Origin of the sequence: Streptomyces sp. NPDC050703 (assembly GCF_040654435.1) — a bacterium.
In the GTDB taxonomy this organism is placed as follows: Bacteria; Actinomycetota; Actinomycetes; order Streptomycetales; family Streptomycetaceae; genus Streptomyces.
In genome coordinates, this window is sequence record NZ_JBFAHX010000006.1 from 1 (window position 1) to 56,675 (window position 56,675).

At 72.1% G+C, this 56,675-nt stretch carries 52 protein-coding genes (1 of these 52 running past the window's edge); 30 read left to right on the plus strand and 22 right to left on the minus strand.

Features of this window, described 5'->3' with window-relative positions; genetic code table 11:
* Nucleotides 1-136: 136 nt before the first annotated feature.
* The 5 genes from AB0I16_RS07500 to AB0I16_RS07520 all read right to left on the minus strand — a co-directional run bounded on the left by AB0I16_RS07500 (nt 137) and on the right by AB0I16_RS07520 (nt 3,980).
* The gene (locus AB0I16_RS07500; protein ID WP_363248369.1) at nt 137-1,282 is read right to left on the minus strand and encodes a DUF475 domain-containing protein; all 1,146 of its coding nucleotides are present in this window, start codon (nt 1,280-1,282) and stop codon (nt 137-139) included.
* Nucleotides 1,283-1,346: 64 nt separating this feature from the next.
* The gene (locus AB0I16_RS07505) at nt 1,347-1,922 is read right to left on the minus strand and encodes a TerD family protein (protein WP_363248370.1); all 576 of its coding nucleotides are present in this window, start codon (nt 1,920-1,922) and stop codon (nt 1,347-1,349) included.
* A gap of 186 nt (nt 1,923-2,108) precedes the next feature.
* Complete coding sequence (locus tag AB0I16_RS07510) at nt 2,109-2,684, minus strand: TerD family protein (protein ID WP_062781869.1); 576 nt, start codon at nt 2,682-2,684, stop codon at nt 2,109-2,111.
* A 112-nt stretch (nt 2,685-2,796) separates the two neighbouring features.
* A complete protein-coding gene (locus tag AB0I16_RS07515) occupies nt 2,797-3,264 on the minus strand; it encodes a peroxiredoxin (RefSeq protein ID WP_363248371.1) in 468 nt (155 codons plus the stop codon).
* A gap of 284 nt (nt 3,265-3,548) precedes the next feature.
* Nucleotides 3,549-3,980, minus strand: a complete 432-nt coding sequence (locus AB0I16_RS07520) for a DUF3052 domain-containing protein (protein ID WP_062781860.1) — start codon at nt 3,978-3,980, stop codon at nt 3,549-3,551.
* Nucleotides 3,981-4,359: 379 nt separating this feature from the next.
* On the opposite strand from AB0I16_RS07520, the gene aceE reads away from it, so the two are divergent.
* Nucleotides 4,360-7,092: a pyruvate dehydrogenase (acetyl-transferring), homodimeric type gene (aceE, locus tag AB0I16_RS07525; RefSeq protein ID WP_363248372.1), complete on the plus strand. Its 2,733-nt coding sequence runs from the start codon at nt 4,360-4,362 to the stop codon at nt 7,090-7,092.
* Between the two features lie 482 nt (nt 7,093-7,574).
* On the opposite strand, the gene AB0I16_RS07530 is transcribed toward aceE, so the two are convergent.
* Together AB0I16_RS07530 and AB0I16_RS07535 are read right to left on the minus strand one after the other, a co-directional pair.
* Nucleotides 7,575-7,988, minus strand: coding sequence for a peptidase inhibitor family I36 protein (locus tag AB0I16_RS07530; protein ID WP_363248373.1), 414 nt, complete (start codon nt 7,986-7,988; stop codon nt 7,575-7,577).
* A 374-nt stretch (nt 7,989-8,362) separates the two neighbouring features.
* Nucleotides 8,363-9,973 carry a DHA2 family efflux MFS transporter permease subunit gene (locus tag AB0I16_RS07535; RefSeq protein ID WP_363248374.1) on the minus strand — a complete coding sequence of 537 codons (1,611 nt, stop codon included), beginning with the start codon at nt 9,971-9,973 and terminating at the stop codon, nt 8,363-8,365.
* A gap of 115 nt (nt 9,974-10,088) precedes the next feature.
* On the opposite strand from AB0I16_RS07535, the gene AB0I16_RS07540 reads away from it, so the two are divergent.
* The 7 genes from AB0I16_RS07540 to AB0I16_RS07570 all read left to right on the plus strand — a co-directional run bounded on the left by AB0I16_RS07540 (nt 10,089) and on the right by AB0I16_RS07570 (nt 17,879).
* The gene (locus tag AB0I16_RS07540; protein WP_363248375.1) at nt 10,089-10,724 is read left to right on the plus strand and encodes a TetR family transcriptional regulator; all 636 of its coding nucleotides are present in this window, start codon (nt 10,089-10,091) and stop codon (nt 10,722-10,724) included.
* A 235-nt stretch (nt 10,725-10,959) separates the two neighbouring features.
* The gene (locus AB0I16_RS07545; RefSeq protein WP_363248376.1) at nt 10,960-12,171 is read left to right on the plus strand and encodes an alpha/beta hydrolase; all 1,212 of its coding nucleotides are present in this window, start codon (nt 10,960-10,962) and stop codon (nt 12,169-12,171) included.
* Between the two features lie 75 nt (nt 12,172-12,246).
* Nucleotides 12,247-13,119 (plus strand): DUF4429 domain-containing protein, encoded by an 873-nt coding sequence (locus AB0I16_RS07550; protein ID WP_363248377.1) that lies wholly within the window; start codon nt 12,247-12,249, stop codon nt 13,117-13,119.
* Between the two features lie 116 nt (nt 13,120-13,235).
* Nucleotides 13,236-14,603 carry a sensor histidine kinase gene (locus AB0I16_RS07555; protein WP_363248378.1) on the plus strand — a complete coding sequence of 456 codons (1,368 nt, stop codon included), beginning with the start codon at nt 13,236-13,238 and terminating at the stop codon, nt 14,601-14,603.
* Complete coding sequence (locus AB0I16_RS07560) at nt 14,600-15,271, plus strand: response regulator transcription factor (RefSeq protein ID WP_363248379.1); 672 nt, start codon at nt 14,600-14,602, stop codon at nt 15,269-15,271. Before AB0I16_RS07555 ends, AB0I16_RS07560 begins: the two co-directional genes overlap by 4 nt.
* Nucleotides 15,272-15,426: 155 nt before the next feature.
* A complete protein-coding gene (locus AB0I16_RS07565) occupies nt 15,427-16,602 on the plus strand; it encodes an alpha/beta hydrolase (RefSeq protein WP_363248380.1) in 1,176 nt (391 codons plus the stop codon).
* The gene (locus tag AB0I16_RS07570) at nt 16,599-17,879 is read left to right on the plus strand and encodes an acyltransferase (protein ID WP_363248381.1); all 1,281 of its coding nucleotides are present in this window, start codon (nt 16,599-16,601) and stop codon (nt 17,877-17,879) included. Before AB0I16_RS07565 ends, AB0I16_RS07570 begins: the two co-directional genes overlap by 4 nt.
* Nucleotides 17,880-17,952: 73 nt before the next feature.
* Here the strand turns inward: AB0I16_RS07570 and AB0I16_RS07575 are convergent, their stop codons facing one another.
* Complete coding sequence (locus AB0I16_RS07575; protein WP_363248382.1) at nt 17,953-18,966, minus strand: aldo/keto reductase; 1,014 nt, start codon at nt 18,964-18,966, stop codon at nt 17,953-17,955.
* 6 nt (nt 18,967-18,972) lie between these two features.
* Complete coding sequence (locus tag AB0I16_RS07580) at nt 18,973-19,443, minus strand: MerR family transcriptional regulator (protein ID WP_363248383.1); 471 nt, start codon at nt 19,441-19,443, stop codon at nt 18,973-18,975.
* Nucleotides 19,444-19,687: 244 nt separating this feature from the next.
* Between AB0I16_RS07580 and AB0I16_RS07585 the strand changes: the two genes are divergently transcribed.
* Entirely contained in the window at nt 19,688-20,503 is an 816-nt protein-coding gene (locus AB0I16_RS07585) for a serine hydrolase domain-containing protein (protein ID WP_363248384.1), read from the plus strand.
* 458 nt (nt 20,504-20,961) lie between these two features.
* Here AB0I16_RS07585 and AB0I16_RS07590 read toward each other — a convergent pair whose 3' ends face one another.
* Nucleotides 20,962-21,627, minus strand: a complete 666-nt coding sequence (locus AB0I16_RS07590) for a pirin family protein (protein WP_363248385.1) — start codon at nt 21,625-21,627, stop codon at nt 20,962-20,964.
* A gap of 235 nt (nt 21,628-21,862) precedes the next feature.
* Between AB0I16_RS07590 and fasR the strand changes: the two genes are divergently transcribed.
* The 5 genes from fasR to fabF all read left to right on the plus strand — a co-directional run bounded on the left by fasR (nt 21,863) and on the right by fabF (nt 26,714).
* Nucleotides 21,863-23,002 (plus strand): fatty acid biosynthesis transcriptional regulator FasR, encoded by a 1,140-nt coding sequence (gene fasR, locus AB0I16_RS07595; RefSeq protein ID WP_363248591.1) that lies wholly within the window; start codon nt 21,863-21,865, stop codon nt 23,000-23,002.
* 89 nt (nt 23,003-23,091) lie between these two features.
* Nucleotides 23,092-24,003, plus strand: coding sequence for an ACP S-malonyltransferase (locus tag AB0I16_RS07600; protein WP_363248592.1), 912 nt, complete (start codon nt 23,092-23,094; stop codon nt 24,001-24,003).
* Between the two features lie 28 nt (nt 24,004-24,031).
* Entirely contained in the window at nt 24,032-25,033 is a 1,002-nt protein-coding gene (locus tag AB0I16_RS07605) for a ketoacyl-ACP synthase III (protein ID WP_363248386.1), read from the plus strand.
* A 99-nt stretch (nt 25,034-25,132) separates the two neighbouring features.
* Nucleotides 25,133-25,381 carry an acyl carrier protein gene (locus AB0I16_RS07610; RefSeq protein ID WP_363248387.1) on the plus strand — a complete coding sequence of 83 codons (249 nt, stop codon included), beginning with the start codon at nt 25,133-25,135 and terminating at the stop codon, nt 25,379-25,381.
* Nucleotides 25,382-25,451: 70 nt separating this feature from the next.
* Complete coding sequence (gene fabF / locus AB0I16_RS07615; protein WP_363248388.1) at nt 25,452-26,714, plus strand: beta-ketoacyl-ACP synthase II; 1,263 nt, start codon at nt 25,452-25,454, stop codon at nt 26,712-26,714.
* 78 nt (nt 26,715-26,792) lie between these two features.
* On the opposite strand, the gene AB0I16_RS07620 is transcribed toward fabF, so the two are convergent.
* Nucleotides 26,793-27,287 (minus strand): DUF3145 domain-containing protein, encoded by a 495-nt coding sequence (locus AB0I16_RS07620; protein WP_062776911.1) that lies wholly within the window; start codon nt 27,285-27,287, stop codon nt 26,793-26,795.
* Nucleotides 27,288-27,639: 352 nt separating this feature from the next.
* Between AB0I16_RS07620 and AB0I16_RS07625 the strand changes: the two genes are divergently transcribed.
* Together AB0I16_RS07625 and AB0I16_RS07630 are read left to right on the plus strand one after the other, a co-directional pair.
* Nucleotides 27,640-28,551 carry an SGNH/GDSL hydrolase family protein gene (locus AB0I16_RS07625; protein ID WP_363248389.1) on the plus strand — a complete coding sequence of 304 codons (912 nt, stop codon included), beginning with the start codon at nt 27,640-27,642 and terminating at the stop codon, nt 28,549-28,551.
* Nucleotides 28,552-28,577: 26 nt separating this feature from the next.
* Nucleotides 28,578-29,567 carry an aldose epimerase family protein gene (locus tag AB0I16_RS07630; RefSeq protein ID WP_363248390.1) on the plus strand — a complete coding sequence of 330 codons (990 nt, stop codon included), beginning with the start codon at nt 28,578-28,580 and terminating at the stop codon, nt 29,565-29,567.
* Nucleotides 29,568-29,639: 72 nt separating this feature from the next.
* On the opposite strand, the gene AB0I16_RS07635 is transcribed toward AB0I16_RS07630, so the two are convergent.
* Nucleotides 29,640-30,044 (minus strand): RidA family protein, encoded by a 405-nt coding sequence (locus AB0I16_RS07635; RefSeq protein WP_363248593.1) that lies wholly within the window; start codon nt 30,042-30,044, stop codon nt 29,640-29,642.
* A gap of 31 nt (nt 30,045-30,075) precedes the next feature.
* On the opposite strand from AB0I16_RS07635, the gene AB0I16_RS07640 reads away from it, so the two are divergent.
* Complete coding sequence (locus AB0I16_RS07640) at nt 30,076-31,599, plus strand: phosphotransferase (protein ID WP_363248391.1); 1,524 nt, start codon at nt 30,076-30,078, stop codon at nt 31,597-31,599.
* 14 nt (nt 31,600-31,613) lie between these two features.
* Here AB0I16_RS07640 and AB0I16_RS07645 read toward each other — a convergent pair whose 3' ends face one another.
* Entirely contained in the window at nt 31,614-32,270 is a 657-nt protein-coding gene (locus tag AB0I16_RS07645; RefSeq protein ID WP_363248392.1) for a LysE family transporter, read from the minus strand.
* Nucleotides 32,271-32,466: 196 nt separating this feature from the next.
* Nucleotides 32,467-33,069, minus strand: a complete 603-nt coding sequence (locus tag AB0I16_RS07650; protein WP_363248393.1) for a TetR/AcrR family transcriptional regulator — start codon at nt 33,067-33,069, stop codon at nt 32,467-32,469.
* A gap of 188 nt (nt 33,070-33,257) precedes the next feature.
* Here AB0I16_RS07650 and AB0I16_RS07655 point away from each other — a divergent pair, with 188 nt between their 5' ends.
* Both AB0I16_RS07655 and AB0I16_RS07660 read left to right on the plus strand, forming a co-directional pair.
* Nucleotides 33,258-33,494, plus strand: a complete 237-nt coding sequence (locus AB0I16_RS07655; protein WP_363248394.1) for a hypothetical protein — start codon at nt 33,258-33,260, stop codon at nt 33,492-33,494.
* A 131-nt stretch (nt 33,495-33,625) separates the two neighbouring features.
* Nucleotides 33,626-34,900: a pyroglutamyl peptidase gene (locus tag AB0I16_RS07660; protein ID WP_363248395.1), complete on the plus strand. Its 1,275-nt coding sequence runs from the start codon at nt 33,626-33,628 to the stop codon at nt 34,898-34,900.
* Nucleotides 34,901-34,903: 3 nt separating this feature from the next.
* On the opposite strand, the gene AB0I16_RS07665 is transcribed toward AB0I16_RS07660, so the two are convergent.
* Nucleotides 34,904-35,761, minus strand: a complete 858-nt coding sequence (locus tag AB0I16_RS07665; RefSeq protein ID WP_363248396.1) for an EI24 domain-containing protein — start codon at nt 35,759-35,761, stop codon at nt 34,904-34,906.
* Nucleotides 35,762-35,909: 148 nt separating this feature from the next.
* Here AB0I16_RS07665 and AB0I16_RS07670 point away from each other — a divergent pair, with 148 nt between their 5' ends.
* The gene (locus tag AB0I16_RS07670) at nt 35,910-38,483 is read left to right on the plus strand and encodes a M14 family zinc carboxypeptidase (RefSeq protein ID WP_363248397.1); all 2,574 of its coding nucleotides are present in this window, start codon (nt 35,910-35,912) and stop codon (nt 38,481-38,483) included.
* Nucleotides 38,480-39,640 carry a serine hydrolase domain-containing protein gene (locus tag AB0I16_RS07675; RefSeq protein ID WP_363248398.1) on the plus strand — a complete coding sequence of 387 codons (1,161 nt, stop codon included), beginning with the start codon at nt 38,480-38,482 and terminating at the stop codon, nt 39,638-39,640. The genes AB0I16_RS07670 and AB0I16_RS07675 overlap by 4 nt, the downstream gene beginning before the upstream one ends.
* 69 nt (nt 39,641-39,709) lie before the next feature.
* On the opposite strand, the gene AB0I16_RS07680 is transcribed toward AB0I16_RS07675, so the two are convergent.
* Nucleotides 39,710-40,138 (minus strand): organic hydroperoxide resistance protein, encoded by a 429-nt coding sequence (locus AB0I16_RS07680; protein WP_363248399.1) that lies wholly within the window; start codon nt 40,136-40,138, stop codon nt 39,710-39,712.
* 110 nt (nt 40,139-40,248) lie between these two features.
* Nucleotides 40,249-41,283 carry an NADP-dependent oxidoreductase gene (locus tag AB0I16_RS07685; RefSeq protein ID WP_363248400.1) on the minus strand — a complete coding sequence of 345 codons (1,035 nt, stop codon included), beginning with the start codon at nt 41,281-41,283 and terminating at the stop codon, nt 40,249-40,251.
* Between the two features lie 116 nt (nt 41,284-41,399).
* Between AB0I16_RS07685 and AB0I16_RS07690 the strand changes: the two genes are divergently transcribed.
* Complete coding sequence (locus AB0I16_RS07690) at nt 41,400-41,894, plus strand: MarR family transcriptional regulator (RefSeq protein WP_363248401.1); 495 nt, start codon at nt 41,400-41,402, stop codon at nt 41,892-41,894.
* A gap of 96 nt (nt 41,895-41,990) precedes the next feature.
* On the opposite strand, the gene AB0I16_RS07695 is transcribed toward AB0I16_RS07690, so the two are convergent.
* Complete coding sequence (locus tag AB0I16_RS07695; RefSeq protein WP_363248402.1) at nt 41,991-42,200, minus strand: DUF397 domain-containing protein; 210 nt, start codon at nt 42,198-42,200, stop codon at nt 41,991-41,993.
* Between the two features lie 11 nt (nt 42,201-42,211).
* On the minus strand, nt 42,212-43,003 hold the full coding sequence (locus AB0I16_RS07700) for a DUF5753 domain-containing protein (RefSeq protein WP_363248403.1): 792 nt from the start codon (nt 43,001-43,003) through the stop codon (nt 42,212-42,214).
* 343 nt (nt 43,004-43,346) lie between these two features.
* Here AB0I16_RS07700 and AB0I16_RS07705 point away from each other — a divergent pair, with 343 nt between their 5' ends.
* Nucleotides 43,347-43,808 (plus strand): ATP-binding protein, encoded by a 462-nt coding sequence (locus tag AB0I16_RS07705; RefSeq protein ID WP_363248404.1) that lies wholly within the window; start codon nt 43,347-43,349, stop codon nt 43,806-43,808.
* 35 nt (nt 43,809-43,843) lie between these two features.
* On the opposite strand, the gene AB0I16_RS07710 is transcribed toward AB0I16_RS07705, so the two are convergent.
* A complete protein-coding gene (locus tag AB0I16_RS07710; RefSeq protein WP_363248405.1) occupies nt 43,844-44,611 on the minus strand; it encodes a hypothetical protein in 768 nt (255 codons plus the stop codon).
* Between the two features lie 121 nt (nt 44,612-44,732).
* On the opposite strand from AB0I16_RS07710, the gene AB0I16_RS07715 reads away from it, so the two are divergent.
* A complete protein-coding gene (locus AB0I16_RS07715; protein WP_363248406.1) occupies nt 44,733-45,602 on the plus strand; it encodes a YwqG family protein in 870 nt (289 codons plus the stop codon).
* A gap of 58 nt (nt 45,603-45,660) precedes the next feature.
* On the opposite strand, the gene AB0I16_RS07720 is transcribed toward AB0I16_RS07715, so the two are convergent.
* Complete coding sequence (locus AB0I16_RS07720; RefSeq protein WP_363248594.1) at nt 45,661-46,974, minus strand: helix-turn-helix domain-containing protein; 1,314 nt, start codon at nt 46,972-46,974, stop codon at nt 45,661-45,663.
* A gap of 36 nt (nt 46,975-47,010) precedes the next feature.
* Nucleotides 47,011-47,163: a hypothetical protein gene (locus AB0I16_RS07725; protein ID WP_162933590.1), complete on the minus strand. Its 153-nt coding sequence runs from the start codon at nt 47,161-47,163 to the stop codon at nt 47,011-47,013.
* Nucleotides 47,164-47,395: 232 nt separating this feature from the next.
* Here AB0I16_RS07725 and AB0I16_RS07730 point away from each other — a divergent pair, with 232 nt between their 5' ends.
* The 6 genes from AB0I16_RS07730 to AB0I16_RS07755 form a co-directional block, all read left to right on the plus strand.
* Complete coding sequence (locus AB0I16_RS07730) at nt 47,396-48,430, plus strand: DUF3068 domain-containing protein (RefSeq protein ID WP_363248407.1); 1,035 nt, start codon at nt 47,396-47,398, stop codon at nt 48,428-48,430.
* A gap of 349 nt (nt 48,431-48,779) precedes the next feature.
* A complete protein-coding gene (locus tag AB0I16_RS07735) occupies nt 48,780-49,952 on the plus strand; it encodes a glycosyltransferase family 4 protein (protein ID WP_363248408.1) in 1,173 nt (390 codons plus the stop codon).
* Nucleotides 49,953-50,681, plus strand: a complete 729-nt coding sequence (locus AB0I16_RS07740; protein WP_363248409.1) for a class I SAM-dependent methyltransferase — start codon at nt 49,953-49,955, stop codon at nt 50,679-50,681.
* Nucleotides 50,678-55,009: an alpha-(1->3)-arabinofuranosyltransferase gene (locus AB0I16_RS07745; RefSeq protein WP_363248410.1), complete on the plus strand. Its 4,332-nt coding sequence runs from the start codon at nt 50,678-50,680 to the stop codon at nt 55,007-55,009. Before AB0I16_RS07740 ends, AB0I16_RS07745 begins: the two co-directional genes overlap by 4 nt.
* Nucleotides 55,006-56,403 carry a condensation protein gene (locus AB0I16_RS07750; protein WP_363248411.1) on the plus strand — a complete coding sequence of 466 codons (1,398 nt, stop codon included), beginning with the start codon at nt 55,006-55,008 and terminating at the stop codon, nt 56,401-56,403. Before AB0I16_RS07745 ends, AB0I16_RS07750 begins: the two co-directional genes overlap by 4 nt.
* Nucleotides 56,400-56,675, plus strand: the 5' portion of a protein-coding gene (locus AB0I16_RS07755; protein ID WP_363248412.1) for a class I SAM-dependent methyltransferase. Its footprint extends 462 nt past the window's final position; only the first 276 of its 738 coding nucleotides appear in the window; its start codon is at nt 56,400-56,402; its stop codon lies off the right edge, out of view. The genes AB0I16_RS07750 and AB0I16_RS07755 overlap by 4 nt, the downstream gene beginning before the upstream one ends.

A 56,675-nucleotide genomic window follows, 5' to 3' on the forward strand; every position in this document is an offset into this window, starting at 1 on the left:
GTTGCCCCCCCCTCTGCGGGGGGCCCCTCCTCCCTACTCCCCCCCCGGCCCGCCCCGCTCCAAGCGTTCCTCGCCCCGGCCGCCGTCACACTCCCGAACGCGGAATCGGACAGGCCGGCGAGGGTTTCGGTCAGCGTCAGACGCCTGACGAGACCTCGGTCTTCTCTCCGGCCCCGGTTCCCCCTTCGGCCGCCGCCAGCCTGCGGTTGCGGAGCACGGAGGAGATGAAGGACCAGGCGATCAGGATGACGCCGACGGAGCCGGTGATGACCTCGTGGATCTCGTACTGGATGGTGACCAGGAGGATCACGGCGAGGGCGCCGATGGCGTAGTGCGCGCCGTGCTCCAGGTAGACGTAGTCGTCGAGGGTGCCCTGGCGGACCAGGTAGACCGTGAGGGACCGGACGTACATGGCGCCGATGCCCAGGCCGAGCGCCATCAGGACGATGTCGTTGGTGACCGCGAAGGCGCCGATGACGCCGTCGAAGGAGAACGACGCGTCCAGGACCTCCAGGTAGAGGAACATGAAGAACGCGGCCTTGCCCGCCATCAGTACGGCAGGAACCTTCTTGCCGGACTTCGCGGCCTCTTCCTCGGCCTCGTGCTCCCGCTCCTCTTCCTCCTCCAGCTTGTTCTCGAAGTAACTGGAGAGGCCGCCGACGATCAGATACGTGATGAGGCCGGCGATACCGGAGATGAGGACGGTCTGCGCCTTGTCCACGTGGGCGCCGCCGTGCTGGTGCGCGTGGGTGGCGAAGGTCATCGCGGTGACCATGAGCACGACGAGCGCGATGCAGACCGACAGCATGTCGACCTTGCCGAGCTTGGCGAGCGGACGCTCCAGCCAGCCGAGCCACTTGATGTCCCGGTCCTCGAAGATGAAGTCGAGGAAGATCATCAACAGGAACATGCCACCGAAGGCGGCGATCGACGGGTGGGCGTCGGTGACCAGCTGCTTGTAGTGGTCCTTTTCGTTGAGCGCGAGGCGGACCGCCTCGATCGGGCCGATCTTCGCACTGATGGCGACGATCACGACCGGGAAGACCAGGCGCATGCCGAAGACCGCGATGAGCACACCGATGGTGAGGAAGATCTTCTGCCAGAAGGCATTCATCTTCTTCAGGATTCCGGCGTTGACCACCGCGTTGTCGAAGGACAGCGAGATCTCGAGGATGGACAGGATCGCCACGATGCCGAAGCCGGTCCACCCCCCGTAGAACACCGCGGCGACCAGGCCGAGCGCGGTCACCGCGAACGACCAGCCGAAGGTTTTCAGAATCACTGGTTACCCAATCGTGTGTGTACGGGCTCCCGTCTAGCGGTCTCCCCCGCGCCGGTCCCCGGCTTTACGAAACGTTGACCCCGAAGTCTAGAGCGATACCTCGCAGGCCTGACGCATACCCCTGCCCGACCGCACGGAACTTCCACTCGCCTCCATACCTGTACACCTCGCCGAAGATCATCGCGGTCTCCGTCGAAGCGTCCTCACTGAGGTCGTAACGCGCGAGTTCCTGCCCGTCCGCCTGGTTCACCACACGGATGAAGGCGTTGCTGACCTGGCCGAACGTCTGCCCGCGATGGTCCGCCTCATGGATCGAGACGGGAAAGATGATCTTGTCGCAATGGGCGGGCACCTTGGAGAGGTCGATCAGGAGCGACTCGTCGTCGCCGTCACCCTCACCGGTGAGGTTGTCACCGGTGTGCTCGACGGAACCGTCCGGACTCTTCAGGTTGTTGTAGAAGACGAACCATTCGTCACCGAGGACCCGGCCCGCGTCGCACAGCAGCGCGCTGGCGTCGAGGTCGAAGGGAGCGCCGGTGGTGGAGCGCGCGTCCCAGCCGAGCCCGACGAGGACCTGGGTGAGATTCGGTGCGGCCTTGGAGAGGGAGACGTTGCCTCCCTTGGCGAGCGTGACGCCCATGATGCTGGTCCTCCCCGAGGTTGAACAGGAACACGTGTCCTCATCGTGACGACTTCATGGTGACGGGACACGCGGTGGTGAGCACGTCCGGCGCCGCACTCGTGTGGGGTGCGGCGCCGGACGACTGGCGTCTTCCGTCTGGATCGGACCGGATGACGAGAGGCTCTGCGGAAGGGCGGGATCGGCTCAGACGTTGACGCCGAAGTCCTGCGCGATGCCGCGCAGACCCGAGGCGTAGCCCTGGCCGACCGCGCGGAACTTCCACTCCGCGCCGTGGCGGTACAGCTCGCCGAAGACCATGGCGGTCTCCGTCGAGGCGTCCTCGGAGAGGTCGTACCGCGCGATCTCCGCGCCGCCCGCCTGGTTCACCACGCGGATGAACGCGTTGCGGACCTGGCCGAACGACTGCTGGCGGGTCTCGGCGTCGTAGATCGAGACCGGGAAGACGATCTTCTCGACGTCGGCGGGCACCGCCGCGAGGTCGACCTTGATCGCCTCGTCGTCGCCCTCGCCCTCACCGGTGGTGTTGTCACCGGTGTGCTCGACGGAGCCGTCGGGGCTCTTCAGGTTGTTGAAGAACACGAAGTTCTGGTCGCTGCTGACCTTGCCCTCCGCGTTCGTCAGGATGGCGCTGGCGTCCAGGTCGAAGTCCGTACCGGTGGTGGTGCGGACGTCCCAGCCGAGGCCGACCAGAACCGCGGTCAGGCCAGGCGCCTCCTTGCTCAGCGATACGTTGCCGCCCTTGCTGAGGCTGACTCCCACGAGTCCTCCCAATTGGTGTCCAGGGGCGGGGAGCCCCAAGCGTTGCTTGCCATCGGATCAACGTGTGGATACTAGTGACCGGTTCCCGGCCGCGAGCGAAAACCGGGCGTGCTCAGAGCGTTTCGAGCGCCTTGACGTACTCGTTCAGGTCACGGGCGTCGGGCAGCCCGTTGACGACACTCCAGCGCACGACGCCCTCCTTGTCGATGATGAAGGTGCCGCGCACCGCGCAGCCCTTCTCCTCGTCGAAGACGCCATAGGCCCGGCTGACCTCGCCGTGCGGCCAGAAGTCGGAGACCAGGGGGTACTCAAGGCCCTCCTGTTCGGCGAAGACGCGCAGGGTGTGGATGGAGTCGTTGGAGACGGCGATGAGCTGGGTGTCGTCATTGACGAACTTCGGCAGCTCGTCGCGGAGCGCGCAGAGCTCGCCGGTGCAGACGCCGGTGAACGCGAACGGGTAGAAGAGCAGCACCACGTTCTTCTCGCCGCGGAAGTCGGCGAGCCTCACGGTCCGGCCGTGGTTGTCCTTCAGCTCGAATTCCGGGGCCTTGGTGCCGGTCGCGATTCCAGCGAGCGCCATGAGTACGCATCCCTTCGACGGAGCCCCTCGGCCGGGGCTGTTCGGGTGATACCACCCTACGTCCGCCGATCTTCGCCCATGCGGGGCGCCGCCCCCTGTTCTCCGGTGTACGGCTGCTTTTCGCTGTGGCACCGCGCCCGCGTGGTGCTCCCGCGGCCCTGGTGGGGTGCCCATGCGCGTGAGGCCCCCACCGACGGAGTCGTCGGTGGGGGCCTCACGGTGCCATCCGGTGGGACCGCGGCTCGGCGCGGTCCTTGGGCGTGCGCGGCTCGGCGCGAGGGTGGTCAGCGCTTCTTGGCCGCCGCCTTGGGCGTGACCAGGCGGGTACCGCTCCAGTCCTTGCCGGCGTTCGTGCTCTTGGTCTGGGACAGGCCCGCGGTGGTGGCCGCCTCACCGATGTCGCTCGGCTCGACGTAACCGTCGCGGCCGGTCTTCGGAGTCAGCAGCAGGATCTGGCCGCCCTCCTCCATGTACGCGATGGCATCCACCAGCGCATCAGTCAGGTCCCCGTCGTCCTCACGGAACCAGAGCACCACGGCGTCGGCCACGTCGTCGTAGTCCTCGTCGACGAGCTCTGTGCCAGTGGCCTGCTCGATGGCCTCGCGGAGCTCCTGGTCGACGTCGTCGTCGTAGCCGATCTCCTGGACCACCTGGTCGGGCTGGAAACCAAGCCTTACGGCAAGGTTCGTCTCCGCGTGGTCCGCGGTCGCGCTCACGGATTGCCTCCTGATCATGTTTTTCGGGAATGCCTTCAGCCACGCGCGTGCGCGGGGCGTTGGCCGTAGTCCACACGGGCGGGGCGGATCGCGCAAGTACCCGGCCGCCGAGACCGCCGAAACGGTGACGTTCCCCGTCGTGTCGCCGCAACTGCCGCCTCATCCGTACGAGACCGAACGGCTCAGCGAAGCGGCTAGGCAGGATGGGCGTATCGTTGCGATTTGGTCGAGCCTACCGCAGGGTCGCCGGATCGATGTCGCGGTCTCCCTCTCGGTTACCTATCGGTAGAGATGACGTTCGCGTTCCTCGGGTACACGATGGACAGCGGTGCACGGCCAGGCAGTACCCAGGCGAGAGCCCCAACAGCGAAGGAACAGCGTGGCTTCCGGATCCGATCGCAACCCGATCATCATTGGCGGCCTGCCGAGCCAGGTCCCGGACTTCGATCCCGAAGAGACCCAGGAGTGGCTTGACTCCCTCGACGCCGCGGTCGACGAACGCGGACGCGAGCGGGCCCGCTACCTGATGCTCCGGCTTATCGAACGCGCGCGCGAAAAGCGCGTGGCGGTTCCCGAGATGCGCAGCACGGACTACGTCAACACGATCGCCACCAAGGACGAGCCCTTCTTCCCCGGCAACGAGGAGATCGAGCGCAAGGTCCTGAACGCGACCCGCTGGAACGCCGCGGTGATGGTGTCGCGCGCCCAGCGCCCCGGCATCGGCGTCGGCGGCCACATCGCGACGTTCGCCTCCTCCGCCTCCCTCTACGACGTGGGCTTCAACCACTTCTTCCGCGGCAAGGACGAGGGCGACGGCGGCGACCAGATCTTCTTCCAGGGGCACGCGTCCCCCGGCATCTACGCCCGCGCCTACCTCCTGGACCGCCTCTCCGAGCAGCAGCTCGACGCGTTCCGCCAGGAGAAGTCCAAGGCGCCGCACGGCCTGTCGTCGTACCCGCACCCGCGCCTCATGCCGGACTTCTGGGAGTTCCCGACGGTCTCCATGGGCCTCGGCCCGCTCGGCGCGATCTTCCAGGCCCGCATGAACCGCTACATGGAGGCCCGCGGCATCGCCGACACCTCCAAGTCGCACGTCTGGGCCTACCTCGGCGACGGCGAGATGGACGAACCCGAGTCGCTCGGCCAGCTCTCCATCGCCGCCCGTGAGGGCCTGGACAACCTCACCTTCGTCGTCAACTGCAACCTCCAGCGGCTCGACGGCCCGGTGCGCGGCAACGGCAAGATCATCCAGGAGCTGGAGTCGCAGTTCCGCGGCGCCGGCTGGAACGTCATCAAGCTCGTCTGGGACCGCAGCTGGGACCCGCTGCTCGCCCAGGACCGCGACGGCATCCTGGTCAACAAGCTGAACACCACCCCCGACGGCCAGTTCCAGACGTACGCGACCGAGACCGGCGCCTACATCCGCGAGCACTTCTTCGGCGACGACCAGCGCCTGCGCGCCATGGTCGAGAACATGACCGACGAGCAGATCCTGCACCTCGGCCGCGGCGGCCACGACCACAGGAAGGTCTACGCGGCCTACGCGGCGGCCAAGGCCCACAAGGGCCAGCCGACGGTGATCCTCGCCCAGACGGTCAAGGGCTGGACCCTCGGCCCGAACTTCGAGGGCCGCAACGCCACGCACCAGATGAAGAAGCTGACGGTCGACGACCTCAAGGGCTTCCGCGACCGGCTGCACATCCCGATCTCGGACAAGCAACTGGAGGACGGCGCCCCGCCGTACTATCACCCCGGCCGGGACTCCGAAGAGATCCAGTACATGCACGACCGCCGCAAGAGCCTCGGCGGCTACGTCCCGACCCGTGTCGTGCGCGCCCAACCCCTCCCCCTCCCCGCGGACAAGACGTACGCGGTCGCGAAGAAGGGCTCGGGCCAGCAGTCGATCGCCACCACCATGGCGTTCGTCCGCATCCTGAAGGACCTCATGCGGGACAAGGAGATCGGCAAGCGTTTCGTGCTGATCGCCCCCGACGAGTACCGCACCTTCGGCATGGACGCCTTCTTCCCGAGCGCGAAGATCTACAACCCCCTCGGCCAGCAGTACGAAGCCGTGGACCGCGAGCTGCTCCTCGCCTACAAGGAGTCCCCGACGGGCCAGATGCTGCACGACGGCATCTCGGAAGCCGGTTGCACCGCCTCTCTGATCGCCGCGGGTTCGGCCTACGCCACCCACGGCGAACCGCTCATTCCCGTGTACGTCTTCTACTCGATGTTCGGTTTCCAGCGCACCGGCGACCAGTTCTGGCAGATGGCCGACCAGCTCGCCCGCGGCTTCGTCCTCGGCGCGACGGCCGGACGCACCACCCTGACCGGCGAGGGCCTGCAGCACGCGGACGGCCATTCGCAGCTGCTCGCCTCGACCAACCCGGGCTGTGTCGCCTACGACCCGGCGTTCGGCTACGAGGTCGCCCACATCGTCCAGGACGGTCTGCGCCGGATGTACGGCCCCGACAGCGAGGACGTCTTCTACTACCTCACCGTCTACAACGAGCCCATCCAGCACCCGGCCGAGCCGGCGGACGTGGACGTCGACGGCATCCTCAAGGGCATCTACCGCTTCAAGCCCGGCGAGCAGGGCGCCATCCCCGCTCAGATCCTGGCGTCCGGCGTCGCCGTGCCGTGGGCGGTCGAGGCCCAGCAGATCCTCGCCGCGGAGTGGAACGTCAAGGCGGACGTCTGGTCGGCGACCTCCTGGAACGAGCTGCGCCGCGAGGCTGTGGACGTGGAGCGCCACAACCTCCTGCACCCGGAGGAGGAGCAGCGCGTCCCGTACGTGACGCGGAAGCTCTCCGGCGCCGAGGGCCCCTTCGTGGCCGTCTCCGACTGGATGCGGAGCGTCCCCGACCAGATCGCCCGCTGGGTGCCCGGCACGTACCAGTCGCTCGGCGCGGACGGCTTCGGCTTCGCCGACACACGCGGTGCGGCTCGCCGCTTCTTCCACATCGACGCCCAGTCGATCGTGGTCGGCGTGCTGACCGAACTGGCCCGCGACGGCAAGCTCGACCGCTCCGTACTGAAGCAGGCGATCGACCGCTACCAACTCCTTGACGTCACCGCGGCCGATCCGGGGGCGGCGGGAGGCGACGCGTAGCCGGTGCGTGGTCGGCGCGTGGCCGGTGCGTCGATCACGCCGGGGCGGCGCGTGGTCACGGTTGCCTCTCGCGGGCGCCTGGCGCCTGGCGGGTGTTGTCCTGAAAGGGCGCGTTCCTGAGGGGGCGCTCCCTGACGGAGGCGCTTGCCTATGGGGGGCGCTTCTTCAACGGGGGGTCGCTTCCCGAGCGGGAGTCGCTTTCTGTGCCGAGGGCGGCGGGCCTTGGGCCCGTCGCCCTTCGGCGTTCTCAGGACGCGCCGGTCCTGGTGGTCGTGCCGGCTGCGTCGGCCGTACTGGTCGTACTGGCCTCGCCGGTCACCTCGACCGCCGTCTTGAGCGTCGCGCAATCCGGCCCGCTCCGGGGTCACGTCCGGCCTCGTGAGCGAGGGTCCTCGCGCGTGTTCTGTCCGAAGCCCGCCCTCATCGCTCCTCGTGTCGGCCGACATCGGCCGGTGCGGGCTCTGGGTTCCGAGTACCCGCATTCAGCTCTCCCAGACTTTGAACGCCCGGACGCGGTAGGGCGAGTCGGGAACCCAGGTGCCGCCGCCCGGGTAGGTGTCGAACTCGCCCGTCTCCCCGCACTCCGCGGACTGATAGGTGGTGACCGGTCGGCCGGTGCGGTTGGCCAGGGCCTCCGCGCCGCTCCCCGCCGGCAGCACGATGCAGCTCTCGATGTCGATGTCCGACAACTCGTACGTCTTCCGGGTGCCTTCGAATCCCGCCTTCTCCCAGAGGCAGAGCTCGCCGGGTCCGCAGTCCCGGAGCGCGGGCGGTGCCGCGGCCGCGGTGTTCGCGGGCGTGAGGATCACCGCGGCGAGCGCGGCGGCGACGGTGGCGGCGGTGACGGTGGCGGTCGTGACCGTGGCCGTGGCCGTGGTCTGCATCTTCGTACGCATCTTCTTCAACCCCCGTGTGATGTGGCCCAGTTGTCCACTGTGGTGTGGCTCGCCTCGCCTGTCATGTGGCTCGGTCGTCCGCTGCGTGCGGATCGCCTGCATGAACTGTGGACCGGGCGAGCGGGGCATCGGAAGGGCTTTAAGGGGTGCGTCACCCTGATACATGAAAGCCCCCCAGGTTTTCCCTGAGGGGCTTTCCCTGACATCCGCGGTCAGGCGGGGTCGCGGGCCGTGAAGGCCGACCGGCGCGCGGCGGCGGTCGGCGCGCGGCGGCGGTCGGCGCGCGGCGGCGGTCGGCGCGCGGCGGGCGCCGACGGGCGGCCGACGACCGGCGGCCTGACGGCTGACGGCGGCTGAGCGGCCGGGCCCGGGGGCTAGATGTGGCCGACGCCCGCGCCGGCCTCCGCGTTGGCTCCGCGCTTGGTGAGGAACGCGACGAAGACCGCGACCACCGCGACGCCGGTGGCGACCAGGCACGCCAGGCCCATGCCCGACATGAACGTGTCGTGCGCGACCGACGTGATCTGCTCGGCGACGGACGGCGGCGCCTTCGGCGGCACGGGTGCGACGCCGACCTGGACGGCCTCGGCTGCCTTGTCGAGGTCGGCCTCGCTGAGCGCCGGAAGCTTCGCGTCGGCCCAGTTGCCCGGCAGGTCGCTGTCGACCTTGGAGGCCATGACGGCGCCGAGGACGGCCGTGCCGAGGCTGCCGCCGATCTGCATCGCGGCCTGCTGGAGGCCACCGGCGACGCCGGAGAGCTCCATCGGCGCGTTGCCCACGATGACCTCGGTCGCGCCGACCATGACGGGGGCGAGGCCGAGGCCCAGGAGGGCGAACCAGAGCGACATCGGACCGCTGCCGGTGCCCGCTTCCAGCGTGGACATGCCGAACATGGCGGCAGCGGTGAGCGCCATGCCGCCGGCCAGCGGGATACGCGGGCCCACCTTGGTGATCATGGCTCCGGCCAGCGGAGAGCCCACGATCATCATGCAGGTGAGCGGCAGCAGGTGCAGACCGCTGTCGACGGGGCTCATCCCGTGCACGTTCTGGAGGTAGAACGTGACGAAGAAGAGGCCTCCCATGAAGGCGATGGCCATGAGCACCATCAGGACCACACCGGCGGAGAGCGCCACCGATCGGAACAGGGCGAGCGGGATCAGCGGTTCCTTGACCTTCGACTCCCACACCGCGAAGAGCACGAAGCTCAGCACGGCCACGCCGATGAAGGTCCAGGTCAGACCGTCGCCCCAACCCCACTCGGGCGCCTTGATGAGCGCCCAGACCAGGCAGAACATGGCAGCCGAGAGCAACACGATGCCCAGGACGTCGAAGGACCTGGGGGCGTTCTCGGCGCGGTGGTCCTTGAGGATGACCAGGCCGAGCACCAGGGCGAGGACGCCGACCGGCACGTTGATGAAGAAGACGGACTGCCAGCTGACGTGCTGGACCAGCAGACCACCGAGGATCGGGCCGCCCGCCGTGGAGGCGCCGATCACCATGCCCCAGATACCGATGGCCATGTTGAGCTTCTCGGCGGGGAAGGAGGCGCGCAGCAGACCGAGCGCCGCGGGCATCAGCAGGGCGCCGAACAGGCCCTGGAGCACGCGGAAGGTCACCACCAGGGCGATGCTGTCGGAGAGGCCGATGGCACCCGACGCGGCGGCGAACCCGACCACGCCTATCAGGAAGGTCTGGCGGTGACCGAAGCGGTCACCCAGCTTGCCCGCGGTGATCAGTGCGACGGCGAGCGCGAGGAAGTACCCGTTGGTGATCCACTGGACCTCCGCGAACGTGGCGCCGAGGTCCTTCTGGATGGCCGGGTTGGCGATCGCCACGATGGTGCCGTCCAGGGCGACCATCATCACGCCGATGGCGACGGAGAAGAGCGTCAGCCAGGGGTGGCCGCGGAGCCCCTTGGCCGGGGTCGGAGCGGACGCCGGCTCCGGCGCCTTGTCCGCCTGTTCGACGGTGGTCTGACTAGTCATACGGCAAGATTAATGACAGCGACTGACAGTTGACAAACTGATTCACTAGTCGGTAACTGTCACGTCGCCCGCAGGTATTCTGAACTGCGCAAAGATGCGAAAAGAGGGCCAAGGCGTGAACTCTGGACCGGGACTGCGGGAGCGCAAGAAGCAGCGCACCCGGAACGCGCTCCTGCGCGCGGCGCTCGAACTCTTCACCACCAAGGGGTACGAGGAGACGACCGTCGACGAGATCGCCGAGGCGGTCGACGTCTCCCAGCGCACGTTCTTCCGCTACTTCGCGAACAAGCAGGAGGCCGTCTTCGCCGTCCAGGAGATGGTGGAGGCCCGGTTCGTCGAGGTACTGCGCGAACGACCCGCCCACGAGGCCCCTCTCGTGGCGCTGCGCGAGGCCGTGCTCGGCGCCTGGGAGGCGATGGGGCAGTCGATCGAGGAGGTCGTCCCGGTCGAGCTGCACATGAGCACCTACCAGATGATCGAGTCGACGCCTTCCCTGCTCGCCGTCCACATGCGCCGCTCCATCGAGACCGAGGACGAGGTCGCCCGGGTCATCGCCGAGCGCGAGGGCCTGGACATGGAGACCGATCCGCGGCCGCGCGTGGCGGTCGCGGCGTTCAGCGGCGTGATGCGGGTGACGGGCCGCCTGTGGGGCGCGGGCGAGGACACCAGCCTGGAGTCGATCCGCGAGCTCACCGGGCAGTACCTCGACCACCTGGGTCCGGCGCTGGCCCAGGACTGGCACTCGCGGTAAGCAGCCGCGACGAACGCTTACCCGGCATCCGAACTCCAGTACGGCAGAGCGGTACGGCAGTCATCGCGGTCGCGCGCGGGCCGGGGAAGGCGCCCCGCGGCCACTGAAGTCGGCACACGCGGTGTCAGCAAACAGAGCCAGGATGCGCCCGCCATGCCTCGATCAGCCGCCTGGAAACGTGATCTGCCTCACGCGATGCACGGTAAGCATCACGATTCTCCTAGGGTGTCCCGCAGTGACTTCCTTCGACTCCTCACCCCAACTCAACGTCTGGCGTGCTCTCCTTGCGCTCGCCGTCGTGTTCATCATGCTGGCGACGACGGGCTGGACCGCGGTACGCAACAACAGAGGCGGCGCATCCCCCCTGGAAGCCGCCGTCACCGCGTGGGAGCACGGGAACATCGACGGGCGCGCCCTGCCCGACGCCGACGCTCCCGCCGCTCGGCTCAGCCACTTCTTCGCCTCGCTCGACAAGCGGCAGCGCCACCGGCTCGCCGCGCGCTACCCCTTGGCGGTCGGCAACATGAACGGCGCGCCCGTTCAGCTGCGATATCGCGCCAACCGCATCGCGCTGGGGCAGGCCCGCGAGGTGGAGCGGGACCGTATGCGCGACAAACGCCTCTCCCCACTGGGGAAGCAGCAGGCCGAGCGCCGCATGAAGCGGTTCGGCGTCATGATGCGCCCCGAGCGTCAGGTCTTCGCCTTCGACCCCATGGGCTCCGGTCGCATGGCGGAAGTCTTCGGGGACCTCGACAAGGCCCGCCGCGTCTCCGTGGTGGTGCCTGGCGTCGACACCAACGTGCTGACCTTCGAGCGGACCTTCCGCAAGTACTCGGCACCGGTGGGCATGGCGAAAGCGCTCTACCGTGCGGAGCACACGGCGAGCCCACGCGCGCGTACCGCCGTGATCGCCTGGGCCGACTACACCGCGCCCGTCGGGATCGGTGTCGACGCGGCCACGGCCATGCGCGCCGAGAGCGGGGCCGTGCGCCTCGACTCGATGGTGCGTGGCCTGCCCGGCCGCTCCCCGGTCGCGCTGTACTGCCACAGCTACGGCTCCGTGGTGTGCGGTGTGGCCGCGCGGACCCTGCCCGCGCGGGTCACCGACATCGCGGTGGCGGGCAGCCCCGGCATGCGGGCCGACAAGGCGTCGGAGCTGGGCACGGGGGCGCGGATCTGGGCCGCACGGGACAGCGACGACTGGATTCAGGATGTGCCGTACATGGAGGTCGGCGGGATCGGCCACGGCGCCGACCCGGTGTCGGGCGGTTTCGGCGCACGAGTGCTGTCCGCCGCCGGGGCCGAGGGCCACACCGGCTACTTCGAGCCGGGCACGGAGAGCCTGCGCAATTTCGCCGAGATCGGCACCGGCATGTACGACGGTGTGCGGTGCGCGGGTCGGGACGACGCCTGCCGGGAAGGCATTTCCGGCGCGGCGGCGGCCTGACGCGCGTAGAAATCGATGGAACAGCGGGCCGCCACAGGAGGGACGGAGGCGCGCGTGCCGCCTACGATGAGCCGCATGGGTGACGTACTGGCCGGATTTCATGCCGCCTGGGAGTTCGAGTCCGACTCCGTGCTCATCCGCTTCGAACGGGGGATCCGCACACCGAAGCTCTTCCAGGCGCTCGGTGAACGGCGCGTCCCGTATGAGGCGATCGCGGCGGTGACTCTCTCCCCCGGTAAACGCGGGACGGTGGTGCTGCATGCCGTGCCGAGACCCGGCGCCGATCCCTTGATGGAGGCCGCGGCCGGCCAGCTCAAGGAGGGCTGCGACCCCTACCGCCTCGTGCTGCCCGCCGAGCGGGAGACGTTGGCCGAGTACTACGCGGACGAGCTGCGGGCCCAGCTCCGGCCCGACGGCGAGCCCGCCGACCGCTATCTGGTGGCCGCACCCGAGGCGCCGCTGCAGTTCAAGGCATACGACGGGAAAGCGTCCTTCGACGGCAAGCAGGTCTCCTTCCGGTGGTTCTGGACGGGCGCCTCGTCGGCGAAGTGGAAGGCCGGCGACCAGAGCTTCGCCGTCTCGGACCTGACCGGCATCGAATGGCGCTCCCCCGAGCTCTTCGAGGGGCATCTGCGGCTGCTGCACCGGGACGCTGCGGCGGCGCAGCCCGGACAGGCCGACCAGGACCCGGCGGCCGTCGTCTTCGGTCTGGGCTACGGCCCGGTCCATGAGTCGCTGCCGTTCGCCGCGTCGGTCCTCGCGGCGGTACGGACGTCAGGACCCGCCCTGATCCCCGGCGGCGTCGTCGCCACCACCGCGACCGTGATCAGGCGCGACCCGGCGGACATCGCGGACCGCATCCGCCACCTCGGCGAACTGCACCAGGCGGGCCTGCTCACGGACGAGGAGTTCACGGCGAAGAAGACCGAGCTGCTCGCGGAGCTGTGAGCCACGCGGCCGCGGGTGCTCTGCACGAGGGCCACGGTGATACCGGGGTATGAGGTGCGGTCCAGCTCCCTGGTATGACGGCACGAGGGGGACCGGACGCCTACGCTGATCGGGCCATGAACAGCGCATCCTCGACGCCCCGCGACCAGGGGCCCCGCCGTCCGGACCCGGAGCCGGACAGCCGCGGGGCCGGTGTGCGGCGCGCGGCGGCCGCGGTCTTCGACGGTCTGCGGGCGGCGGGAGTCTCGCTCTCCACACCAGCCGTTTCGACCAAGCCGCTGCTCGGCGACGCGCCCAAGCGCTGGGTGCGGCTGCTGCCCCAGGTGATCGCGCTCGGCTTCGTCGTCGTCCTGATCCCGGTCACCGTCCAGGTCCTGTCGAACGACTACGGCGTGGGCGGTGGCCTTGCGGGGGCCCTGGCCGTGGCCCAGTCCGCCCCGCTGTTCCTCGCGATCACCCGGCCGCTCCCGGCCTGGTGGATCGTGATCACGGCGGACATCGTCGGCGCGATGGTCACGATGTCGGCCAACGCCGGGCGTCCGGCCCCCTGGACCCCCATGATCGTCGTGGGATATGTGGTCCTCTGCTGTGCGCTCTCCCTGCGGGAGAGCCGCCGCACGCTCCTGGGCATCTGGATGGTGACGGTGGTGTCCGGACTGGTGCTCGGCGCGTTCAGCGGCGAGGGAAGCCAGGACACAAGCGTGCTGCTGATCGTGCTGAGCGGGTCCGTGCTGCTGCTCGGCACGTTGCTGCGCGAGCGCGGCGACGCCCGGCGCCGGCTCGTCGAGCAGGAGACCATCAGCGAGGCCGAGCGCGCCCAGCGCACGCTCTTGGAAGAGCGGGCACGCATCGCCCGCGAATTGCACGACGTCGTCGCGCACCACATGTCGGTGATCACCGTCCAGGCGGACTCCGCGCCCTACCGGCTCGACGGCCTCCCCGACGCGGCACGCGAGGAATTCGGCAGCATAGCGGCGAGCGCCCGCGAGTCCCTCACCGAGATGCGGCGGCTGCTCGCGGTGCTGCGCAGCGAGGGCGTGAACGGCGAGCGGGCACCCCAGCCAGGCCTCGACCGGTTGCCGCACCTGGTCGAGGCCACGGTGCGCGCCGGCATACCCATCGACCTGTCACGCCCCGAGCTGGCGATCCTCACACAACTGGCCGACGTGTCCCCGGCCGTGGACCTGTCCGCCTACCGGATCGTGCAGGAAGCCCTGTCGAACGTCATGCGCCACGCTCCGGGTGCCCGCACCACGATCACGGTGAGTCTGGACGACCAGTACCTACTGGTCCTCGTCGTCAACGGCCCCTCCGGCGAGCCGCCCGCACCACTGGAGGGCAGTGGTACGGGCCACGGACTCGTCGGCATGCGCGAGCGCGTACGGTTGGTCGGCGGCACGGTCGACGCCGGGCCGCTGCCCGACGGCGGCTTCCGCGTCGCCGCCCGGCTCCCCCTCCTCCCGAAGGGCTCCGGCACCGCATGACCATCCGCGTGATCATCGTCGACGACCAGAACATGGTGCGCGCGGGATTCGCCGCCCTGTTGGCCGCGCAGAGCGACATCGACGTCGTGGGCGAGGCGGCGAACGGCCAGAAGGGCATCGAGGTCAGCCGGAGCACGCACCCCGACGTCGTGTTGATGGACGTCCGTATGCCGGAGCTCGACGGACTCAGCGCCGCCCGCGCCCTCCTGGACCCGCCGCCGGGGGTGGTGCACGTGCCGAAGGTGCTCATGCTCACCACCTTCGACGTCGACGACTACGTGTACGAGGCTCTGCGCGCCGGGGCCTCCGGCTTCCTGCTCAAGGACGCGCCGCCCGCCGACCTGATCTCGGCCGTACGCGTGGTGGCGGCGGGCGAGGCACTGCTCGCCCCTTCGGTGACCCGGCGTCTGATCGCGGACTTCGCCAAGCAGCGCCCCACACCGCGCGCGTCACTGCGGCTCAACGGTCTGACACCACGTGAGACCGAGGTACTGGTGCTGATCGCGCGCGGCCTCTCCAACCAGGAGATCGCCGAGCGCCTGGTTCTCGCCGAGCAGACGGTGAAAACCCACATCGGCCGTGTGCTCAACAAGCTGGACCTGCGGGATCGCGCCCAGGCAGTGATCTTCGCGTATGAATCGGGCTTGGTCACGCCCGGCGAGCAGTGACCCACCCCCTACTGCGGTAGCACCTCGGCACGTCACCGAGTACTCCGGTATCACCCGGGAGTTGGCTCCCGGGTGTGACGTGCCGCCGATCACCGTCTCCCTACCTTTCGCAGCGTCAGGCCACCGGCGCCACGGATCGGGGAGGGAGACCGGCCATGCGGCTGCGGTCATGGAAGGCTCGGAGCAAGAGGGTACTGGTCGCCGTCGCGCTGACGACGACAGCGGTGACGGGCACCGCGGGCTGGGCCGTCGGCAACGAACAACAACCGCTCACGGGCCCGCCACCGGGCACGAGTGCATGGCGCGCGGACCATACGTGGGGCCTCCGGCTCCCGGACCCCGCGCGTGTCCCCCCCGCCCGGATCGCCGCGTTCTTCGCGTCGTTGAGCGCCGGGCAGCGCGAGGAACTCGCGGCACGGCACCCGTCGGTCGTCGGCAACCTCGACGGAGCCCCCATAGCCCTCCGATACCGGGCCAACGCCCGCGCCCTCCGCGCCGAGCGGGCGCGCGAGCGGACCCGCTCCACCGACCCCGACCTCACCACGCAGGACCACGAGCGCGCTCGCGCATCGATGTCCCGTTACGACGAGTTGCTCGCTCCGGGACGGCAGATACTGGCCTTCGACCCGCGCGGGCGAGGACAGATCGCCGAGGTGTACGGGGACCTGGCGGGCGCGCGGGACGTCTCCGTCGTGGTGCCGGGCTCCGACATCGACCTGAGCACCTTCGACCGGGCCAAGGACACATACGGCACACCGTCGGGGATGGCCCGTTCGCTGCGCACCGCTACCGGTGACGGCACGGCCGTGGTGGCCTGGGTGGGGTACACCACCCCGGTCGGCCTCGGCCCCGACGCGGCCACGGGCCGGCTCGCGGAAGCGGGCGCACCCCGCCTGGCCCGCTTCGTCCAGGGACTGACGGCGGCAGGCACGCCCCGGCCCGCCCTCTTCTGCCACAGCTATGGCTCGGTGGTCTGCGGCCTCGCCGCTCCCGAGTTGCCCGCGAGGGACCTGGTGGCGCTCGGCTCCCCCGGTATGCGAGCGGACAGCGTGGCCGATCTGCACACCGAGGCCCGGGTCTGGGCGGCCAAGGACGACAGCGACTGGATCGGCAAGGTGCCGAACGTCGAGCTGTTCGGCCTCGGCCATGGCGAGGACCCGACCGCCCCCGGTTTCGGCGCCCGACGCGTCCCCGCCGAGCGGGCGAAGGGCCACACCGGTTACTTCGCCCCCGGCACCGACTCACTGCGGGCCTTCGCCCGCATCGCCGGCGGGGACGACTCCGCCGGTGCGGCCCACGACAGCACGCGAAGCATCGGAGCACGGACATGAGCCTCCCCGTTCTGACCGGACACCGCGAAGGACGCGACGAGCCCGACGACCGCGGACAGCCGACCCTGCTTGGTCTGCGCCGAACCGCGGCCGCCATAGACGCCAAAACACCCGCTCACCGCGACCGGGCCATCGACGGACTGCGCGCACTCGCACTGCTCGCCGTGCCGACGGGGCACTGGCTCCTGGGCGGCTTCACCCTCGACTCCGCGGGCGCGCTGCACAACGCGAGCCCCCTGTCCTCGTTCGGTTTCCTCGCACCGCTCAGCTGGGTGCTGCAGATGCTGGGCATCTTCTTCCTCGTGGGTGGCTACGCCTCCGCCCTGTCCTACCGGCGGGCGGTCGCGCGCGGTGAGTCGACAGGTGGCTGGCTGCGGGGGCGGGTGGCCCGGCTCGGGCGGCCGGTGCTCGGGGTGACGGCGGTCTGGGCCGCGCTGATACCCCTGCTGTACGCGGCCGGTGTGCCGGGCACGTCCCTGCGCACCGCGTCCACGCTGGTCATTCAGCCCCTGTGGTTCGTCGGCGTCTACACAGTGATCACGGCTCTCACGCCCTGGTGCATACGTGCCACGGAGCGGCTCGGGGCCTGGGCCGCGCTTCCCCTGATCGGCTCGGTCGCCCTCGTCGACTTCCTGCGCTACGGCCCGTTCGCGGACTCCGTGCCCTCCTGGCTGAGCCTGCTGAATCTGCTGCCGGGCTGGATGTTCGCCTACCAACTGGGGGTCGCCTGGGGCGAGAAGAAACTGGGCAGGCGCGGCGCCTGGCTGCTGCTCGTCGGCGGCACCGCTCTCTTCGCCGCACTGCTGCTCGCCTTCGCCTACCCGGCGTCGATGGTCGGCGTCCCCGGAGAAGCCCGCAGGAACTCGCATCCGCCGTCGCTGCTGGTCCTCGCCCTGGCCGCCGCACAGAGCGGCGCGGCTATCCTGCTGCGGGACCGCATCGGCGGGCTGCTGCGCCGGCCCGCCCTGTGGGCGCCGGTGGTCGTCATCAACCTCTCGGCGATGACCATTCTGTGCTGGCACCAGACGGCGCTGCTCGCCGCGGCCGTGCCGGGCTCGTTCCTGGGGGAGATACCGGGGCTCACCACGGGACCCGACTCCTTCGCCTGGATAGCCGCGCGGGTGGTCTGGCTGCCGGTGCTCGCGGCACTGCTCGTGCTGATAGGCCGGTACGCCCGCGGCTTCGAGGCCCCGTGGCAGCGGACGTCCCATGCGCGGCGTGCACTGACGGGGCTCCTGGCGGCCGGCTTCGCGGCCTTCGCACTGGGGCTGACGTGAGCGCGGGGCTCGGGCCGGCCTCGCCGGAAGCCGGCCCGAGCGCGAAGTGGGGCCTAGTTGCGGCCCGTTGGGGTCACTCGCGGCCGGCCGAGGTGAAGGTCATGTCGGCGTAGCGATTGCCCGCGACGGCGGAGGCGATCGGGGCGAGGAGGGCGAGTTCGTCCTCGGTGAGGGTGATGCGGGTGGCCGCCGTGTTCTCCTCGACGCGGGTGCGCTTGCGGGTGCCGGGGATCGGGATGACGGGCAGGCCGTGGACGGTGCTCTGCTGCTGGACCCAGGCGAGGGCGATCTGGCCGAGGCTCGCGCCGTGGGCGTCGGCGACCGAGCGGACGGGTTCGAGCAGGGCCGCGTTGGCGGTGGCGTTGTCACCGGTGAAGCGGGGTTGCTGGCGGCGGAAGTCGTCCTTGTCGAGTTCCTTGTCGGCGTCGACGAAGGCGCCGGTGAGGAAGCCGCGGCCGAGCGGGGAGTAGGGCACGAGGGCCACCCCGAGGTCGGCGGCGGCCGGGACCACGCCCTTCTCGATGTCACGGCTGAAGAGAGACCACTCCGACTGGACGGCGGCGATGGGATGGACGGCATGGGCGGCACGCAGTTCGGGTCCTGTGACCTCGCTGAGGCCGAGGTGTTTGACCTTGCCCGCGGTGACGAGTTCGGCCATCGCGCCGACCGCCTCCTCGATGGGGACCTGCGGGTCGCGGCGGTGCATGTAGTAGAGGTCGATGGCGTCCGTGTCCAGGCGGCGCAGGCTGGCGTCGACGCTGGAGCGGATGTAGGCGGGGGAGTTGTCGATGCGCCGCTTCGTCGGTTCGGCCGGGTCGATGGTCAGGGCGAACTTGGTGGCGAGGACGATCTCGTCGCGGTGCGCCTTGAGGAAGGGGGCGAGGAACTTCTCGTTCTCGCCCATGCCGTAGACGTCGGCGGTGTCGTAGAAGGTGACGCCCAGTTCGAGGGCGCGGTCGAGGGTGGCCCGGGCCTCGTCGGCGTCGGTGGGGCCGTAGGCGAAGCTCATGCCCATGCAGCCGAGGCCCTGGACACTCACCTCGGGGCCGTGGTTGCCGAGCCGTGCGGTCGCGATGTTCTGCGTCATCAGTGTTCAGAGCCTCTCCGACGCCTTGCGGGCGCCCGCATAAGTGTCGATCTTGTAGTCGAGGACGGCGAGGGTGTCCTGCAGCTCGGCGATGCGGGTGCGCACGTCGCGCCGGGTCTGCTCCAGGAGGTCCTGGCGTTCGGCGAAGGTGTGCGGGCCTTCGCGGACGAGTTCGGCGTAGCGGACCATGTCGGCCACGGGCATCCCGGTGAGGCGGAGCTTGCCGACGAAGGCGAGCCAGTCCAGGTCGCGGTTGCGGTAGCGGCGCTGACCCGTGTGGGAGCGGTCGATGTGCGGCATCAGGCCGATCCGCTCGTACCAGCGCAGGGTGTACGCGGTCAGGCCGGTGAAGGCGGCGACCTCACTGATCGTGTAGTGATCCTGGCCGGTCGGACGCGGATGGCCGGGCTCCGGGGCATGGATGGGGGCTCCGGCCCTGGCGGGGGCTGGTGCAGGCGTGGTCTCCGTCACCGTCATGACCCTCACGCTAGAACCTTGGAGTGCACTCCAAGCAAGCGGATTCGGAGGAAATCCTGGGCAGTCTCATCCCTTGGCCGTCCCGTCCGTGCCCGGCCGCCACCCGCGCTCTGCCCACCCTCTGCCCACCCTCTGCCCGGCCTCTGCCCGGCCTCTGCCCGGCCTCTGCCTGCCCGGCCTCTGCCGGCTGGGTGGCATCCACCCCGGCGGACCCCGGTCCCGGCGAGGAATTAGGCTCGGGCGCATGCAGAGCCTGGCGTTGATCGAGAACTGGCCGGTCCCCACCGCTGCCGCCGCTGTCGTACGCGCGGACGGGACGGTGGCCGGGGAGCACGGACCGACCGGCCGGCGGTTCGCGCTGGCCTCGGTCACGAAGCCGCTCGCGGCCTATGCGGCGCTCGTGGCGTACGAGGAGGGCGCGGTGGAACTGGACGAGCCCGCCGGGCCCGAGGGGTCGACGGTTCGGCACCTGCTCGCGCACACCAGTGGCCTCGCCTTCGACGAGCACCGGGTGACGTCGGCGCCGGGGGTGCGGCGGCTGTACTCCAACGCCGGGTTCGAGGTCCTTGGTGATCACATCGCCAAGGCGACGGGGATTCCCTTCGGGGAGTATCTGCGCCAGGGGGTTCTCGAACCGCTGGGGATGACGTCCACATCGCTCGAAGGGGACGGCTCGCCCGCGAAGGACGGCGTGTCGACCGTGGACGACCTGGTGCGGTTCGCGGCCGAGGTGCAGGCGCCGAGGCTGCTCGACGCGCGGACGGTGGCGGCGGCGATGACGGTGACGTATCCGGGGCTCAAGGGAGTCCTGCCGGGGTACGGGCACCAGAATCCCAACGACTGGGGGCTCGGGTTCGAGATCCGGGACTCGAAGTCGCCGCACTGGACGGGGAGTGCGTCGTCGCCGCGGACGTTCGGGCACTTCGGGCAGGCCGGGACGTTCCTGTGGGTCGACCCCGATGCCGGGGCCGCCTGCGTGGCGCTGACCGACCGCCCCTTCGGGCCGTGGGCCACCGAGGTCTGGCCGCCGTTCACCGACGCGGTGCTCGCGGAACTCTGACGCGGGGCCCTCGCGACGACCGCCGACTGCGTCCGCCCTACGGGGCCACGCCCACTGCGGGCCACGCTCTCCGTGGGCCCCGCTCTCCCGTGGCCGCGCTTCCCGTTGCCGGGCTTCCCGTGGGGGCCGTGCTCACTGCGGGGCCACGTTCAGCCGCAGGGCATGCTCGCCGCGGGCCGCGCTCACCGTGGCCGCGCTTCCCGTTGCCGGGCTTCCCGTGGGGGCCGCGCTCACTGCGGGGCCACGTTCAGCCGCAGGGCATGCTCGCTGCGGGCCGCGCTCTCCGTGGCCGCGCTTCCCGCTCGCTGCGGGCTGCGCTCGCCGCAGGGCCGTGTTCAGCTGGGGGCCGCGCTCACCGACGGGGCTCAGTTCACCGGCGGCGCCGCGCTCACCGACGGGGCCCAGTTCACCGGCGGGGCCGCGCTCACCGGCGGGGGCAGTTCGCCGGTAGGGCTCGCTCATCCGTCCGTCATCTCCCAGACCAGCAGTTCCGCTGCCCTGCCCCCGGTGGCGGCCGCCGTGAGGGCTGGTTCTCCGGTGACTCGGGCCGAGTCGCCCTGGCCCAGTAGTTCCTGGCCGAGGCTGGTCTCGCCGCGGACCACGTGGACGTAGAGGTGGGGTGCGTCGGGGAGGGCGGCTCGTTCGCCGGGGTCGAGTCTGCGGACGTGGAGCAGCGCTCCCGCGCCCGGGACCGCGTAGGGGGTCGAGTCGGCTATGCCGTGCACGACCTCGTAGGACGGTTCGCCGCCCGGGGTGAGCGGGGCCAGCCACATCTGGACGAAGACGAGGGGGGTGTCGCCGTCGTTGCGTTCCACGTGGCGGACGCCGCCAGCCGCCGAGAGGTGCTGGACGTCGCCGGGGCGGACCCGGGAGGCGTGGCCCGTCGAGTCGCGGTGGGTGAGTTCGCCCTGGACGACCCAGGTCACGATCTCGGTGTGGCTGTGGGGGTGCTCGTCGAAGCCCGCGCCCGGCGCCAGGCGCTCCTCGTTGCAGGCGAGGATCGCGCCGAAGCGGAGGTTGTCGGGGTCGTAGTGGGGCCCGAACGAGAAGGCGTGCAGGGATTCGATTCCGGCCGCCGGCTCCCCGCCGCGGTACCGGTCGCCGGAGCGCCGTACTTCAATCACCTTCCCCACGTTAGCCCGGGGCGGCTCGCCCCTGCCCCGAAGCCGACCCCCCGCCGCTCCTCACCGCCTCGCCAGCCCCCGCCCCCGCACTCCTCCGCCCCGATAAGGCAGTCTTGTCCCCGTGCCCGAAGCCTCAGCGAATGAAGTCCAGCCGGAGTCCCCGCGAGGGGTTCCGCAGGAGTCCCAGCCGGGGGCCCGCCAGGACGGCCGGACCCCGCATGCCCATACCGCGACGCTGAAGCGCCTGGAGAAGTCGTCCGGGAGTCTCGCGGCGCAGGCCATCGCGCGCATGGACGAGACGCTGTCCTGGTACCGGGCGATGCCACCGGAGAACCGTTCCTGGATCGGCCTGGTGGCGCAGGCGGGCATCGCCGCGTTCACCGAGTGGTTCCGGCATCCGGACGCCCCCCAGGCCATCTCCACGGACGTCTTCGGCACCGCCCCCCGCGAGCTGACCAGGGCGATCACCCTGCGCCAGACGGTGGAGATGGTGCGGACGACGATCGAGGTGATGGAGTCGGCGATCGACGAGGTCGCCGCCCCCGGAGACGAGTCCATCCTCCGCGAGGCCCTCCTCGTCTACGCCAGGGAGATCGCCTTCGCCACCGCCCAGGTGTACGCGCAGGCCGCCGAGGCACGCGGTGCCTGGGACGCGCGCCTGGAGTCGCTCGTCGTCAACGCGGTGCTCTCCGGCGAGGCCGACGAGGGCGCGGTGAGCCGGGCCGCGGCGCTCGGCTGGAACTCCCCCGACCACGTCTGCGTGATCCTCGGCACCGCCCCCGACGGCGACAGCGAGCTGACCGTCGAGGCCATCCGCCGCGCCGCCCGGCACGCGAAGCTGCAGGTCCTCACCGGTGTCCTCGGCACGCGCCTCGTCGTCATCGCCGGCGGCAACAACAACCCGCTGGCGGTGGCCAAGGCGCTGATCGGCCCGTACGCGGCGGGCCCTGTCGTCGCGGGCCCCATCGTCCCCGACCTGCTCGCCGCCACCCGCTCCGCGCAGGCCGCGGCCGCCGGGCTCAAGGCGTCCGCCGCCTGGCAGGACGCCCCGCGGCCCGTCCTCGCGGACGATCTCCTCCCCGAGCGCGCCATGGCGGGTGATCCGGCGGCCCGCGAGCAGTTGGTGGAGGAGATCTACAGACCGCTGGAGGAGGCGGGCTCCGCGCTCCTGGAGACGCTGAGTGTCTATCTGGAGCAGGCGAGCAGCCTCGAAGGTGCCGCCCGGATGCTCTTCGTCCACCCCAACACCGTGCGCTACCGGCTCCGACGTGTGACTGACGTCACCGGCTGGTCACCCTCGGATGTACGCTCCGCGTTCACGCTGCGGATCGCGCTGATCCTGGGGCGTCTGGCCGACGGGGATCCCCAGTCGTAGCCTTTTGTCGGACCCATACAATTCCGTCAGCCGTTCTTCGTCCCTGTCCCCACCGGCCAGTTACGCCGTCCACAAGAGAGAGTGTGAGAGTGCTCGTACTCGTCGCTCCCGGCCAAGGCGCTCAGACGCCCGGCTTCCTGACCCCCTGGCTCGACCTCCCCGGCGCCGCCGACCGTCTCGGCGCCTGGTCCGACGCCATCGGTCTCGACCTCGCCCACTACGGCACGCAGGGCGACGCGGACCAGATCCGCGACACCGCCGTGGCCCAGCCGCTGCTCGTGGCGGCCGGCCTGCTCTCCGCCTCGGCACTGGGTGACATCACGCCCGGCGCCGTCGCGGGACACAGCGTCGGCGAGATCACCGCCGCGGCGTACGCGGGCGTGCTCTCCGACGACGACGCCCTGCGTCTCGTGCGCAGGCGTGGCCTCGCCATGGCGGAGGCCGCGGCGGTCACCGAGACCGGCATGGCGGCGCTGCTCGGCGGCGACCCCGAGGTCACCACGCCGCACCTGGAGAAGCTGGGCCTGACGCCGGCGAACGTGAACGGCGCGGGCCAGATCGTCGCCGCGGGCACCAAGGAGCAGCTCGCCGCCCTGGAGGCCGACAAGCCCGAGGGTGTGCGCAAGGTCGTCGCCCTCAAGGTCGCGGGCGCCTTCCACACGCACCACATGGCTCCCGCCGTCTCGCAGCTCGAAGAGGCGGCACGGGGACTCGACACCGCCGACCCGCGGATCACCTACGTCTCCAACCGCGACGGCGGCACCGTCGCGACCGGCGCCGAGGTGATCTCCCGCCTGGTCGGCCAGGTGGCCAACCCGGTCCGCTGGGACCTGTGCATGGAGACGTTCAAGGAGCTCGGGGTCACGGCCCTCGTCGAGGTGTGCCCCGGCGGCACCCTCACCGGCCTGGCCAAGCGCGCTCTGCCCGGCGTCAAGACGCTCGCGGTCAAGACCCCCGACGACCTCGACGCGGCCCGCACGCTCGTCGCCGAGTATTCCTGAGCCGACGACTGACAAGGAGCCGTAGCGCATGTCGAAGATCAAGCCCAGCCAGGGCGCCCCATACGCGCGGATCATGGGCGTCGGCGGCTACCGGCCCACCCGTGTCGTGCCGAACGAGGTGATCCTGGAGACGATCGACTCGTCCGACGAGTGGATTCGTTCCCGCTCGGGCATCGCGACCCGCCACTGGGCCTCCGACGAGGAGACCGTGGCCGCGATGTCGGTCGAGGCGGCGGGCAAGGCGATCGCCGACGCGGGCATCACGCCCGAGCAGATCGGTGGCGTGATCGTCTCCACGGTCTCGCACTTCAAGCAGACCCCGGCCATCGCCACCGAGATCGCGGACAAGATCGGCGCGGGCAAGCCCGCCGCGTTCGACATCTCCGCGGGCTGCGCCGGCTTCGGCTACGGTCTGACCCTCGCCAGGGGCATGGTCACCGACGGCTCCGCCGAGTACGTCCTGGTCATCGGCGTGGAGCGGCTGAGCGACCTCACCGATCTGAACGACCGCGCGACGGCGTTCCTCTTCGGTGACGGTGCCGGTGCCGTGATCGTCGGCCCCTCCAAGGAGCCGAAGATCGGCCCGACGGTCTGGGGCTCGGAGGGCGACAAGGCCGAGACGATCAAGCAGACGATCTCCTGGGAGGAGTACCGCGCGGGCTCCCCCGAGAAGTTCCCCGCGATCACGCAGGAGGGCCAGGCGGTGTTCCGCTGGGCCGTCTTCGAGATGGCGAAGGTCGCCCAGCAGGCGCTGGACGCGGCCGGCATCACCGCGGAAGACCTGGATGTCTTCATTCCGCATCAGGCCAACGAGCGGATCATCGACTCGATGGTGAAGACCCTGAAACTGCCGGAGCACGTGACGGTCGCCCGTGACGTGCGCACCACCGGCAACACCTCGGCCGCCTCGATCCCGCTCGCGATGGAGCGGCTCCTGGCGACCGGCGAGGCGAAGAGCGGCGACACCGCGCTCGTCATCGGCTTCGGGGCGGGTCTCGTGTACGCCGCCACGGTCGTTACCCTCCCCTAGGCATCACGTCCGGATCACCCGATCCGTACGGCTGTAAACCAACCTGCCGCTGCCGCGGCGGGCGCCACACCCTCTGGATACATAAGAAGGAGCGCCAACATGGCCGCCACTCAGGAAGAGATCGTCGCCGGTCTCGCCGAGATCGTGAACGAGATCGCCGGCATCCCGGTCGAGGACGTCCAGCTGGACAAGTCCTTCACCGACGACCTGGACGTCGACTCGCTGTCCATGGTCGAGGTCGTCGTCGCCGCCGAAGAGCGCTTCGACGTCAAGATCCCGGACGACGACGTCAAGAACCTCAAGACGGTCGGCGACGCGACCACGTACATCCTCAAGCACCAGGCCTGATCCAGGCCGTGCTCTGTCGCCACCCGGCGGTGGCGCCGCTGATCCCCTCAACACCGTGGAGAAATTTCCTGTGAACTCGACCAATCGCACCGTGGTCGTCACCGGTATCGGCGCAACCACACCGCTGGGTGGCGACGCAGCGTCGACGTGGGAGGGCCTGCTCGCGGGCCGCTCCGGCGTCAGCACGCTGGAGCAGGACTGGGCGGCCGAGCTGCCCGTCCGCATCGCCGGTCAGATCGCCGTGGAGCCGGGGGAGGTCATTCCCCGGCCGCAGGCCCGCAAGCTGGACCGTTCGGCGCAGTTCGCGCTGATCGCGGCCAAGGAGGCCTGGGCGGACGCCGGCTACACCGCCAAGGCGGGCGAGGACGCCTCGGTGGACCCGCACCGCCTCGGCGCGGTCATCGCCTCCGGCATCGGCGGCGTGACCACGCTTCTGGACCAGTACGACGTGCTGAAGGAGAAGGGCGTACGCCGCGTCTCCCCGCACACCGTGCCGATGCTGATGCCCAACTCCCCGGCGGCCAACGTCGGCATCGAGCTGGGCGCCCACGCGGGCGTCCACACTCCGGTGTCGGCCTGTGCCTCGGGCGCCGAGGCCATCGGCTACGCGATCGAGATGATCCGCACCGGACGCGCCGACGTCGTCGTCGCGGGCGGCACGGAGGCGGCGATCCACCCGCTGCCGATCGTCGCGTTCGGCAACATGATGGCGATGTCCAAGAACAACGAGCACCCGCAGGGCGCCTCGCGCCCCTACGACGCGGACCGCAACGGCTTCGTGCTCGGCGAGGGCGCCGGTGTGATCGTCCTTGAGTCCGAGGAGCACGCCAAGGCCCGCGGCGCGAAGATCTACGCGGAGGCCGTCGGCCAGGGCATCTCGGCCGACGCGCACCACATCACGCAGCCCGAGCCGTCCGGCAACGGCATCGCCGCGGCCCTGCAGAACCTGATCGACGCCACCGACCTCAAGCCCGCCGAGATCGTGCACGTGAACGCGCACGCCACCTCGACGCCGCAGGGTGACGTCGCGGAGATCAAGGCGCTGCGCAAGGCGTTCGGCGACGACGTGGACCACATGGCGATCGCCTCCACCAAGTCGATGACGGGTCACCTGCTCGGCGGTGCGGGCGGTGTGGAGACCGTGGCCACGGTCCTCGCGCTGAAGAACCGCGTCGCCCCGCCGACGATCAACATCGCGAACCTCGACCCCGAGGTCGACGCGGACATCATCCGCGACGAGGCCCGCGCGCTGCCCGAGGGCAGGATCGCGGCGCTGAACGACTCGTTCGGCTTCGGCGGTCACAACGTGGTCCTGGCGTTCAGGACCGTGTGACGACCTGACGTACGAAGAAGGCCCGCCCGGAAGTCACCGGGCGGGCCTTCTTCGTGCGTGAGGGGACGGGCGCGGGGCTCACACCACCTGGTGCAGCCAGCGCACGGGCGCGCCCTCGCCCGCGTAGCGGAACGGCTCCAGCTCGTCGTCCCAGGGCTTGCCGAGGAGTTTGGCCAGTTCGGCGGCCAGGTCGCTCTCGCCGCCCTGTGAGCGGGCCAGGGCGGCGCGCAGCCGGTCCTCGGGGATGAGGATGTCGCCGTGCAGTCCGGTGACGGCGTGGAAGATGCCGAGTTCGGGCGTGGCGCTGTACCGCTCGCCCTCGGCGCCCGCGCAGGGCTCCGCCGTGACCTCGAAGCGCAGCATCTGCCAGCCGCGCAGCGCGGAGGCGAGCTTGGAGGCGGTGCCCACCGAGCCCTGCCAGGAGAATTCGGATCTCCAGGTGCCCGGCGCGGCGGGCTGCCTGATCCAGTCGAGGCTCACGCGCGCGCCGAGCACGCCCGCGACGGCCCACTCGACGTGTGGGCACAGCGCGCGCGGAGCGGAGTGCACGTACAGGACTCCACGTGTCGTCACCGGGACCTCCAGTGTGGGTCGAGGTTCGCCTTCCCCAGCGGCCTCGCGCCCGTGCCGAGCAGTTTTCTCCAAATACTAGAGAAACCTGAAAAAAAGGGGACAGATGTGACGTGATGTAATTTAGCGGAACCACAGCGGCGGAGCGTCACCGGGTGGATCATCCGCCTGTCGCCGCCGTGACAGCAGTGGCCAGGCGGCTACGGGGCCGAGGCTACCGTGCGGTGGCGTGAGGAGTGTGACGTACCGTCGGTCCGTGGCCCGGGAAACTCCGACCTTTCACCCGGCGGGGCGCAACCCCGGGCACACGCACGGCGTCACGTAGATCGACTGGATCGGCAGAGGGGACCAGGGGATGCGGAACCGCAGACACCGCTCGCGTGCCGTCGTCGCTCTGGCGACGGCGGCTCTGCTCGGCACCGCGACGCTGACCGCGTGCGACGCGCAGGGCGGCGACTCCGCGGCCCCCGGCGGCCCGTCCGCCCATGACAAGCCGTCCCCGCGGCCGACGCCGGCCTGGGACACCTCGCCGCGCTCGCTCGCGGCCGTCGGCGACTCCATCACCCGCGGCTTCGACGCCTGTTCGGTGCTCTCCGACTGCCCCGAGGCGTCCTGGGCGACCGGTACGGACGCCGAGGTGCGCAGTCTCGCCACGCGGCTCCTCGGAAAGGAGCGGGCCGCCTCGCACAGCTGGAACCTCGCCAAGACGGGCGCCCGAATGGCGGATCTGCCCGGCCAGATGGAACAGGCCGTCACCGAGCGGCCTGAGCTGGTGACGGTGATGATGGGCGCCAACGACGCCTGCCGTTCGTCGGCCGCGTCGATGACACCGGTCGGCGACTTCCGCGCCGACTTCACGGCGGCGATGCGCACGTTGCGCGGCTCGCTGCCGAAGGCGCAGGTGTACGTGGCGTCCGTGCCGGACCTCAAGCGGCTCTGGTCCCAGGGGCGCACCAACCCGCTGGGCAAGCAGGTGTGGAAGCTCGGCATCTGCTCCTCGATGCTGGCCGACCCCGACGACCTGGACGCCGCCGCGTCCGAGCGGCGGAACTCGGTGCGGGACCGCGTGCTGGCGTACAACGACGTACTCGAAGAGGTGTGCGAGAAGGACCGGCGCTGCCGCTTCGACGGCGGGGCCGTCCACGACTACCGCTTCGACGGCGACCAGTTGAGCCACTGGGACTGGTTCCACCCCAGCAAGGACGGCCAGTCCCGCCTCGCCGCGCTCGCCCACCGGCAGATCACCTCGCGCGAGCCCCTGACCTAGGCCCCGTGCGGCGTAGGGTCGCGATCATGCGCAGCGAACTCTTCGGGGCACTCCCCGACGGCACCCCCGTCCACCGCTGGACCCTGGAAAGGGGCGGGGTGCGGGTGCGCGTCCTGACGTACGGCGGCATCCTTCAGACGGCTGAAGTTCCCGACCGGTCCGGGCGGCCGGCGCAGGTGGCCCTGGGGTTCGCGGGGCTCGACGGGTACGTGAAGCACCCCGGCCCCTACTTCGGCGCGGTGGTGGGGCGGTACGCGAACCGCGTCGCGGGCGGCGCCTTCACCCTCGACGGACGCGTCCACCGGCCGGCGCGGAACAACGGCTCCAACTCCCTGCACGGCGGTGAGCGCGGCTTCGACAAGCGCGTCTGGGACGCGGAGCCGGACGGCGGCCACGCGGTGCGGCTCGCACGGGTGAGCCCGGACGGCGAGGAGGGCTACCCCGGGCGGCTCGCGGTCTCGGTGACGTACGCGCTGGACGCGGCGGGCGCGCTGAGTGTCGCCTACGAGGCGGCCACCGACGCCCCGACCGTGGTGAACCTCACCAACCACACGTACTGGAACCTCGCGGGCGCGGGCTCCGGCAGCGCGCACGGGCACGAGGTGCGGATCGCCGCCTCCCGGATCACGCCGGTCGACGCGGAGCTGATTCCGACCGGGGCGTACGAGGACGTGGCGGGGACGCGGTTCGACTTCCGCACGGCGCGGACGGCGGGGCCGGGATTCGACCACAACTACGTCCTCGACAAGGGCGTCACGGCCGAACCGGTCGAGGTGGCGGGGCTCTTCGACCCCGCGTCCGGGCGGGGCCTCACCGTCTCGACGACCGAGCCCGGCCTGCAGCTCTACACCGCCGATCACTTCGCCGCGGAGCTGCCGTTCGCCCCGGGGGACGGGATCGCGCTGGAGACGCAGCACTTCCCCGACTCGCCGAACCGGCCGGGTTTCCCGTCCACGGTCCTGCGGCCGGGTGAGACCTACCGGTCGCGGACGGTGTACGGGTTCTCGGCGCGGTGACGCCGGTGCGGTGACGCCGGTCTCGGCCATCAGTTCGCCGGGGTCACGCCTCGGGCCGATGTGGACCCGGTGCTACCGGGCGGGGCTCCCGGCGGCGGTGCGTCCGGCGGGGACGGCCGCGACCACCTCCACCTCGATCAGCGCCTCGGGCCGGAACAGGCGCGGCACCTCGACGGTCGTGCTGGTGGGCGGGGTGCCGGTGAGGAACTCCCGGCGCACGGCGGCGTAGTCGGGCAGAGCGCCGATGTCCGTCAGGAACGTACGGATGTTGATGATGTCGCCGAGCCCCGCCCCGTGGGCCCGCAGCGGGCTGTCCAGGGTCTCGAAGACGCTGCGGGACTGGGCGGCGAGGCCGTCGCCCTCGCCGATCTGCCCCGACAGGTACAACAGGGCGCCGCCGTCGGCGAGTTCGACGCGGGCCACCTGGGAGTAGGGGCCCAGGGGCTGCGGGGCGGAGGCGGGCGGGCCGCTGCGGATCGGGGCGTTCGCGACGGCGGACGCGGGGCTGGTGCCGCGGGCGCTCGCACGCTTCAGGGTCCGCCACCCCGGCGTGACCCTCACCCACGAAGAGGGCCGCACTCCGGCGCTGCTCTCCCGGCTGGCGGAGGGCGGGCTCGACCTCGCCGTGGTCTCGACGACGGGCGGCGCACTGCCCGACGGCGTCCACGACCTCCACCATCTCCTTGACGAGACCCTGTACGTGGCCCTGCCCGCGGGCCACCCGCTGGCGGCCGAACCGGAGCTGCGGCTGCCGCGGCCGGCCGCCGAGGACTGGATATCCGGCAGCCCGCACATCGAGGGCTCCCTCCTCCGCCTGGCCCTCCGCCACGGCTTCCGGCCACACGTGGCCCACGTCGTCGCGGAGTGGACGGCGAAGCAGGGGTACGTCGCCGCGGGCCTCGGCATCGCCCTCGTCCCCCAGCTCGCGGCGGAGTCCGCCCGCCCCGACATCACCCTGGTCCCGCTGCGGGACGGGGCCGCCCCCGCGCGCGAGGTCTACGCGGCGACGGCGCGGGGCCGGGCGGTAACGTCGGCGGCCACGGCGTTCCTGGCGGCCCTGCGCCACGCCGCCGCCGGACTTGACCCCTGCTCACCGCCCGCCCGCAGCCCCGCCCTGCAAGGAGAGACCCGCCCCATGGCCGAACAGCAGATGCACGCCGACGAGGCCGCGACGGACGAGACGCTCGTACGACGGCTCGTGGCCGCCCAGTTCCCCGCGTGGGCCGGGCTGCCCGTGCGGCGGGTGGACACGGCCGGGACGGCCAACGCCATGTACCGCCTCGGCGCGGACATGGTGGTGCGGCTGCCCCGCCTCGCCTCGTCCGCCGAGGACGTGGAGGCGGAGCTCCGGTGGCTGCCGCGGCTCGCGGCGGCGCTGCCCGTCGCCGTTCCCGAGCCGCTCGGCAAGGGCGGGCCGGGTGAGGGCTACCCGTTCGCGTGGTCCGTCTTCCGGTGGCTGGCGGGCAGCACGCCGGAGGTGGGCGTTCCGCTCGCCGGGCCCGCGCTGTTCGCCGAGGACGTCGCGCGGTTCCTGACGGCCCTGCGCGAGGTGGACCCGGCGGGGGCGCCCGCCGCCTACCGGAGCGAACCGCTGGCGCGGCGCGACGCCCGTACGCGCGAGGTGATCGCCCGGCTGCGCGGCACCGTGGACGAGGGGGCCGCGACCGCCGTGTGGGACGCCGCCCTGCGGGCCCCCGCGTGGGGACGGGCCCCGGTGTGGACGCACGGGGATCTGCAGCCGGGCAACGTCCTCGTCGACGGCGGCAGGCTCGGTGCCGTCATCGACTTCGGCTGCATGGGCCTCGGTGACCCCGCCGTCGACCTGATCTCCGCCTGGTACCTGATGGACGCCGCCGCGCGGGACGCCTTCCGCACCGCCCTCGGCACCGCCGCCGACGACGCCATGTGGGCGCGCGGGCGGGGCTGGGCCCTGTCGATCGCCCTGGACGAACTCGACTACTACCGCAGGACGAATCCGAGGATGGCCCGCACCGCACGGCACGTCCTGGGGCAGCTCACCCGAGCCGCTTAGCCGTTGCGGCGCCTTCAGGGTGCCGAGAGCAGCAAGTGTGCCGCCAGGGCCGTGATCAGCGCGCTCGACGCCAGTGCCGTGAGCAGGTGGCCCCTCCTGCCCGTCAGGGCCCGGCCGAGGAGCGCGCCGCCGCCCGCGAGCAGCAACTGCCAGCTCGCCGATGCCGCGAAGGCGGCCAGGGCGAACACCAGTTGCTCCGGGCGCGTGAGCGAGGCAGTGGCGGGGCTGCCGATGACCAGTGCGGCGAAGTAGACCACCGTGGCGGGGTTCAGGAGGGTGATGCCGAGCAGCGCGGCGTAGGCGCGGGCGGGGCCGGCCGGGGTGGCCTTGCCGCCCGCGGCCCGGGCGCGCCCCCGGTACTCGCGCACCGCCACCACCGCTCCCCGTGCCGCGAGGGCGAGGAGCACGAGGACGGAGGCCCCGCGCAGCAGGGGCAGGGCCGGTTCGAGGGGGCGGGTCAGCGAGGTGCCGCCGACCGCCGCGGCGAGGGCGTAGACGCCGTCGGCGGTGGCGACGCCCAGGGCGGCGCAGGCGCCGGTCCGCAGTGAGGTGCGGGCGGTGAGGGCCACCAGGTGGGTCGCGACGCCGCCGACGGGCAGGGCGATGCCGTACCCGGCGAGGAGCCCCGCGACCAGGACCGCGCTCACGCGGGCGCGGAGATCGGCCTCCACGCCCGGCCGGTCCGCTGTCGGCCCCGCGCCACGGTGGCGACGGGGGCGGACAGCGGCGGAGCGGCGGCGGCCGGGATGCGGGTCATGAGACGAGCGTGTCGGCGAGGGGGCGCCCAGGGCAACCGGTTTCTCCGGCCGGGCGGGCCGGCCGCGTCGCCGCCTCCCGCCGCTCCCGCCGCTCCCGCCGCTCCCGCCGTCATCCCTGCGTCAGCAGGCCGCGCCCGTACCGCCGGAGCGCCTCCCGCGCCGACTCCGGCGTCAGATGACCCACCAGCACCTGCGCGGTCAGGCCCTCGGTCAGGGCGAGCAGGGTGCGGGCCTCGGCCGCGGGGTCCGCCGCGGGGGTCAGTTCGCCGGTGTCCTGGCCGTAGCCGATCAGCCAGACGAGGAGGTCGTGCAGCTTGGCGTAGGTCTCCCGCAGCACCGCCGCGAGCCGGTCGCTCACCGCCGCGTGGGCGACGAAGGCACCCCAGACCTGGGCCTCCGCCCGGTCCTCCGGGTCCACGAGGGCGAGCGCGGACAGGGTGCGGTCCAGCAGGGTCGCGGCCGAGCGCGGGGTGTCCGAGGTCTCGATGCGGGCCTTCGCGCGGTCCCCGACCCGTCGCGAGATGTCCTCCAGGGCGAAGAGCAGCATCTCGTCCTTGGTGCGGAAGCAGCGCTGGACCGCGCCCATCGAGACGTGCGCCTCCGCGGCGACGTCCCGGAGGCTGACGGACTCCATCCCGGAGCGGGTGATGAGGAGGCGGACCGCTTCGGCGATGCGGCGGCGGCGCTCCTCGTAGTCGACCTGTCTGGGCACGCGCCCGCCTCTCTCCTCCGACCGTCGCGGGGCCACTGCCGCCCCACGCCCTGCCACGTCCCTCGGGCACGGCGCACGTTTCGATGCGGTTGCATCATATCCCCGCCGCGGGGCATGATTCGATGCGACCGCATCGGAACAAGGGGCACCGCGTACGGGCGGTGCGCCGCATTCGGGGAGACACGTCCATGGCAACGCAGACCAAGAAGTCCTCCGGGGGCCTGCTGGTCCTCTTCGGGATCATCCTGCTCGCGCAGGGCTTCGGCTCGGCCCTCACCGAGGCCGCCTGGGACACCGCCTTCGGTGTCGCCGCCCTGCTGCGCGAGGCGGGCGCCCCGGCCTGGACCGACCTGGTGGTGGGGGTGCTCGGCTGCGTCCTGCTCGCGGTGGCGGTGCGCCGGCGGTCCACCGGGACCGCGCCCTGACATCAGGACCTCGGACCCGTAGCACTCGCCCCGGCCGCCCCGCGATACTTCCGCCACCCCACCGGTAACGGTGCACCGCTTACGGAAGGAACCGCGTGTCCCCTCGCCCTCGCGTGCTCTCTCGTCCCCCCATGCCCGGCGGCTCCCGCTCCCGGCTCGCCGGCGCGCTCGGCCTCGCCGCCCTGCTGGCCGGGCTCGGCGTCTCCGCGCCCGCCTCCGCCGCCCCGAAGGACGCCGGTGGCCGTGCGGTCACCGTCGAGGAGGCGCGGCTCGACCGGGCCGCGCCCCAGGAGATCCTGCGGCGCAGTGGCTTCGCCTCGCGGGCGCCGGAGCTGGCCCGTGCGCTCGCCAAGGCGCGCTCCTACGACCAGGCGCGGCGGCTCGTCGAGCGCGAGGGCAGGTCGCTGTGGCGCGGGGCCGTCGACAGGGCGCAGGGGCGCGGGCCGGCCGGTGGCGATCTGAGCAGGGACGACGACCGGCCGCTCTACTGGGCGCGGCTCGGGATGACGCGGGAGCTGCGGCAGTGGGAGCCGAACCGGTTCTCCCTGGGCGACGAGCGGCGCGCGCGCCTCATCGACGCCCTGGAGACGACGTCACGGGGACAGGACGACGTCCGCTTCACGGGGCGCCACCACGGCAAGGGGGTCAAGCGCGTCCTCGTCACCGGCTTCGATCCGTTCACCCTCGACCGGGACGTCCGGATCAGCAATCCGTCGGGCGCGACCGCGCTGGCCCTCGACGGCACGACGATACGGACCGCCGAGGGCCCGGCCCGCGTCGAGGCCGTCACCTTCCCCGTGCGCTGGCAGGACTTCACCGACGGCGAGGTGGAGCGGGCACTGCGTCCGGTGCTGCCGCGCGTCGACCTCTTCACCACCATCAGCCAGGGCCGTGTGGGCCGCGTGGACGTGGAGCGGACCAACGGGGCCTGGCGCGGCGGCTTCCCCGACAACGACAACGCCTCGCGCACCGGGCTGGTTCCGGTGAGCGACCCCGCCTCGCAGCCCCAGTGGACGACGACGACCCTCCCGTACCGGGCGATCGTGGACGCGGAGACCGGGCGCTTCCCGGTCTACGACAACACGTCGGTGACCGAGGTCCCCGCGGGCGGCACCCAGCCGGTGGTGCGGCCGGACGGGCCGACGGAGGGGTCGGCCGCCCGTGCGGGCGGCGGCGGGGACTACCTGTCCAACGAGATCGCCTACCGGGCCACGCTGCTGCGGGACCGGCTCGGGCTGCACGACCGGCTGCCCGGCGGCCATGTCCACACGCCCGTGCTGCAGTTCGGCTCGGGGAACACGGACCCGGCGACCGGCGCGGTGACCGACCCCGACTTCGTGCGGAACCGGCTCGACATCATCGCCCAGGTGCGGAGCATCCTGCGGACGGCCGTCTCGGCGTCCTGACGGTCAGGCCGGGTGGCCCGTACCGAATCCGCCGCCCTGTCCGCCGGGTCCGGGGAAGTCACCGGACCGGCCGGGGAAGCCCCCGCCCTGCGCGGGGGCGCCCCCGGCGTCGTCCTCCCCGGCGTTCTCGCCCATCAGGTCCCGTGCCATCAGCGTCGCGCCCGCGACCGCGCCCGGCATCAGGAAGACGGCGACGAACGGCACGAGGAAGGCGACGGCGAGCGGCGTCCCGAAGCCCCAGGCCAGTTGCTTGCGGGAGCGCAGCAGGGCCAGGCGTTCGCGGAGTTCGACGCCGCGGCGCTGGAGGGCGACGGCGGTGAGTTCCTCGACGAGGAAGAAGCCGGTGACGCAGAAGCCGATCACCGGGATCACGGTCTGGCCGACCACCGGGATGAATCCGAGGGCGAAGAGCAGGACGCCCCAGAGCGCCGCGCGGACGACGATGCGGAGGCTGTCCCGCGCGGAGATCCACAGCTCCCGCCAGAGCGGGAGGCCCGACTCGGGGGCGTGGCCCGACTCGGCGATGTCGACCTTCTCGGACAGCGACTCGTAGAAGGGCTGCCCGACGAGGAGCGTCACGGCGGTGAAGGTGAGGACGGACAGCAGCAGCGCGAGGGCGAAGAGCAGCGCCGTCAGGAAGCCGCGGAAGAGGCCGAGCCAGGGCGACGACCAGTCGTCGGCGAAGGGCGTGGCCCAGCCGACGAGATCGGCGCCCCAGAGCGCGAGCGCGACGAGCGCGGCGGCGTAGAGGACGAGGGTGATGAGGCCGGGCAACAGGCCCATCCCGTACTGCTTGCCGTGCTGGGCGACCCAGCGCTGGCCCTTCATCAGATAGCCGAAGCCCACACCGAGATCGCGCATGCGGCACACCCTAACCGCCGTGGCACGGGGGTTCGGTCGACACCGTGTGCCAGAACCGTCACGACGGAGGGCGCCGTTACGGAAAACCCCCTTGTTGCGCGCGAGTTGAACCGGTAAGACCTCGCTTGACGATCTCCCGGAGGTACGCATGGGTATATCCCGGCCATCAAGACCCGTTCTGGCCACCACCGCCGCCACGGCCGGCGCGCTGCTGTTCACCACGTTCGCCCCCGGCACCGCGACCGCGGACCCGGCGCCGCGCCCCGCCGTCCGCGAGGGCTCTCCGCTCGGCGCCGACCGGGCGGCCAAGGCCCCGGAGCGGGCCGCGGAGCGGGCCCTCGGCGACACGGGGGCCGCCGGGCTCGGCAGCGGCGAGGGGCGCGGCTATCCGCGGGAGCGGAAGCTCACCGTGCCCGCGGAGAATCCTGCCGACAAGTCGATAAAGCTGGGGCTCACGCCGTACCACGGCATCGCCCCGAGGCTGAACGCCCTCCAGCGCGTGGGCGACCGCGTGAGCGTGGAGGTGGCGGGCCGTTCCGCGGGCGGTCACGAGCTCTACCTGGTGACCGTGACGGCACCGGAGACGGCGCGCGAGGCGGCCCGGCAGGAGCGGATGCGCGAGCGCATCGAGAACGCGCCGGCGGCCGCCGCGAAGGACAAGGCGATCAAGTCCTCGTACAAGACGCCGGTGTTCATCAACAACAACATCCACGGCAACGAGTGGGAGGGCACCGACGCCGCCCTGAAGCTCATCGAGAAGCTGGCGAAGGCCGAGGACAGGAAGAGCCGGGACCTCCTCGCGCACCACCGCCTCTACTTCAACGTCACCTCCAACCCCGACGGCCGCGTCGCCGGCACCCGCGCCAACGCGGGCGGCTTCGACCTCAACCGCGACTTCATCACCGCCTCCCAGCCCGAGGCGCGCGCGGTCCGGCAGATCGCGATCGACAAGCAGCCCGCCGTCATGATCGACCTGCACGGCTATGTGAACGGCACGCTGATCGAGCCGACCACTCCCCCGCACGGCGAGAACTACGAGTACGACCTGTTCCTGAAGAACTCCTACGCCAACGCCCTCGGCATGGAGGCCGCCGTCAACGGCCTCGGCTACACCGAGGAGAAGGACGGCGTGCTGCCCGCGGTCATCCCCTTCCGCGACCAGGAGGAGGGCTGGGACGACTGGCCGCCGATCTTCACCCCGCAGTACATGCCGTTCCACGGCGCGGTCGCGACCCACACCATCGAGTTCCCGATGCAGGTCAACAACGCGGAGTACGAGACGCAGCCGGTCGCCGAGCTGCGCCGCAGGGCCGCCGTCAACGTGGACATCGCGGGCGCGGCCATGCGCGCGACCCTCGACTACACCCAAAAGCACCGCACCTCGCTGATCGCCGACCAGATCGAGGTCTTCCGGCGCGGCGCGACCGGCGCCGAGCAGGTCCCCGTCTCCGAGGAGACGGTGCCCGGCGTGCCCGGGATCGGCCCCGAGGACGTGTACACCACCGAGTTCCCGCGCGCGTACGTGATCCCCGCGGGCCGCGGCCAGCGCTCGGCGACGGCGGCGGCCCGGCTCGTGGACCATCTCGTCGCCAACGACGTACGGGTGGAGCGCGCGACCCACGGCTTCCGGCTCGGCGGGCGGACGTACGCCGAGGGCTCGTACGTCGTGGACATGCACCAGCCCAAGCGCGGCCTCGCCAATGTGATGCTGGCCGACGGGCGGGACATCAGCGACAAGGTGTCGACGATGTACGACATCTCCGGGTGGAGCCTCGGACGGCTCTGGGGCGCGAGCGTCGACGCCGTCAGGACCGGCGGTCTGAAGGGTGTCCACGCGCGCGTGGTGCACACCGCCTCCGACGTCGCCTACGTGGCACCGCGCGGGAACCTGCGGCTGCGGCTCGACGACCCGCGCGAGGTCGCGGCGCTCAACTCGCTGCTCGCGAAGGGCGTCACCGCGCGGGCCGACGGCAAGGGCGGCGCGATCCTGCCGTCGTCCGCGCGCGGGGCGGCGACCGCCGCGGCGAAGAAGTACGACGTCGCGTTCGACGCCACGAAGGACAAGGGCCGCGAAGCGCTGCACCGCACGCGGGTCGCGGCGGCCGTCACGCCGGGCGAGCTGTTCGCGCTGCGGGAGATGGGCTTCGACGTGGTGCCCGTCTCCACGGCCGTGCTCAACGCCGGCTTCGACTGGCGGAAGGCGGACGCCCTCATGGTGTCGGCCGGGCTCGACCGCGCCAAGCTGAACCCGGCGGCGCGGTCCGCGCTCGACGCGTTCCTCGCCGGGGGCGGCGGCCTCGTCGGCCGTGGCGCGGCCGGCGCCGCGCTCAACGCCGACGCGGGCCTGCTCGCCGCGGAGCAGGTCGAGGGCAACGGCGACGCCAACGGCGTGGTGCGCGTGTCCAACGCGGGCGGCGCCATCACCGGCGGCGCCCCCGGCCACAGCTTCGTCTACTCGCCTTCGTGGTTCACCGACCTCGGCCCCGGCGTGCGCGTGGAGCAGAGGTACGGGACCGGCGACCCCCTGGTCTCCGGGCACTGGCGGGCCACGGAGGAGGGCTCCGGCGGCCCTGCCGACGCCGCGGGCCGCGCCTCGGTCGTCAGCGGGTCCGCGGGCGGCGCGGACGTGGTGCTCTTCGGCACCGAACCGCTCTTCCGCGCCCACCCGAAGGGCGTGTTCCCGCAGGTCGGGCGGGCGCTGCTGAGCGTGAGCCGGTCATGACCCGCGAGCGCCGCGTCCAGGGGACGGTCGCCGAGGGCTACGAGGCGGTGCGCGAGGAGTTCACCGCCGTGCTCGCGGGCGAGCTGCCCGGGTACGAGGGCCGGGTCACCGCCTATGTGCGGGGCCGCGAGGTCGTCGACCTGTGGGCGGGTCCCGAAGGTGCGGGCGAGGGCCTGTACGGCGTCTACTCCTCCACCAAGGGCGCCGCCCACCTCGTCGTCGCCCTGCTCGTGCAGGACGGCGTCCTGGACCTGGACCGGGCCGTCGCCCACTACTGGCCGGAGTTCGCCGCCGAGGGCAAGGGCGCGGTGACCCTGCGGGAGCTGCTCGCGCACCGGGCGGGCGTGGTGGGCGCCGACTCCGGCTTCTCGCCCGCGGAGGTCGCCGACGACCGGGCGATCGCCGCACGCCTGGCCGCGCAGCGCCCCTTCTGGCGCCCGGGGGCCGCCTTCGGCTACCACGCCCTGACGGTGGGGGCACTCTCCGGGGAGGTCGTCCACCGGGCCACCGGGCAGACCCTCCAGGAGGTGTACGAGGAGCGGGTGCGCGCGCCGTACGGGCTCGACTTCTTCCTGGGGCTGCCCGAGGAGCACGAGGGGCGGTTCCGTTCCGTGCAGCCGATGGCGCCCACGCCCGAGGAGGCGGCGCTGCTCGCCTCGCAGCCGCCGCAGCCGCACAGCCTCGGCTCCATCGCCTTCAACCGCCACGGGGCGCACCCCACCGACCTGGAGGCGCTGCCCAACTCCCGCCTGGTGCGCGCCAAGGGGCCCGCGTCGGTCGGCGGGGTGGCGTCGGCACGGGGCCTCGCCGGGATGTACGCGGCGGCGGTCACCGGCGTCGACGGCCGTGAGGCGCTGCTGAAGCCCGCCACCGTCGCGGAGTTCGGGCAGGTCCAGTCCGTGGGGCACGACCTGGCGCTGCGGGCCCACAGGGCGTTCGGGGTCGGCTTCCAGGCGACGTCCGAGGCGGTGTACCCGTTCCTCGGCGCGGGCACCATCGGGCACAGCGGCGTGGGCGGCTCGCAGGCGTTCGCCGATCCGCGCGGCGGTCTCGCCTACGGCTACACGCGGCGGCGGTACGCCTTCCCCGGCGGCCCGGCCGCGGAGAACGAGCGGCTGGTGCGGGCGGTCCACGAGGCCGCGCTCGCCGCGGGCTGACGCACGCGCGCGTGAGGGCCGCGCCCCGGCTTCGGGGTGCGGCCCTCATGCGGTGCGGACGGCGTGCGGTCAGGCGACCGAGAGCTCGACCTTGATGTTGCCGCGCGTGGCGTTCGAGTAGGGGCACACCTGGTGCGCCTTCTCGACCAGGGACCGCGCGGTGGCCTCGTCCACGTTCGGGATGGAGGCGGAGATCTCCACCTCAAGGCCGAAGCCGCCGGACTCGTTCTGGCCGATGCCGACCTTGGCGGTCACGGTGGAGCCGGAGATGTCGGCGTTCTCCTTGCGGGCGACCACGCCGAGGGCGCCCTGGAAGCAGGCGCTGTAGCCCGCCGCGAAGAGCTGCTCGGGGTTGGTGCCCGCGCCGCTGCCGCCCATTTCCTTCGGCGGGTTCACGACGACGTCGAGCTTGCCGTCGTCGCTGGCCACGCGGCCGTCGCGGCCGTTCTCCGCGGTGGCCACGGCGGTGTACTTGACGTCGATCTTCTGGATGGACATAACTGCTCTTTCCTCCTGAGATGTGACGTGGTGCGCGCCCACAACCACGATTTGCGGAATCAGGTTATCGGATGCCGGAAGAACGTCGACGGATGCCGGCCGCCGTCGTCTCAGGCGAGAGAGACGATCATCTTTCCGGTGTTCTCGCCGCGGAGCATGCCGAGGAATGCCTCCACGCCGTTCTCGACGCCCTCGACCACCGTCTCGCGGTACTTCAGCTCACCGGAGCGGACCCAGCCGCCGACCTCGCGGACGAACTCCGGCTGGAGCGCGCTGTGGTCCTGCACGAGCATGCCCGTCAGGCGCAGGCGCTTGCCGATGACCAGGGCGAGGTTGCGCGGGGCCGGGGTCGGCTCCTTGTCGTTGTAGCCCGCGATCATGCCGCAGATGGTGACGCGGCCGTGCACGTTCAGGCGGCTGATGGCGGCCTCCAGGTGCTCACCGCCGACGTTGTCGAAGTAGACGTCGATGCCGTCGGGGGCGGCCTCCTTGAGCTGCTCGGCGACGGGCTTGTCGTCCTTGTAGTTGAAGGCGGCGTCGAAGCCGTACTCCTCGACGAGCAGCTTGACCTTCTCGTCGGAGCCGGCCGAGCCGATGACGCGCGAGGCGCCCTTCAGCTTGGCGATCTGGCCGACCTGGCCGCCGACGGCACCGGCCGCGCCGGAGACGAAGACGGCGTCGCCCTCCTTGAAGGAGGCCACTTCGAGCAGTCCGGCGTAGGCGGTCAGGCCCGTCATGCCGAGCACGCCGAGGTAGGCGGAGAGCGGCGCGGCGTCGGGGTCGACCTTGGTGGCGTGCTGCACGGGCACCGAGGCGTACTCGCGCCAGCCCGCGAAGTGCAGGACGTGGTCGCCCACGGCGAAGCCCTCGGCGTTCGAGGCCACGACCTCGCCGACCGCGCCGCCCTCCATGGGGCGGTCGAGCTGGAACGGCGGGACGTAGGACTTCACGTCGTTCATCCGGCCCCGCATGTACGGGTCCACCGAGAAGTAGAGGTTGCGGACCAGGACGCGGCCCTCGGCCGGGGCCTCCACGGGGACCTCGCGCAGCGCGAAGTCCTCGGGGACCGGCCAGCCGTCGGGGCGCCGCACGAGGTGCCATTCGCGGCTGACGGACGGAAGCTGCTGCTCAGGGGTGACGGACATGAGGGGGGTGTCCTCCTACGACGGCGTACGAATGCTTGATGCAGATACTTCAGGTTGTGAAACAACCATGCTCCTGCATATTTCATGATGTCAAGTAACCGGGTAACCTGATGAGCATGTCGAGCAGCCCCGGTACCGCCTCCGGTACCCCATCTCCCCGCACCGACCCGCTGACGCTCGAAGTCGTCGAGCTGATCGGGACGGTCGTGGGGCGCTACCACGAGGAGTACGAGGAGGCCGCCGCCGGGCACTCGCTGACCGGGGCGCAGGCGCGGGTCCTCGGGCTGCTCTCCCTGGAGCCGATGCCGATGCGCCGCATCGCCCAGAAGCTGAAGTGCGAGCCGTCGAACATCACGGGCATCGTCGACCGTCTTGAGGCACGCGGCCTGGTCGAGCGCCGCCCGGACCCGGCCGACCGCCGCGTGAAGCTGGCGGCGCCCACGGCCGAGGGCAAGGCGGTGGCCCGCGGCCTGCGCGACTCCCTGAACTTCGCCCGCGAGCCGCTGGGCCGCCTCTCCCACGAGGAGCGGGTGACACTGCGGGGGCTGCTGCGGAGCATGCTGGGCGAGGAGGCTGACGGCGCCGACCGGCTCGCGCCGGGCGGAGGGTGAGTCGCAGGGAAGTATCCCAGCCTCTCGGCGTGAGCTGGGCGTTCGCGCCCCTGGTCCGAGACTTTCCTGCAATGCGCGGCGCTCAGCGGGCAGCGCTCAGCGGGCTTGACCGGTGGGTGCGGCGTGGCCGGCCTTGAGGGCGGTCAGGAGGGCGTGGAGTTGCGGTGCGCCTGTGGTGAGGGCGGTGGTGGGGGCGTCGCTTTCGCGGAGGTGTATCGCTGTTGTCGTGGCGGCGAGTTCGACGCAGTTGTCGCCGTCGCCTCCGCCGGAGTAGGTCGACTTCTGCCAGTTGAGGGCGTTCGGCACGGTGGCACCTTTCACAGTTCGTGGATGATGCGGGTGATGAGCTCTCGGGAGGACTCGGGGGTGAGCGCACTGTCCGCGATACGCATGTAGCGCGCCTGGTACCGAGCCATCCTCGCCTCTCCATCCAGGAACTGCGCGCCATGCGCGGTGTCGATCTGCACCGTGTCCAGCTGGGGAACCGGACCGTGCGCATACAGCATCGAGTACCCCGCACCGGCGAAGTCCTCGCTGGTGAAAGGCACGACGCGCACGGTCACGTGGTCCGATACGGAACGGTCGAGGATGTGCTCCAACTGCGCGCGGGCCGTCTTGCGACCGCCGACCCTGATGCGTAGCGCGGCCTCATGGATCACCGCTTCGTACGGGGTGGGGGATACACCCGAGATGACCTGCTGCCGTGCCGTGCGGAACGCCACATGGGCTTCCTGCCCCTCGTCGGGCCGGGCGGGCAACACGTACCGAAACGCGGCCCGCATGTGGTCCTCGGTCTGCAACAAGCCGGGGATGTGCGCCACTTCGAAGGTCTGGAGCCGGGAGGCATGGTGCTCCAGTTCCGCCAGGTCGAGCCCGGCAGGGGCGACAACCTCACGGTACTTCTCCCACCAACCCTTGCCTCGCTCCAAGGACATGGCGACCAGCGCGTCAACGTATGCGCCGTCTCGACAGCCGCAGTGCGCGGCCAGTTGACGGATCCGTTCCTCGCTGATGCCACTACGCCCCGTCTCCACAGCACTCTGCTGCATCGGATTCGAGCCGAGCAGCGCGGCGGCCGCGCGAGCCGTTACACCCGCGCGTTCACGCATCCTGCGCAGCTCGCTTCCCAGGCGCTCCTGTCGGGCGGTGGGGGAACTCCTTGGCGGCATTGGCCCTTACTCCCAGGTTGATCGGCTGAACGAGTATGCCGCGCCCACCGCAGGCGAGTCACCGGAAAGAGGGGAAGGAGAGTCATTACCTTGTGCCGTCACTACCTTACGCCCTACCGTCGGTCGCGTACTCGGAACTCAGAGTGAAGGCAGCCCTGGCTGCCCTGAACCCGGCCAAGCCCCACGCCAGTTGGAAGCGCACCCGCAGCCCGTGAGTTGTGGGCACTGCCACCTGCCGGCGGCATACCTCGCAACCCACGCCCCCTGACGGAGCTGACCTGCCATGCCCAAAACCGTGCCCGCCGCCCCGCTCACCCCCGCCTGGCCCCCCGACCCCCAGGTCGCCCCGTTCACGTACACCCTCTTCTGTCCGCCCCTGGAGACTTCTCCCCGCATCGCCCGCGACTTCGTCGCCTCCGTCCTTCGCTCCCGGCGGCTCGACGGCCTTGTCGACTCCGCTGCCCTCTGCACGTCCGAACTGGTCACCAACGCCTGTGTGCACGCCGTGGGCGTGGGGTCGCTGGTGTGGCTCTCCGTCGAGGCGTCGGGCGTGCGCGTCACCGTGTACGACGGGGCGTCCGACGACCTGCCGGTCATGCGTGAGGGCTACGACGCCGAGTCCGGGCGCGGGCTCTGGCTCGTCGACGCCATGAGCGGGGGGCGCTGGGGCAGCGCGCCCGGGGCACCCTTCGGGGGCGGGGGCGTTCGGGCGGGCAAGGGGGTCTGGTTCGAACTGCGGACGTAGTCGGCGGCACGGAGTCCCGCGCGGCAGGGCTCGGCTCAGGTGCACCACCACAGGAAGCGGTCGCACTCCCTCGTCGGGGTCGGGTCCGGGGTCGGGGTGGGCTTCGGGGCCCCGGTGGTGGGCGGGGCCCCGGTCGGGCGTGGTGCGTCCGGGGTTGCGCCCGGGGGCGTGGTCGGCGAGGGCTGCTGCGGCCGGCCGTCGCCGCCCTCCTCGCCCTGCTCGCCCTGCCCCAACCCGTCCACGCCGTCGCCGTCGCCGTCGTGCGTGTCCTCGTCCGCGCCGCCCTCGCGGGCCTTCTTCCGCTTCGTCCTCTCGGCGGCCTCCGCCCGCTCGCTCTCGCTCGCCGAGGCCGCCCCCGTGGCCACCGCTTCCCTCGCCGAGGCGCTGCCGCCCGGCGGTGTGGCGCCCGGCGTGGACGTGCCGCCCCCGGTGGCGTCCCCCGCGTCTCCGTCGGGGGCGGACGCGGCCGTGGGCTGTTCCGAGGGGCCCTCGGTGCCCAGTTCCGCGAGGCTCAGGCCGCCGGCCGCGAGCGCGAGGCCCGCGGTGGCGAGGAGGGCCTTGCGGCGCCTGCGCCGGTGTGCGGCACGGCCGCGCTCCTTGCGGCGGGCGCGGGCACGGCCCCCGGCGCGGGGCGCAACCGTGTCCTCGCCGTACGCGCCGTACGCGTCGCCGGCGCGGGCGGCGGGCCCGTCCGCGCCGGTGAGCGACCGCCCGTACTCCCGGCACGCTTCGGCCGGAGTGCCGCACCCCGGGCAGGCGAGGGCTCCGTTGAGGTGCCTGCGGCACGGGTGGCAGTAGTCCATGAGGCTTGGAGGCTAGGGCGCTTCCCGGTGGCAGCGGAAGCCGCCCCTGTGAAGGTTGTGTGCGGAATCAACGACTCCGGGCGCGGCGGCGTTGTCAGTGGCAGGAGGCATGATTCTCGGCATGACGCAGAACTCCTCGGGTGAGCTGTACGCCCTCGCGCACGAGCACCTTCCCTCCGACGTGGCCGAGCGGTGGCTCGGGCTCCTGCGGCCCGGCATCCGGCTGGCCGCGGCGGGCGGGGACGAGGCCGTGGTGGGGCAGTTGGGCGGCGAGCCCCGGCTCCCTGACACCATGGAGTGGCCGGAGTGGGAGGGGCAGGGACCGCTGTCGTTCATCGCCTCGGTGGACTGCGCGGCGCTGCCCGCGGACGCCCTCGACATACCGTTCCCGGCGTCCGGCACGCTCTCCTTCTTCTTCTACGACGGCCAACTGGACGGCGACGAGGAGGCGTTCGTCGAGGTGGACGACCCGGAGACATGGGCGGGCGCCCGGGTCGTCCATGTACCGGCGGGAGTGCCGACCTCCCGCCGCGACACCCCCTGCGAGCTGGAGTCCTACCCCCACGTGCCGCTCGCCGCACACGTGCGGCCGACGGTGGCGGAGCCCACGCATCCGCAGATCCAGGAGGCCCTGGCGCCGGACGCGGAGCCCTTCGAGGAGTACGAACACCCGGTGTGCGGCCGGAAGTTCGTCGACGGCCTGTGGCAGCTGGACGACGAGGTGGGCCACCAGCTCGGCGGCACACCGCAGTCGGTGCAGGGCCCCGTCGAGCTGGAGGTCGCCCGCGCCGCCATCGGCCCGGGCACGGACTGGCACGACCCCCGGCTCGTCGACGAGATGCGGGAGTGGGTGCTGCTCGCCCAGTTCGACACGGACGACGCGGCGGACATGATGTGGGGCGACACCGGCTGCCTCTACTGGCTCATACGCCGCGACGACCTCGCCGAACTCCGCTTCGACAAGGCCATGTTCACCTGGCAGTGCTGCTGACCGGGCGACGGCGCACGGAGCCGGGCCCGCGCCGCCGGGGGCCGGGGGCCACCGGGTCCTAGGCCCGGCCCAGCTGCCCCCGCAACCGCCGCGCGCGCAGCACCAGTTCGAGCTCGAAGCGGCGGTCCGGGTCGTCCACCTCGTCGCCCCACAGCTCGCGTATCTGGCGCAGGCGGTAGCGGACGGTCTGCGGGTGGACGCCGAGCCTCGCCGCGACCTCCGGGGCGCCGCCGCGCGTCTCCAGCCAGGCGAGGAGGGTCTCGGCGAGGCGGCGGCCATGGGCCGGCCCGCAGTGGTTCAGGGGCGCGAGGCAGCGGCGGGCCAGGTCCTCGATGAGCTCCTCGGGCTGGAGCAGCACCAGTGCTTCGGTGTGCTCCGTGCAGTGCAGGACCTCGCCGGCGGGCAGCAGCCCCCGCTCCATGAGCCGTACGGCGGCCTCGGCCCAGCGCAGCGACTTCGCGGCGTCGGCGAGCGGCACGGGCGGGCCGATCGCTCCCGACCAGCCGGTCATGGCGCGGCGCAGCAGTTCGGGGCGGCCCGCGGCCTCGGGGTCGGGCACGACCATGCGGGGCTGCTCCGCCTCCATGTCGAGCAGGACGCCCTCGCCGACCGCGGGGGCGACGGCCTCCCTCGCGGGCCGGAGCAGCACGCCCACCGCGACACGCTCGGGGAGCTGCCAGCCGACGCGGGCCGCCCGCTCGCCGAGGTTGCCGCCGAGCGCGGCGGCGCCCTGCTTGGCCGAGTGGCCCTGGCCGCGGTCGCCGTAGGGCGCGGAGCCGCCGGAGTCGGGACGCCGCTCCGAGAGCAGCAGCTCCATGAGCTTGCGCTGCAGCCTGAGCCGTTCGCCCGCTTCCCGGGCCGCGGCCTCGGCGTAGCCGCGGACGGACTGGTCGACGAGGCCGTCGAGGTACTCGAAACCGGACTCGGCGAGTTCGTACATGGCGGGGGGCGGGATCTCTATCTGCTGGCCGATCTCGGCGAGGCGCCGCCAGGCGAGCCGTACGCCGAGGCGGTAGATCGCCTGGAGCGAGTCGAGGCTGCGGCCGTGCAGGCCCTCGCCGCGGCCGAACTCCTGGAAGACCTCCAGGTGGTAGCGGGGCCTGCCCTCCTGCGACGCCAGTTGCTGGACGAAGCCCTCCAGGGCGCGGCGGATGCCGACCAGCGCCATCGGCTCGCCCGAGTCGTCGAGGACGACGGGGAGCCCGGGGTACTCGGCACGGATCTCGCGCAGGATGTCCTGGGCGAGCGCGGGCACCTCCTCCAGGGCGAGCGCGGCGAACCTGCGCACCTGGCGGGGCGGCACGTCACGCCAGGCGGAGCGGGCCGACGGCGCGGCCTGACCGCCCGTGGAGGGCACGGCGCGGGGAGCCATGTCGGCGGGGTGGGTGTCGGTCGCGGCCACGGTCGCTCACTGACCCCGCTCTGGCGTCTCGTAGTGCACGAGCGGTGTATTGGGCTGGTCGGGGGTGGCGTCGAGGAGCGCGACGATGCCGAGGGCGGCGCCCACGGCGAGCAGCGCCCCGGCGGCGACGGTGAGCGAAGCGGCGATCAGTCGGTGCATGGCGAGGGCCAGCCTCTCTGTCGGAGGTCGTCCCCACCCTGGTCATACCGGGACGGCCACGGCCATACGGCCTCGGCCATGAAGTCCCGGTCACACAGTCCCTGCCGGCCCCGTCCGGCGCGTACTCAGTGTTTGGTACGCATTGACACTTCGTCAAGGGTGCGCCTACGGTTCCCGGCCCATACGTACGGCTCGGTAACACTTCTCCCCGCCCATAGCCCAGGAGTGCCCCATGCGCCGCACCACCTCACCCTTTTCGCTGATCCTGCTAGGTCTCGGCGCGTTCCTTCTGGTCCTGGCGCCGATGCTCGCCTGGTACGTGGAGCCACGCGCGAAACGCACGCCCGTCGACATCGACACGACCACCGTCTTCAAGGGCAAGGGAAGCTATTTCGACACCGCGAAGATCGAGACGGTCCGCGACAAGAACCTCACCATCACCCGGCAGGTGCGCGGCGACGTCGCGGACAGCGAGAAGCACGGGCGCGCCATCTGGGACGTCGTGACCTCCGTGGACCCGGACGGTTCGCTGCCCGCGGCCGACCCGCACGACGCGCTCCAGTGGACGCAGGAGCGCTGGGTCACCGACCGGAGGACGAACCGTCCGGTGCACTGCTGCGGCGAGGAGCCGTCCTTCGAGGGCGAGGCGTACCTGAAGTTCCCCTTCGACGTGGAGAAGCGGTCCTACCTCTGGTGGGACAACACGCTGGGGGCGACGGTGCCGCTCACCTACCGGGGCACGAAGAAGATCCAGGGCTACGAGGGCCACCGGTTCACGGGCACGGTGAAGGCCACCAAGACCGGCACGCGTCAGGTGCCGGGACGCCTGGTCGGGCAGCCGAAGAAGAGCCAGGTGATCGCCGACGAGTACTACGCCAACCACGGCATCGAGCTCGTCGCCGACCAGCGGACCGGCCGGATCATCTACGCCGCCATCGGGCCGCGCAAGACGCTGCGGGCGCCGGGCTCCGACAAGGACGCGACGGTGCTGCTCGACAGCGAGCGGATCGCGTTCGACACGGCCACGCAGAAGGCCCAGGTGAAGCTCGCCAAGGACGACAGCGACCGGCTGAAGCTGGTGGGCGAGACGCTGCCGGTGGTGGCGGGCGCGCTCGGCGCGGTGCTCGCGGTGGCCGGAGTCGTCCTGGTCGTCCGGGGCCGCAGGGACGACGGGGCGAACGGCCCCGAGGACGGTGACGGATCGGCGGAGCCGGGGAGTCCGAATCCCGCCGCGTCCCGAAGCCCCCTGCACTCCAGCACGATGTGATGAGACGTCAGCGCTGAAAAGCCCGGAAATTGTCACTTCGGTGAGTAGCCGCGCGCTACCGGGCGGCGAAAACTGACCACCCCACCCGAGCACAGTCCCCGCACCACCCCAGCACTTTCCCCGCACCACCCGAGCACCACCCCCGCACCACCCCGCACAGGCCGGGCACCGCAGGTACGCGGAACGACCCCACCGCTCCGCGGCCCGGCCACCGCTCCACCCCGCTGCACCCGGCAACACCCCCGCTGCACCCCCGCTGCACCCCGCGGCACCCCACCAGCACCCAGCAGAACCGTTTACCCGACCGGACCCCCCACAGTTCCGCACCCTGAGACGAGTTGGAGCACGCATGCCCCAGCACGTACCGTCCTCGCTGCGCGCGGCCGCCCCACGGCACGCGCAGCGGCTTCCCGCGCCTCCCCCACAGCCGCGCCGGATCGTCTTCCTCGCCCACCGCGACCTCGGCAACCCGGCCGCGGGAGGCTCCGAACTGCTCGTCGACCGCCTGGCCGACGGGCTCAGCAAGCTGGGCCACCAGGTCACGCTGCTCTGCGGCGGCCCCGCCGCCTACCGCGACTACCGCGTGGTGTCGGCGGGCGGCGAGTTCGGTCACTACCTGCGGGCGCGCTCGGCGTTCACCCGGCAGGTGGGCGACTGCGACCTGCTCGTCGAGGTCTGCAACGGCATGCCGTACCTGGCGCCGCTGTGGCACAGAGGGCCGACGCTCTGCCTCGTCAACCACGTCCACACCGACCTCTGGGGCATGCGCTTCCCCGGAGCGCTCGCCCCCGCCGCCCGGCTGGGCCGGCGCCTTGAGCACTGGGCGCTCTCCGGCGCGCAGCGCGGCAACCTCCTGGTGGCCGTCTCGCCGTCGACGGCCACCGCGCTGCGGGGGATCGGCGTGGAGCGCGACCGCATACGCATCGTGCACAACGGCGTCGAGGAGCCGGGCCCGCTGCACGCCCGCTCCGACGAGCCGCTCTTCCTGGCGATGGGACGCCTCGTCGAGTACAAGCGGATCGACCTGCTGCTGCGCCTGTGGGAGCGGGTCAGGCCCGTCACGGGCGGCCGGCTCGTGATCGTGGGCGACGGCCCCGAACGCGCGCGCCTTGAGCGGATGGCGGGCCCCGGTGTCGACTTCAGGGGTCACGTGTCCGAGGCGGAGAAGCACCGCCTGCTGTGCGAGGCCTGGATGCTGCTCCACCCCTCCGCCGTGGAGGGCTGGGGCCTGGTCATCACCGAGGCCGCGACCCGCTCGACCCCCTCGGTCGGCTTCGACGTCCCCGGGGTCCGCGACTCCATCGAGGACGGGGTGACCGGCCTCCTGGCCCGCGGCGAGAGCTCCTTCGCCGCGGCCTGGTGCACCCTCGCGCTCAGCGCGGAGCGCCGCAGGGCCCTCGGCAAGGCCGCGGGCGAACGGGCCACGCGGTTCCGCTGGGGCAACACCGTCCGGCAGTTCCAGGCGGTGGCGGCCGAGGCCGTCGCCGCGCACCTGGAACCCGACACCGCTCAGGGGCCTTGAGTGAAGGACCCCTCCCTGCGCCGTTCCGCCACGCTCTTCCGGGCCTTCCTGCGCGAGCAGCAGGAGCCCGAGCGCTGCTACAGGCTTCTCGCCGAGGACGCCGCCGACCAGGTCGAGGCGTACGGCCCCGTGAAGGACCGCGTCGTCGTCGACATCGGCGGCGGGGGCGGCTACTTCACCGAGGAGTTCCGGCGGCGCGGCGCGCTGAGCTACCTCTTCGAGCCGGATCTCGCGGAGATGACGGCGGCGGGGAGCAAGCCGCCCGAGGGCTCGGTCCTCGCCGACGGCTATCTGCTGCCGCTGGCGGACGGCGTCGCCGACGTGACGTTCTCCTCCAACGTCCTGGAGCACGTCGACGACCCCCAGACGTTCCTCAGCGAGATGGTCAGGGTCACCCGGCCCGGCGGTCTCCTCTATGTCTCCTTCACCAACTGGCTCTCCCCCTGGGGCGGTCACGAGTGGGCGCCCTGGCACTACCTGGGCGCCGACCGGGCCCGCGCCCGCTATGAACGGCGTACGGGAAGAGCCGCGAAACACAAGCTCGGCGAGAACCTCTTCGCACACCACGTCGGCGCGACCCTGCGGCAGGTGCGGGCCCGCGACGACGTGGCCGTGGTGTCGGCGCGCTCGCGCTACTGGCCGTTCCTGGCCGGGGCGGTCACCAGGGTGCCGGTGGTGCGCGAGGTCGCGACCTGGAATCTCCTTCTCATCCTCAGGCGGTGTCCATGACCACGGTGCAGGCCCCACCCCCGGTGGCGGCAAGACCCACGACCGATGCCCCCGAACCATCGCGGGGGCCGCGCTCGCGGCGCTGGCTGCTCGGGTTCTGGGCCGTGGTGTTCGTGCTCCTCCTCGCGGCGAAACCGGGGCGCATGACGTTCGACACCAAGCTCGGTGTCGCCGTCGACCCCTGGCAGTTCCTCTCCGACCTGGGCCAGCTCTGGCACGACCGGGGCGGCTTCGGCGGCATCCAGGACCAGTACGTCGGCTACGTCTTCCCGATGCTGCCGTTCTACGGGCTCGCCGACCTCGTGCAGATACCGGTGTGGATCGCGGAGCGGCTCTGGTTCTCGCTGATCCTCGCGGTCGCGTTCTGGGGCGCGCTGCGGCTCGCCGAGCGCCTGGGCGTCGGCAGCCGCTCCAGCAGGCTGCTCGGCGCGGTGGTGTACGCCCTGTGGCCGACGTTCACCGTGGTCATCGGCTCGACGTCGGCGGCGGCGCTGCCCGGCGCGTTCCTTCCGTGGGTGCTGCTGCCGCTGGCGGACGAGCGGATCAGCGCGCGCCTCGCCGCGTGCCGCTCGGCGCTGATCATCCCGTTCATGGGCGGCGTGAACGCGGCGGCGACGCTCGCCTCGCTGCTGCCCGTGGGCCTCTACCTGCTCTCCCGCCCCAACGGCCCGCGCAAGCGGAAGCTGATCACCTGGTGGGTGCCGGGCGTCATCCTGGCCACCGCCTGGTGGGTCGTGCCGCTGCTCATGCTCGGCATCTACGGCGAGAACTTCCTGCCCTACGTGGAGGACTCGGCCACCACGACCGGCACCATGTCGGCGACCGAGGCCCTGCGCGGCGCCGGCAACTGGGTGGCGTACCTGCACTTCGGCGAGGCCTGGCTGCCCGCAGGATGGACGGTGGCGACGGCCGTCGTCGCCGTCGTCTGCTCGGCGCTGGCCGCCGCCGTCGGCCTCGCGGGGCTCGCGCGCCGCGATCTGCCGGAGCGGCGCTGGCTGGTCCTGACGGTCCTCTCGGTCGCCCTGATCACCCTCGCCGGGTACGGCGGCGCGTTCGGCGCCCCCTTCCACGGCACCGTCCAGTCGTGGCTGGACGGCGGGCTCGTGCCGTTCCGCAACATCTACAAGTTCCAGACGGGCCTCGCCCTCGCCCTGGTCCTCGGCCTGGCGCACCTCGTGGGCGTGGCCGCGCGGGCGCGCGGGGCCCGGCCGGTGCGGGGCAGGCGGTACGCGCCGCTGATCGCGGCGGTCCTGGTCCTGCCCGGCCTCGCCCTGCCCTACGTCAACGGCGCGATCCTCCAGCCGGGTTCGTTCCAGAAGCTGCCCACCTACTGGCAGGCGACGGCCGACTGGCTGAAGAAGTACTCGCCCGACTCGCGGGCCCTGGTCGTCCCCGCTACCGCGCACGGCATCTACACCTGGGGCTCCCCCATCGACCAGCCCCTCGACGTGCTCGCCGACTCGCGCTGGGCGCAGCGCGACTACGTGCCGTTCGGCACGCCGGGCAACCGGCGCGCCATGGACGCCGTCGAGCAGGCACTGCGGACCGGCGCCGAGGTGCCGGGCCTGCGCGACTACGTGACGCGGGCCGGCCTGTACTACGTCGTCGTCCGCAACGACCTCGACCCCGACCAGGTCGGCAACGTGCCGACCGCCACGGTCAAGCGCACCCTGGAGGAGTCCGGCTTCCGCCGCGTGACGGGCTTCGGCCCGCAGACCACCGGCGGCGTCATCGCCGACGACACGCCCATCCAGGTGGAGGGCCTCTACCCGCGCCAGCGCGCCGTCGAGGTCTACGCCCCCGGCGACGGCGCCGAGCGCCCTGGCCAGGCGGGCCTGAAGCCGGTGTCCAACACGGCGGTGGTCAGCGGCGGCCCCGAGTCGCTGCTGCCGCTCTCCGCCGACCCGGAGATGCGGAACCGTCCTACCGTCCTCGCCGGTGACAACCACCCGGGGCTCGGGGCGCCTGGCCTCCAGGCGGTCGGTGACGGCCTGCGCCGCGCCGACACCCGCTTCGGCCTGGTCGGCTCCAACACCTCGTACACCTACGGCCGGGACGAGAGGAACGCGCCCGACGCGCTCCAGAACCCGGGCGAGAAGCCGCACCAGATCCTGCCGAGCGACGGCGTCGAGCACCAGACGACGGCGGAGCTGCGCGGCGCCAGGTCGGTCACGGCGTCCAGCTACGGCAACTGGCTCTTCCACCTGCCGCAGTACGACCCGGTGAACGCCTTCGACGGGAACCCGGCCACGGCCTGGGCCGAGGGCAACCCCGGCTCGGCGGACGGCGAGTGGATCAGGGCCGAGTTCAACGCGAAGGTCGACGTGCCCTCGTCGTTCCGCGTCACCCCGCTGCCGCAGGACGGCGTGCGGGCGGCGCCCACCCGCATCCGGGTGGAGACGGAGCACGGCAGCGTCACCAGCCCGCTCCGGACCGACGGTGAGCCGCAGCGCGTGAAGGCCGCCCCGGGCGAGACCGGCTTCATCAAGATCACGATCGTGGACTCCCAGGTGGCGCGCCCCGGCCTGACGGGTGCGGGCTTCTCGGAGATCACGATCCCCGAGGTGCGGGTCACCCGCCTCCTCCAACTGCCGAAGGACGCGGAGAAGGTCACCGACGCGAAGGCGACCACGTACTCCCTGCACCGCACCTCCGACCCCGGCGCCTTCTCGCAGGCGGACCCCGAGTCGGGCCTGCACCGCCGGTTCACGACGACGGCCGACGGCGAGTACGAGGTGAAGGCGAGCGCGGTGGCCGTGCCGGGCCGTGAACTCGACGAACTCCTCTACAAGGTGGCGCCCGAGCAGGAGCAGCAGATCATCGCGACCGCGGACTCCACCGCGAAGCTCGGCAACGGCCTCTCGCCGCGCAACCTCACCGACGGCGACCTGACCACGGCCTGGGTCGCGGGCGGCGGGGACCGGCCCGTCATCCACCTCAAGTGGCCCGACAAGAAGCCGGTGGGCGAGATCGTGCTGCCCGCGGCGGGCGGCCTCTCCACCCGGCCGCAGAAGATCGAGATCAGCTCGCCGGACGGCGCCGCGACCGCGGGCGTCGACGAGAACGGCAACGCCCGCTTCGAGCCGATCACCACCGACCGGATGGACATCACCATCACGGAGACGGCACCGCTCACGGTCCACAACCCGGTGGCGGACGCCGACCTCCAGCTCCCCGTGGGCCTCACCGAGGTCTACGTCCCTGCGCTCGACGAGTACCGCACGAAGCAGCCCGACCCGGCGAAGCGCTTCTCGCTCCCCTGCGGCCAGGGCCCGGTCATGTCGATCGACGGCGAGCTGTACGAGTCGAGCGCGAAGGGCACGGTCAAGGACCTCACCGACCGCCGCCCGATCGAGGTCGGTCTCTGCCGGCTCGGCGAGAAGGACACCACCGTCGAGCTGGAGGCCGGGGCGCACAGCGTCGAGACCGGGGACGCGGGCGCCCTCGCCGTCATGGACGCCTCCCTCACCCGGGGCACACCGGCAGGCGTCGACACCGCCGCGCGCGAGCTGAAGGTGAAGGACTGGCTCGGCGACCGCCGTGAGCTGACGGTGGGCGCCGGAGCGGCCTCGTACCTCACCACGTACGAGAACGTGAACGACGGCTGGAAGGCGACCCTGAACGGCAAGGAGCTGTCCTCGCTGCGGCTCGACGGCTGGCAGCAGGGCTGGCTCGTGCCCGAGGGCGAGGGCGGCACGGTGAAGCTCACCTACGAGCCGTCGACGACCTACGAGATCGGTCTCATCCTGGCCGCTGTCGGCGTCCTGGCCCTGATCGCGCTCGCCGTCCTGTGGCGCCGCGAGACCGACGAGGACGCCCCGGCGCCCGCGCCGCCCGCCCCCGGCCTGATCCTCGGCACGGTGGCGCTCACCCTGGTGGCCGTGGTCATCGCGGGCCCGTTCGCGCTGCTGGTGCCCGCGCTGGCGCTGCTCGCGTGGTGGCGGCACGCGCTGCTCGTGCCGATCGCGTTCGCCGCGATGGCCGGGGCGGGCATCGCGGCGGCGACGGGTGCGGGCGGCGCCGCCGCCGCGTCCGACGAGGGCGCGTTCGGCCCCGTGGCGCAGCTCCTCGCGCTGATCGCCCTGTTCGCGGCCCTGGTCTCCGGGACGGAGCGGACGGCACGGCGGCGGGGCACCGGCACCGGCGACACCCTGGTGTACGGGCCCGGCGCGGGCCCCGCGGCCGGGCCGCCCACGCCCCCGCTGCCGCACCGCGAGCAGGGCCCGGCACGCCAGGAGGCGGGACCGACCGTCTCGGCCCGCGGCCCCGCCACCGCACCGCCACCGGCCGAAGGCCCGCACACCCCGGGAGAAGGCACGCAGCGATGACCGCACTCGAACACCCGGCACGGCGCGCGGACGGGCCCGGACGGCCGCCCGCGAGGGTGCCGTTCCCCGTCGTCGACGAGGTCTCCCGGCACTGCCTCCAGGAGGAGGAGCCGGAGACCGTGCACATCGAGGTGCACCTGCCGGGCACCCCGGACCCGGCCAGGCTGCGGGCCGCGTTCCACGAGGCCCTGCGCCGCCACCCCCGCATCCTGGTGCGGGAGGCGCGCGGCCCCTGGTACCGCCGCCGCTACGAGTGGGAGCTGACGGCGGAGGCCGACACGGAGGTGGTGTCCTTCCCGCCGGCCGGGCGGGACGCCCTGAAGCACGCCAGGCAACGGGCGCTCGCCGAGGCCCCGCCGCTGTCGGCGTCGCCGCCGGTCCGCCTGGAGGTGCTGCCCGCGGAGGAACCGCCGAAGGGCGCCGCCGGGGCGGGCGCGGACGGCGGCGCGGTCCTCCTGCTCACCATCAACCACACCGCCCTGGACGGCCCCGCCTGCCTCCGCGTCCTCGCCACGGCCGCGGAGATCTACGGCGGCAGGGACAACTCCCCCGCCGCGCCGCCGACCCGCCCCGCGGAGAGCGCGGGCACGGCCGCCGCGCCGCCGCCGGACGCCGCGTCGGGCTGGGCGCCACCGGCCCGGGTCAGCAAGGGCACGCCCGAGCCGTCGCCCGGCAACGGCATGCTCATCGCGGAGCTGCCCGTGCCGCGCAGGCCCAAGGGCTCCCCGTTCACCGTGAACGACCAGCTCATGGTGGCGACCGCCCTGATGATCGCCCACTGGAACCGCGAGCACGGGGCCCGGCCGAGGCCCCTGCGCATCACGATGCCGGTGGACGACAGGCCGCGCGACGCGAGCATGCCGATCGGCAACGGCACCCGCCTGGTCGAGGTGCCGTTCGGCGCGGCCGAGCTGGCCGGGCGCGACTGGACCCCCGAGACGATCCGCGACCTGCTGTGCCGCACCTCCGAGCGCACCCGCGCGCTCAAGGCCATGGCGCGCCCCCAGCTCGGCCACGGGGCCGCGCTGCTGACCGCGCCGGTGCTGCCCGTCACGTTCCGGGCGGCCCTCACGCGCGGGCTGCGCAGGGCCGCCGCGCCCTGGACGTCGACGACGCTCCTGAGCAACATCGGCCGCGTCCCCTACGCCCTGGACTTCGGGGACGCGGGCCGCGCGCACGCCGTGTGGTTCTCCGCGCCCGCCCGGCTGCCGCGCGGCCTCACGGTGACCACGGCGTCGACCGCGGGCCGGCTGCACCTCGCCCTGCGCTGGTCGAAGACGCTGCTCAGCCACGGTGACGGGGCGCATCTGCGGGATCTGTTCGAGCACTACCTCCACGCGACGGAACACACGGCGCGGCCCCCGGAGGGCGACGGGAACGGGAGGCCCCTGTGACCACCGCGACGACCGGGCCCCCGGCCGGGCTCCGCGACTTCTACGAGAACCCGGCCGTCCCCGTGGCCTCCGGCGACGCCCGCAGCCTCCGCCAGGCCCGTGTCCTGGCCGCCGCCCTCGGCCCCGCCACGTCCCGCCCCGCCACCGTCCTCGACGTCGGCTGCGGCGACGGCACGGCGGCGGCGACCGCCGCCCCGCTGCTCGCGGGCCACCGGGTGATCGGCGTGGACTGGTCCCAGGACGCCCTGAAGCGCGCCCACGCCCATCTGCCC

Coding starts and splice junctions, on each gene's coding strand:
- AB0I16_RS07745 (WP_363248410.1), top strand. CDS start 50,678: ATGACCACGGTGCAGGCCCCACCCCCGGTGGCGGCAAGACCCACGACC.
- AB0I16_RS07690 (WP_363248401.1), top strand. CDS start 41,400: ATGTCGAGCAGCCCCGGTACCGCCTCCGGTACCCCATCTCCCCGCACC.
- AB0I16_RS07570 (WP_363248381.1), top strand. CDS start 16,599: ATGAGCCTCCCCGTTCTGACCGGACACCGCGAAGGACGCGACGAGCCC.
- AB0I16_RS07715 (WP_363248406.1), top strand. CDS start 44,733: ATGACGCAGAACTCCTCGGGTGAGCTGTACGCCCTCGCGCACGAGCAC.
- AB0I16_RS07550 (WP_363248377.1), top strand. CDS start 12,247: ATGGGTGACGTACTGGCCGGATTTCATGCCGCCTGGGAGTTCGAGTCC.
- AB0I16_RS07535 (WP_363248374.1), bottom strand. CDS start 9,973: ATGACTAGTCAGACCACCGTCGAACAGGCGGACAAGGCGCCGGAGCCG.
- AB0I16_RS07735 (WP_363248408.1), top strand. CDS start 48,780: ATGCCCCAGCACGTACCGTCCTCGCTGCGCGCGGCCGCCCCACGGCAC.
- AB0I16_RS07580 (WP_363248383.1), bottom strand. CDS start 19,443: ATGACGGTGACGGAGACCACGCCTGCACCAGCCCCCGCCAGGGCCGGA.
- AB0I16_RS07725 (WP_162933590.1), bottom strand. CDS start 47,163: ATGCACCGACTGATCGCCGCTTCGCTCACCGTCGCCGCCGGGGCGCTG.
- AB0I16_RS07665 (WP_363248396.1), bottom strand. CDS start 35,761: ATGCGCGATCTCGGTGTGGGCTTCGGCTATCTGATGAAGGGCCAGCGC.
- AB0I16_RS07530 (WP_363248373.1), bottom strand. CDS start 7,988: ATGCGTACGAAGATGCAGACCACGGCCACGGCCACGGTCACGACCGCC.
- AB0I16_RS07605 (WP_363248386.1), top strand. CDS start 24,032: ATGTCGAAGATCAAGCCCAGCCAGGGCGCCCCATACGCGCGGATCATG.
- AB0I16_RS07730 (WP_363248407.1), top strand. CDS start 47,396: ATGCGCCGCACCACCTCACCCTTTTCGCTGATCCTGCTAGGTCTCGGC.
- AB0I16_RS07560 (WP_363248379.1), top strand. CDS start 14,600: ATGACCATCCGCGTGATCATCGTCGACGACCAGAACATGGTGCGCGCG.
- AB0I16_RS07505 (WP_363248370.1), bottom strand. CDS start 1,922: ATGGGCGTCACGCTCGCCAAGGGAGGCAACGTCTCCCTCTCCAAGGCC.
- AB0I16_RS07685 (WP_363248400.1), bottom strand. CDS start 41,283: ATGTCCGTCACCCCTGAGCAGCAGCTTCCGTCCGTCAGCCGCGAATGG.
- AB0I16_RS07710 (WP_363248405.1), bottom strand. CDS start 44,611: ATGGACTACTGCCACCCGTGCCGCAGGCACCTCAACGGAGCCCTCGCC.
- AB0I16_RS07660 (WP_363248395.1), top strand. CDS start 33,626: ATGCCCGGCGGCTCCCGCTCCCGGCTCGCCGGCGCGCTCGGCCTCGCC.
- AB0I16_RS07680 (WP_363248399.1), bottom strand. CDS start 40,138: ATGTCCATCCAGAAGATCGACGTCAAGTACACCGCCGTGGCCACCGCG.
- AB0I16_RS07575 (WP_363248382.1), bottom strand. CDS start 18,966: ATGACGCAGAACATCGCGACCGCACGGCTCGGCAACCACGGCCCCGAG.
- AB0I16_RS07630 (WP_363248390.1), top strand. CDS start 28,578: ATGCGCAGCGAACTCTTCGGGGCACTCCCCGACGGCACCCCCGTCCAC.
- AB0I16_RS07670 (WP_363248397.1), top strand. CDS start 35,910: ATGGGTATATCCCGGCCATCAAGACCCGTTCTGGCCACCACCGCCGCC.
- AB0I16_RS07585 (WP_363248384.1), top strand. CDS start 19,688: ATGCAGAGCCTGGCGTTGATCGAGAACTGGCCGGTCCCCACCGCTGCC.
- AB0I16_RS07515 (WP_363248371.1), bottom strand. CDS start 3,264: ATGGCGCTCGCTGGAATCGCGACCGGCACCAAGGCCCCGGAATTCGAG.
- AB0I16_RS07625 (WP_363248389.1), top strand. CDS start 27,640: ATGCGGAACCGCAGACACCGCTCGCGTGCCGTCGTCGCTCTGGCGACG.
- AB0I16_RS07675 (WP_363248398.1), top strand. CDS start 38,480: ATGACCCGCGAGCGCCGCGTCCAGGGGACGGTCGCCGAGGGCTACGAG.
- AB0I16_RS07655 (WP_363248394.1), top strand. CDS start 33,258: ATGGCAACGCAGACCAAGAAGTCCTCCGGGGGCCTGCTGGTCCTCTTC.
- AB0I16_RS07750 (WP_363248411.1), top strand. CDS start 55,006: ATGACCGCACTCGAACACCCGGCACGGCGCGCGGACGGGCCCGGACGG.
- AB0I16_RS07555 (WP_363248378.1), top strand. CDS start 13,236: ATGAACAGCGCATCCTCGACGCCCCGCGACCAGGGGCCCCGCCGTCCG.
- AB0I16_RS07700 (WP_363248403.1), bottom strand. CDS start 43,003: ATGCGTGAACGCGCGGGTGTAACGGCTCGCGCGGCCGCCGCGCTGCTC.
- AB0I16_RS07610 (WP_363248387.1), top strand. CDS start 25,133: ATGGCCGCCACTCAGGAAGAGATCGTCGCCGGTCTCGCCGAGATCGTG.
- AB0I16_RS07705 (WP_363248404.1), top strand. CDS start 43,347: ATGCCCAAAACCGTGCCCGCCGCCCCGCTCACCCCCGCCTGGCCCCCC.
- AB0I16_RS07720 (WP_363248594.1), bottom strand. CDS start 46,974: ATGGCTCCCCGCGCCGTGCCCTCCACGGGCGGTCAGGCCGCGCCGTCG.
- AB0I16_RS07565 (WP_363248380.1), top strand. CDS start 15,427: ATGCGGCTGCGGTCATGGAAGGCTCGGAGCAAGAGGGTACTGGTCGCC.